This is a genomic window from Halomonas borealis (assembly GCF_004798905.1).
Classification (GTDB): domain Bacteria; phylum Pseudomonadota; class Gammaproteobacteria; order Pseudomonadales; family Halomonadaceae; genus Halomonas; species Halomonas borealis.
The window spans coordinates 1-49,322 of sequence record NZ_SDMO01000017.1 but is presented as its reverse complement, the minus strand read 5'-3'; the positions used below and the strand labels follow the sequence as shown (position 1 = coordinate 49,322).

Annotated in this window: 46 protein-coding genes and 3 pseudogenes; 25 read left to right on the top strand and 24 right to left on the bottom strand. The window is 65.2% G+C overall.

Translation table 11 applies throughout. The features are described 5' to 3' along the window. The 4 genes and pseudogenes from ETC07_RS14110 to ETC07_RS14095 form a co-directional block, all read left to right on the top strand. Positions 1–213: pseudogene (locus ETC07_RS14110) on the top strand (ABC transporter permease); the annotation flags it as partial. A gap of 67 nt (positions 214–280) precedes the next feature. Then, positions 281–1,162, top strand: a complete 882-nt coding sequence (locus tag ETC07_RS14105) for a glycine betaine ABC transporter substrate-binding protein (RefSeq protein WP_136249161.1) — start codon at positions 281–283, stop codon at positions 1,160–1,162. 190 nt (positions 1,163–1,352) lie between these two features. Continuing rightward, entirely contained in the window at positions 1,353–2,195 is an 843-nt protein-coding gene (locus ETC07_RS14100) for a nitrilase-related carbon-nitrogen hydrolase (protein ID WP_136249160.1), read from the top strand. Positions 2,196–2,275: 80 nt separating this feature from the next. Then, positions 2,276–2,797, top strand: coding sequence for a gluconokinase (locus ETC07_RS14095; protein WP_136249159.1), 522 nt, complete (start codon positions 2,276–2,278; stop codon positions 2,795–2,797). Positions 2,798–2,992: 195 nt separating this feature from the next. On the opposite strand, the gene ETC07_RS14090 is transcribed toward ETC07_RS14095, so the two are convergent. From ETC07_RS14090 to ETC07_RS14075, 4 genes are all read right to left on the bottom strand, one after another. Then, the gene (locus ETC07_RS14090) at positions 2,993–4,294 is read right to left on the bottom strand and encodes a TRAP transporter large permease (RefSeq protein ID WP_136249158.1); all 1,302 of its coding nucleotides are present in this window, start codon (positions 4,292–4,294) and stop codon (positions 2,993–2,995) included. Next, positions 4,294–4,890, bottom strand: coding sequence for a TRAP transporter small permease subunit (locus ETC07_RS14085; RefSeq protein ID WP_136249157.1), 597 nt, complete (start codon positions 4,888–4,890; stop codon positions 4,294–4,296). The genes ETC07_RS14090 and ETC07_RS14085 overlap by 1 nt, the downstream gene beginning before the upstream one ends. An 84-nt stretch (positions 4,891–4,974) precedes the next feature. Further along, a complete protein-coding gene (locus ETC07_RS14080; RefSeq protein ID WP_136249156.1) occupies positions 4,975–5,994 on the bottom strand; it encodes a TRAP transporter substrate-binding protein in 1,020 nt (339 codons plus the stop codon). Continuing rightward, complete coding sequence (locus tag ETC07_RS14075; protein WP_136249155.1) at positions 5,991–6,779, bottom strand: FadR/GntR family transcriptional regulator; 789 nt, start codon at positions 6,777–6,779, stop codon at positions 5,991–5,993. Before ETC07_RS14075 ends, ETC07_RS14080 begins: the two co-directional genes overlap by 4 nt. 242 nt (positions 6,780–7,021) lie before the next feature. Here ETC07_RS14075 and ETC07_RS14070 point away from each other — a divergent pair, with 242 nt between their 5' ends. Further along, the gene (locus tag ETC07_RS14070; protein WP_136249154.1) at positions 7,022–7,924 is read left to right on the top strand and encodes a complex I NDUFA9 subunit family protein; all 903 of its coding nucleotides are present in this window, start codon (positions 7,022–7,024) and stop codon (positions 7,922–7,924) included. 47 nt (positions 7,925–7,971) lie between these two features. Here the strand turns inward: ETC07_RS14070 and ETC07_RS14065 are convergent, their stop codons facing one another. The 3 genes from ETC07_RS14065 to rloA3 form a co-directional block, all read right to left on the bottom strand. Further along, on the bottom strand, positions 7,972–8,409 hold the full coding sequence (locus ETC07_RS14065) for a nucleoside deaminase (RefSeq protein WP_136249153.1): 438 nt from the start codon (positions 8,407–8,409) through the stop codon (positions 7,972–7,974). Between the two features lie 87 nt (positions 8,410–8,496). Then, complete coding sequence (locus ETC07_RS14060; protein ID WP_136249152.1) at positions 8,497–8,862, bottom strand: thiol-disulfide oxidoreductase DCC family protein; 366 nt, start codon at positions 8,860–8,862, stop codon at positions 8,497–8,499. A gap of 53 nt (positions 8,863–8,915) precedes the next feature. Then, the gene (gene rloA3 / locus ETC07_RS14055; protein ID WP_136249151.1) at positions 8,916–9,482 is read right to left on the bottom strand and encodes a retropepsin-like aspartic peptidase RloA3; all 567 of its coding nucleotides are present in this window, start codon (positions 9,480–9,482) and stop codon (positions 8,916–8,918) included. Between the two features lie 347 nt (positions 9,483–9,829). Here rloA3 and ETC07_RS14050 point away from each other — a divergent pair. Together ETC07_RS14050 and ETC07_RS14045 are read left to right on the top strand one after the other, a co-directional pair. Next, positions 9,830–10,802: pseudogene (locus ETC07_RS14050) on the top strand (IS5 family transposase). 263 nt (positions 10,803–11,065) lie between these two features. Beyond that, on the top strand, positions 11,066–12,448 hold the full coding sequence (locus ETC07_RS14045) for a type 2 periplasmic-binding domain-containing protein (protein WP_136249150.1): 1,383 nt from the start codon (positions 11,066–11,068) through the stop codon (positions 12,446–12,448). Between the two features lie 245 nt (positions 12,449–12,693). Here ETC07_RS14045 and ETC07_RS14040 read toward each other — a convergent pair whose 3' ends face one another. Beyond that, positions 12,694–13,635, bottom strand: a complete 942-nt coding sequence (locus ETC07_RS14040) for a DMT family transporter (protein WP_240724676.1) — start codon at positions 13,633–13,635, stop codon at positions 12,694–12,696. 201 nt (positions 13,636–13,836) lie between these two features. Here ETC07_RS14040 and ETC07_RS14035 point away from each other — a divergent pair, with 201 nt between their 5' ends. Next, complete coding sequence (locus tag ETC07_RS14035; protein WP_136249148.1) at positions 13,837–14,760, top strand: LysR substrate-binding domain-containing protein; 924 nt, start codon at positions 13,837–13,839, stop codon at positions 14,758–14,760. A gap of 26 nt (positions 14,761–14,786) precedes the next feature. On the opposite strand, the pseudogene ETC07_RS14030 reads toward ETC07_RS14035, so the two are convergent. Further along, positions 14,787–15,833, bottom strand: a pseudogene (locus tag ETC07_RS14030) (DDE-type integrase/transposase/recombinase). 216 nt (positions 15,834–16,049) lie between these two features. On the opposite strand from ETC07_RS14030, the gene ETC07_RS14025 reads away from it, so the two are divergent. Next, positions 16,050–16,919 (top strand): glycine betaine ABC transporter substrate-binding protein, encoded by an 870-nt coding sequence (locus ETC07_RS14025; protein ID WP_136249164.1) that lies wholly within the window; start codon positions 16,050–16,052, stop codon positions 16,917–16,919. 100 nt (positions 16,920–17,019) lie between these two features. Further along, positions 17,020–18,348, top strand: coding sequence for an MmgE/PrpD family protein (locus ETC07_RS14020; protein ID WP_136249147.1), 1,329 nt, complete (start codon positions 17,020–17,022; stop codon positions 18,346–18,348). A 104-nt stretch (positions 18,349–18,452) separates the two neighbouring features. On the opposite strand, the gene ETC07_RS16010 is transcribed toward ETC07_RS14020, so the two are convergent. The 4 genes from ETC07_RS16010 to ETC07_RS14005 all read right to left on the bottom strand — a co-directional run bounded on the left by ETC07_RS16010 (position 18,453) and on the right by ETC07_RS14005 (position 22,721). Then, entirely contained in the window at positions 18,453–18,575 is a 123-nt protein-coding gene (locus ETC07_RS16010) for a hypothetical protein (RefSeq protein ID WP_276605515.1), read from the bottom strand. A gap of 379 nt (positions 18,576–18,954) precedes the next feature. Next, on the bottom strand, positions 18,955–20,445 hold the full coding sequence (locus ETC07_RS14015) for a CoA-acylating methylmalonate-semialdehyde dehydrogenase (protein ID WP_136249146.1): 1,491 nt from the start codon (positions 20,443–20,445) through the stop codon (positions 18,955–18,957). Positions 20,446–20,458: 13 nt separating this feature from the next. Further along, on the bottom strand, positions 20,459–21,742 hold the full coding sequence (locus tag ETC07_RS14010) for a M24 family metallopeptidase (RefSeq protein ID WP_136249145.1): 1,284 nt from the start codon (positions 21,740–21,742) through the stop codon (positions 20,459–20,461). A 94-nt stretch (positions 21,743–21,836) separates the two neighbouring features. Beyond that, the gene (locus ETC07_RS14005) at positions 21,837–22,721 is read right to left on the bottom strand and encodes a HalD/BesD family halogenase (RefSeq protein WP_136249144.1); all 885 of its coding nucleotides are present in this window, start codon (positions 22,719–22,721) and stop codon (positions 21,837–21,839) included. A 100-nt stretch (positions 22,722–22,821) separates the two neighbouring features. Between ETC07_RS14005 and ETC07_RS14000 the strand changes: the two genes are divergently transcribed. Continuing rightward, positions 22,822–23,709 carry a LysR family transcriptional regulator gene (locus ETC07_RS14000; protein ID WP_136249143.1) on the top strand — a complete coding sequence of 296 codons (888 nt, stop codon included), beginning with the start codon at positions 22,822–22,824 and terminating at the stop codon, positions 23,707–23,709. Between the two features lie 32 nt (positions 23,710–23,741). Here ETC07_RS14000 and ETC07_RS13995 read toward each other — a convergent pair whose 3' ends face one another. Continuing rightward, entirely contained in the window at positions 23,742–24,218 is a 477-nt protein-coding gene (locus ETC07_RS13995) for a YbhB/YbcL family Raf kinase inhibitor-like protein (RefSeq protein WP_136249142.1), read from the bottom strand. A 438-nt stretch (positions 24,219–24,656) separates the two neighbouring features. On the opposite strand from ETC07_RS13995, the gene ETC07_RS13990 reads away from it, so the two are divergent. The 6 genes from ETC07_RS13990 to ETC07_RS13965 all read left to right on the top strand — a co-directional run bounded on the left by ETC07_RS13990 (position 24,657) and on the right by ETC07_RS13965 (position 30,967). Beyond that, positions 24,657–26,243 (top strand): ABC transporter substrate-binding protein, encoded by a 1,587-nt coding sequence (locus ETC07_RS13990; RefSeq protein WP_136249141.1) that lies wholly within the window; start codon positions 24,657–24,659, stop codon positions 26,241–26,243. Positions 26,244–26,313: 70 nt separating this feature from the next. Beyond that, on the top strand, positions 26,314–27,318 hold the full coding sequence (locus ETC07_RS13985) for an ABC transporter permease subunit (protein WP_136249140.1): 1,005 nt from the start codon (positions 26,314–26,316) through the stop codon (positions 27,316–27,318). Between the two features lie 9 nt (positions 27,319–27,327). Continuing rightward, positions 27,328–28,227 (top strand): ABC transporter permease subunit, encoded by a 900-nt coding sequence (locus ETC07_RS13980; protein ID WP_136249139.1) that lies wholly within the window; start codon positions 27,328–27,330, stop codon positions 28,225–28,227. Positions 28,228–28,458: 231 nt separating this feature from the next. Beyond that, positions 28,459–29,415 carry an ABC transporter ATP-binding protein gene (locus tag ETC07_RS13975; protein ID WP_136249138.1) on the top strand — a complete coding sequence of 319 codons (957 nt, stop codon included), beginning with the start codon at positions 28,459–28,461 and terminating at the stop codon, positions 29,413–29,415. Between the two features lie 8 nt (positions 29,416–29,423). Next, positions 29,424–30,449, top strand: coding sequence for a dipeptide ABC transporter ATP-binding protein (locus ETC07_RS13970; protein ID WP_276605514.1), 1,026 nt, complete (start codon positions 29,424–29,426; stop codon positions 30,447–30,449). 53 nt (positions 30,450–30,502) lie between these two features. Continuing rightward, entirely contained in the window at positions 30,503–30,967 is a 465-nt protein-coding gene (locus ETC07_RS13965; RefSeq protein WP_136249137.1) for a flavodoxin family protein, read from the top strand. A 115-nt stretch (positions 30,968–31,082) separates the two neighbouring features. On the opposite strand, the gene fadA is transcribed toward ETC07_RS13965, so the two are convergent. Continuing rightward, positions 31,083–32,261, bottom strand: coding sequence for an acetyl-CoA C-acyltransferase FadA (gene fadA, locus ETC07_RS13960; RefSeq protein ID WP_136249136.1), 1,179 nt, complete (start codon positions 32,259–32,261; stop codon positions 31,083–31,085). A 28-nt stretch (positions 32,262–32,289) separates the two neighbouring features. Continuing rightward, positions 32,290–34,458 carry a fatty acid oxidation complex subunit alpha FadB gene (fadB, locus tag ETC07_RS13955; protein WP_136249135.1) on the bottom strand — a complete coding sequence of 723 codons (2,169 nt, stop codon included), beginning with the start codon at positions 34,456–34,458 and terminating at the stop codon, positions 32,290–32,292. A gap of 147 nt (positions 34,459–34,605) precedes the next feature. On the opposite strand from fadB, the gene ETC07_RS13950 reads away from it, so the two are divergent. Continuing rightward, entirely contained in the window at positions 34,606–35,766 is a 1,161-nt protein-coding gene (locus ETC07_RS13950; RefSeq protein WP_136249134.1) for a DUF5924 family protein, read from the top strand. Positions 35,767–35,838: 72 nt separating this feature from the next. Continuing rightward, positions 35,839–36,279, top strand: a complete 441-nt coding sequence (gene slyA / locus ETC07_RS13945) for a transcriptional regulator SlyA (RefSeq protein WP_136249133.1) — start codon at positions 35,839–35,841, stop codon at positions 36,277–36,279. A 25-nt stretch (positions 36,280–36,304) separates the two neighbouring features. Here the strand turns inward: slyA and ETC07_RS13940 are convergent, their stop codons facing one another. Next, complete coding sequence (locus ETC07_RS13940) at positions 36,305–36,835, bottom strand: preprotein translocase subunit YajC (RefSeq protein ID WP_136249132.1); 531 nt, start codon at positions 36,833–36,835, stop codon at positions 36,305–36,307. Positions 36,836–36,941: 106 nt separating this feature from the next. Between ETC07_RS13940 and ETC07_RS13935 the strand changes: the two genes are divergently transcribed. Beyond that, positions 36,942–37,394, top strand: a complete 453-nt coding sequence (locus ETC07_RS13935; protein WP_136249131.1) for a universal stress protein — start codon at positions 36,942–36,944, stop codon at positions 37,392–37,394. 126 nt (positions 37,395–37,520) lie between these two features. On the opposite strand, the gene ETC07_RS13930 is transcribed toward ETC07_RS13935, so the two are convergent. Further along, on the bottom strand, positions 37,521–39,470 hold the full coding sequence (locus tag ETC07_RS13930; protein ID WP_136249130.1) for an ATP-binding cassette domain-containing protein: 1,950 nt from the start codon (positions 39,468–39,470) through the stop codon (positions 37,521–37,523). A gap of 114 nt (positions 39,471–39,584) precedes the next feature. Next, the gene (locus tag ETC07_RS15695) at positions 39,585–39,737 is read right to left on the bottom strand and encodes a hypothetical protein (RefSeq protein WP_168709228.1); all 153 of its coding nucleotides are present in this window, start codon (positions 39,735–39,737) and stop codon (positions 39,585–39,587) included. A gap of 17 nt (positions 39,738–39,754) precedes the next feature. Here ETC07_RS15695 and ETC07_RS13925 point away from each other — a divergent pair, with 17 nt between their 5' ends. Beyond that, positions 39,755–40,636 carry a TatD family hydrolase gene (locus tag ETC07_RS13925; protein WP_136249129.1) on the top strand — a complete coding sequence of 294 codons (882 nt, stop codon included), beginning with the start codon at positions 39,755–39,757 and terminating at the stop codon, positions 40,634–40,636. Beyond that, positions 40,629–41,111 carry a hypothetical protein gene (locus tag ETC07_RS13920; RefSeq protein WP_136249128.1) on the top strand — a complete coding sequence of 161 codons (483 nt, stop codon included), beginning with the start codon at positions 40,629–40,631 and terminating at the stop codon, positions 41,109–41,111. Before ETC07_RS13925 ends, ETC07_RS13920 begins: the two co-directional genes overlap by 8 nt. 12 nt (positions 41,112–41,123) lie before the next feature. Here the strand turns inward: ETC07_RS13920 and ETC07_RS13915 are convergent, their stop codons facing one another. Beyond that, complete coding sequence (locus ETC07_RS13915) at positions 41,124–41,696, bottom strand: elongation factor P hydroxylase (protein WP_136249127.1); 573 nt, start codon at positions 41,694–41,696, stop codon at positions 41,124–41,126. A gap of 221 nt (positions 41,697–41,917) precedes the next feature. On the opposite strand from ETC07_RS13915, the gene ETC07_RS13910 reads away from it, so the two are divergent. From ETC07_RS13910 to ETC07_RS13900, 3 genes are all read left to right on the top strand, one after another. Continuing rightward, positions 41,918–43,378, top strand: a complete 1,461-nt coding sequence (locus ETC07_RS13910; RefSeq protein WP_136249126.1) for an MATE family efflux transporter — start codon at positions 41,918–41,920, stop codon at positions 43,376–43,378. After that, positions 43,338–44,369 carry a DUF3080 family protein gene (locus ETC07_RS13905; RefSeq protein ID WP_136249125.1) on the top strand — a complete coding sequence of 344 codons (1,032 nt, stop codon included), beginning with the start codon at positions 43,338–43,340 and terminating at the stop codon, positions 44,367–44,369. The genes ETC07_RS13910 and ETC07_RS13905 overlap by 41 nt, the downstream gene beginning before the upstream one ends. Before the next feature lie 118 nt (positions 44,370–44,487). Then, positions 44,488–45,201 carry a hypothetical protein gene (locus ETC07_RS13900; protein WP_136249124.1) on the top strand — a complete coding sequence of 238 codons (714 nt, stop codon included), beginning with the start codon at positions 44,488–44,490 and terminating at the stop codon, positions 45,199–45,201. An 8-nt stretch (positions 45,202–45,209) separates the two neighbouring features. Here the strand turns inward: ETC07_RS13900 and tusA are convergent, their stop codons facing one another. The 4 genes from tusA to ETC07_RS13880 form a co-directional block, all read right to left on the bottom strand. Then, the gene (tusA, locus tag ETC07_RS13895) at positions 45,210–45,461 is read right to left on the bottom strand and encodes a sulfurtransferase TusA (protein WP_136249123.1); all 252 of its coding nucleotides are present in this window, start codon (positions 45,459–45,461) and stop codon (positions 45,210–45,212) included. Positions 45,462–45,642: 181 nt separating this feature from the next. Continuing rightward, a complete protein-coding gene (rlmM, locus tag ETC07_RS13890) occupies positions 45,643–46,701 on the bottom strand; it encodes a 23S rRNA (cytidine(2498)-2'-O)-methyltransferase RlmM (protein ID WP_136249122.1) in 1,059 nt (352 codons plus the stop codon). Positions 46,702–46,747: 46 nt separating this feature from the next. Further along, positions 46,748–47,191 carry a DUF2721 domain-containing protein gene (locus ETC07_RS13885; RefSeq protein ID WP_136249121.1) on the bottom strand — a complete coding sequence of 148 codons (444 nt, stop codon included), beginning with the start codon at positions 47,189–47,191 and terminating at the stop codon, positions 46,748–46,750. A gap of 138 nt (positions 47,192–47,329) precedes the next feature. Beyond that, complete coding sequence (locus ETC07_RS13880; protein ID WP_240724672.1) at positions 47,330–48,901, bottom strand: BCCT family transporter; 1,572 nt, start codon at positions 48,899–48,901, stop codon at positions 47,330–47,332. Positions 48,902–49,322 lie beyond the last annotated feature (421 nt).

Below are 49,322 nucleotides of genomic sequence, written 5' to 3'. Positions count from 1 at the left end.
TTGACCATCAACGTGGGCACCGTGCCGCTGGCCTTTTTGATCGGTGCCGGTGGCCTGGGTGAGCTAATCTTCACCGGTATCGACCTCTACGATCCGGTGATGATGCTCGCCGGCGCCATCCCCACCGCCCTGCTGGCGATCGTGGTCGACGCCATCATCGCGATCAGCGCCTTTTTGCTGGTGCCGCGCGGGGTCAATCCGTCACGCGCCTGACCCGCCCGCCATATCGCACACCCGGCCGCCCCGGCGGCCGTATTCGGTAAGACCTAAGGAGATCACCATGAAACGCTTGATGATGACACTATCCGGCCTGGCACTGGCCGGCGCCATGACCACCGCCCAGGCCGACGAGATCGTGGTCGGCGGCAAGAACTTCACCGAGCAGCAGGTCCTGGCCAGCATGACCAACCAGTACCTCGATAGCCTCGGTTATGATGTCGAGACACGTGCCGGCATGGGCTCGGCGGTACTTCGCCAGGCCCAGGAGAACGGCCAGATCGACCTCTACTGGGAATACACCGGAACGTCGCTGATCAACTACAACGATGTCACCGAGTCGCTGTCGCCGGAAGAGACCTACCAGCGCGTCAAGGAACTCGACGCCGAGAAGGGGCTGGTGTGGCTCGATGCCTCCGACGCCAACAACACCTACGCCCTGGCCATGCGCGAGGACGACGCCGAGCAACGCGGCATCACGACCATCTCCGACCTGTCCCAGGCGATCAACGATGGCGAGGAACTGACCGCGGCTCTCAACGCCGAGTTCTATGCCCGCGAGGACGGCTGGCGCCCGCTGCAACAGGCCTATGACTTCCGGCTCGGCCGCGGCGACGTCAAGCGCATGGACTCCGGTCTGGTCTACCAGGCGCTGCGCGACAGCCAGGTCGACATCGGCCTGGTGTTCGCCACCGACGGCCGTATCCCGGCCTTCGGCTTCCATGTCCTCGAGGACGACCAGAACTTCTTCCCGGCCTACGCCCTGACGCCGGTGGTCCGCCAGGAAACCCTGGAGGCCAACCCGGAGCTGGCCGGAGAGATGAATGCCCTGTCCGCGCTGCTCGACGACCAGACCATGGCCACCCTCAACGCCCGGGTCGATGTGGAGCGTGAGACCATCGAGGACGTGACCCAGCGTTTCCTCGAAGAGCACGACATGCTCTGAGCACGGCCGTGCCGTGACACGCCCCCGAAGGCCGCCTGCGGGCGGCCTTCGTCGTTGATACCCGATGCCCCGTGACCACACGCCACGACTCGCCATGTCGGCGCCCGAGACAGACGGAAACGCAGCGCCGCCTCGGCATCGATGGCACACTGTGGTCCCCCTTCCCTGCTCATTGCCACGAGAGCGTGATATGCACTACCAGGACGAACTCCACGTCGCCGCCGCCCAGCTCAACGCCGAACTGGGCGAGGTAGACACCAACCTGGAGCGCCATCTCGAGATCCTCCAGGATGCCGCCGCGCGCGGCGTCGAACTACTGGTATTCCCGGAGCTTTCACTGACCGGCTACGGCCTGGGCGGCGATGTCATGCGCGTCGCCATGCCGGTCGAAGACCCACGACTGGCCCGGCTGGCTCGCGCCTGCGGCGAGATGCAGGCGGTGGTCGGCTTCGTCGAGGAAGCAAGCCCTGGCGAGTATTACAATGCCCTGGCGATCCTCCAGTACGGTGAGATCGTCGCCGTGCACCGTAAGCTCAACCTGCCGACCTATGGCGGCCTCGAGGAAGGCAAGTGGTTCAGCCACGGCAGCGACCTCACCCAGGCCGAAGTCCGCCCCGGCTGGTCGGCCACCCAGCTGATCTGTGCCGACCTGTGGAACCCGGGCCTGGTGCACGCCGCCTTGCTGTCTCGCCCCGCGGTGCTCTGCGCGCCGATCAACTCGGCGTCGGGGATCGTCAGCGACGACTTCTCCAACGAGCAGAACTGGGGCCTCAACGTGAGTTTCTACGCCATGACCTACGGCACCCCGGTGATCATGGCCAACCGTTATGGCCCGGAGAACGGCGGCCACTTCTGGGGCGGCTCGCGCATTCTCGGCCCGCGTGGCGAAACCCTGACCGAGGCCGGGGACGGCGAGACACTGATCACCGCCACCCTGTCACGTACCGCCATCGCCCAGGCCCGCTTCGAGCTGCCCACCCATCGCGATGCCGACACGCCGCTCGTCCGCGAGCTGATGAAGGGCTATCGATGAGCGCCCCGCCCTCCTTCTCTGGGCAAAAAATGCTAGAATTCCCGATCCTCTTTTGACGCCATTACAAAGCAGACTCTCGCATGAAGACGACCGCCAAGAGCCTTCTCGTCATGGGCGTATCCGGATCGGGAAAGTCCCATATCGGACGCCATCTGGCCGCCTCTATCGGAGCCACCTTCATCGATGGTGACGACCATCACGGCCCGGACAACATCGCCAAGATGAGCCGCGGCGAACCCCTCGATGACGACGACCGTGCCAGTTGGCTGACGACCCTCGCCGACCTGTATCGCCAATATGAAGATGCCGGGAAGGTTCTGGTCATCGGTTGTTCGGCACTCAAGCGCCGCTACCGAGACCGGCTTCGCGAGGACACCCCCGAGCTGGCGATTCTCCATCTGGCGGGAAGCCGTGAAGTGCTGTTGGAGCGCCTCGATGCCCGCGGCGGCCACTTCTTCGCCGGCGCCCATATGCTCGACAGCCAGCTCGCTACGCTCGAACCACCCGGTGACGACGAGGCCTTCGTGGCCGACATCCGTCGCTCTCCCGAGGAGATTGTCGAGAGCTTCCTGTCGACCCTGGAGCACGAAACACCGGATTAAACCCCGCCGACACCTCAACGGTTCATCAAGGAAAACGGCGCCACGGCAACGCCATCTATTCCCCCTATTATTCCTTCATCTTCATGCATAAAAAGGCGCCATATCGCTTAGCGATATGGCGCCTTTTTTCAACAGGCCTCCGTCACTCAATGGCGAGTCATCGACGGCATCAATGACTCGCCATGAGCCGAATTCTTAGACCAGCCACAGGGCCAGGTTCGGCCAGAACAGCAGCGCGAACAGCACGCACAGCTGCAGGGCGATGAACGGCAGTACCGCGACGAAGATGTCCTTCAGGCTGACCTCGGGAGGGGCCACGCCCTTGAGGTAGAAGGCGGCCGGGCCGAATGGCGGCGACAGGAACGACACCTGCATGTTCACCGCGAACAGGATGCCGAACCAGATCGGGCTGTAGCCCAGCTGCTCGACGATGGGCACGAAGATCGGCAGCGTCAGCATGGCCACGCCGATCCAGTCGAGGAACATGCCCAACACCAGCAGGATCGCCATCATCACCAGCATGATCACGATCGGTGGCACGTCGAGGCCCATGATCATGCTCGAGATGAAGCGATTGCCGCCCATCAGGTTGTAGACCCCGACCAGCGCCGCGGCGCCGATGCCGATCCAGATGATCATGCCGCAGGTGGTCAGCGTCTGACCCAGGCTCTGGTGCAGGGTCTTGAACGAGAACTCGCCGCGCGCAGCCACCGCTAGCAGCACGCCGAACACGCCCATGGCCGCCGCCTCGGTGACCGAGGCCACACCGCCATAGATCGAGCCCAGCACCAGCCCGGCGATCAGCCCCGGCACGATGATCGCCCTGAGCGCCTGGCCCTTGGAGGCGAAACCTTCCTCGCGGTCGGCCTCGGTCATCGGCGGGCCCATGGCCGGATTCTTCAGGCAGCGTATCAGCACATAGCCGATGTAGCTGGCCATCAGGATCAGCGCCGGGGTGATGGCAGCGGTGAACAGGTCGGCGATCGAGACGCTGGCGATCAGCCCATAGATGATCAGCACGATCGACGGCGGCATCATGGTGCCCAGTGCACCGCCGGCGCAGACCACGCCGATCGACAGGTGCTTGTCGTAGCCCAGGCGCAGCATCTGCGGCAACGCCAGAATGCCCAGCAGCACGATCTCGCCGCCGATGATCCCCGACAACGCGGCCAGGAAGAAGGCCACCACAACGGTCTGTACCGCCACGCCACCGGGCAGGCGGCCGGCGAACACACGCATGGCATTGAATAGATCGCGGGCGATCCCCGATCGGTCGAGTAGCGAGGCCATCAACACGAACATCGGCACCGCCACCAGCGAGTACTCGGTGACGAAGCCATAGACCCGGCTGGTGACCAGCGGCAGGGCGTCGAGGCCGAACCAGCCGAAGGTGAAGCCCAGGGCGACCAGGCCGGTGATGAAGGCCAGTGGCAGGCCGGTGATCAGCAGGGCGAAGATCAGCCCCACCATCAACAGGGTTCCGGTACCGATATCCATCAGGCGGCACCCTCCGTGTCATCGGGGACGGGCGTGGGCTTACCACGCAACGATTGCACCAGGTGCAGCAAGGCCTGAACGCACATGATGGTCAGTGCCAGCAGGATCACGCCCTTCACCAGCGCCGGGAACGGCGGGTTCCAGGAGGTACCGGAGCGCTCCAGCGACCACTCGCCCAGCGGGTTGTGGGAAGCCCCCCAGAACATCACGAAGGCGGCATAGGTCATGCCGAGGCAGAAACCGAAGGTCACCAGGTCGTTGAAGCGATCGAGCCACAACCGCAGACGCGGGCCGGCACTGTCGTAGAGCACCTTGACCCGAATGTGTCGGTTGCAGGCCAGCGTCGCCGGGCCGCCTAGGGCGAAGCTCACCGCCACCAGCATCACCACGCTCTCGTGAACCCAGGAGGTAGGCGAACCGAAGGCATAGCGCATGATGACCTCATAGACGCTGATCGCCATGGCGATCAGCACCAGCCAGGCCGCCACGCGACCGGCGGCCATGACGGCACGATCGAAGACATTGCGGGCCGGATCGGGCGGACTCGCCTCGGCGGAGGCCGCGTCACCCGCCGCGCGACGGGAGGCTTGAGTCATGGGACTTCCTCAATGCAGGGGCGGGCCACGTCGCCGAGGCCCGCCATCATGATGGCCGGCGCCGCCCGGCGCCGGCAGGTTGAATCACATCAGGTTGTGATTTTCCAGGTAACCCACCACGGAGTCGTAGAATTCCTGGGTGATCTCGTTCTTCTCGGCCCAGTTGGCCCATTCCTGCTTGGCGATGTTGCGGAACTTGTTGCGCTCCTCGGCCGGCAGATCGATGATTTCGATGTCCGGGTTCTGGCGCGCTTCGCGCACGGCCTCGAGGTCGCGGGTCTTGAGCTCGGCCACCATCTCGTAGGCCAGGTCATCGACGGAGGTCTCGAGGATCGCCTGCAGGTCCTCGGGCAGGCCGTCCCAGATATCCTTCTTCAGCGAGACGGAGACCATGGGCAGCGAGTGGAAGCCCGGGTACAGCGGATAGGCGGCGAAGTCGTGGAGCCCCTGTGCCTGGTTGGTGGCGAACACCGTGTAGTCCGCGGCGTCGATCACGCCCTTCTCCAGGCCGGTATAGACCTCGGAGCCCGGCAGGTTGACCGGCGTGGCGCCGGCGGCCTCGAAGATGTTGTAGACCATGCCTTCCGGCGCCCGCAGCTTGAGGCCCTGCATGTCCTCGACGGAACGCACCGGCTGGGTGGACGGCAGCGACTCCAGGCCGGTCGCCGCGGCACCGATCAGGTGCAGGCCATAGGGTTCGACCAGCTCGTTGTAGAGCTCCTCGCCGCCGGCGTTGTTCATGTAGTCGAGGAAGTCATAGGGGTCGCTCCAGGCGCCCACCAGGTTGCCGATCATGCCGAAGGCCGGGTTCTGGCCGGTGAAGTAGCTGGGATCGGTCAGATGGCCCTGGAGGATGCCGGACTTCACCGCCTGCAGGGTCTGGTTGGCCTGAACCACGGCATTAACCGGCAGGATCTCGATGGAGATGCGGCCTTCGGACATCGTCTCGACGTTATCCGCCCAGGCCTTCTTCATCTCGAACTGGGGTTCACCGGCGGTCTCGGAGGTCTGGAAGGTCCACTCATATTCGGCGGCCTGGGCATTGACGGCCAAGGCGCCGAGCACGGCGACGGTCAGGGTCTTGAGGGGCATGCGTGTGTTCATGAGGCTTCCTTATCGCTGTTTGTTGTCGGAACTTCGAGGGTGGAAAGGGCCGGCAGCTGGGCCTCGAGGCCCAGATCCCGGCCGGTGCGCTCCAGCACCTTGAGAGCCGCCGCGGCGGCCTCCTCCGGCTGACGCAGGCGAATCGCCTCCATCATCCGGCGATGACGTTCCATGCTGTCATGGAGCTCGTCGGCACTATGGTTAGAGCGCTCCACGAGCAGCGCGATGGCAGGCTTCAGCACATGGCTGATCTGGGCCCAGACGAGGTTATGCGATGCCGCGAAGATGGCCTCATGAAAGGCCACATCGTAGTCATCGTGGGAGATGCCTTGCCAATGCAGGTCATCGTGCTCCAGTGCCTGGATCATGCCCTCGTAGGCGGACTCGATGGCCAGCAGGTCGGCCGCGGTGGCGTGCTCCGCCGCCAACCGGGCGACGAACGGTTCCACGGCGACCCGGAAGGCGAAGATTTCGCGTTGGATACGCGGATTGGGCTGGGCGAAGCGTGCCATCCAGGTGCTCACCTGCGGATCGAGCAGGTGCCACTCCTGCAGCGCCCTCACCCGGGTACCCTGCCCCGAGATCCGCGTCAGCAGCCCCGCGGCAACCAGCGTCTGCAGGGCACTGCGCACGGTGCTGCGGCTGACGCCGAAGCGCTCGCACAGGTCCAGCTCGCGGGGCACGAAATCGCCCGGGCCGTATTGGCCACTGAAGATGGCCTCGGCGAGGACATCGGCGATATCGGGCCGCGGCGCACGGCGGGTGTTGTCGGGGGAACGGGGCATGGCCGGGATTCCGAGTCACGAGAGCCCTGTCGGACTCTATGCTTTTTATGTCGGACATAGGTTCGGATAAAATCCGATGCCACGCCTTTAGACTTTAGTCTCGGCTTTCGCCCACCATGTCCCCGGGGTCGCGTCACCGCATCGTCAGTCGGGCCCGGACGACGGACCGACACCGCTTGCGACCGGCGGCGCGTCAGGCACAATGCCCCGATGAGTTTCCGCGACTCCTTGCAAGGAGCGACATGACGGACCGACCGACGGTAGTCTTCGGCGGCACCGGCTTTCTCGGTGCTTGCCTGGTGCGCGAGCTGGTGGAAGCCGGCCGACCGGTGCGCCTGGTCGCCCGTCGCCCGGTGCGGCCGGCGTGGGCCGAGCCCGATGACCCATTGGAGACGATGGCGGCCGATATCCGCCACGATGACGAGGTGGCCGCGGCACTGGAAGGAGCCGGGGCGGTGGTGAATGCGGTGAGCCTCTACACGGAGTCCCGCGGGGCGCGCTTCGAGACGATTCATGTGCAAGGCGCCGGACGCCTGGCACGGCTGACCCGCCAGGCCGGCGTGACGCGTCTGGTGCAGCTCTCGGGCATCGGTGCCGACGGCCGATCGCCCTCGGCCTATGTCCGCTCCCGCGCCCGGGGCGAAGCCGCCGTGCTCGAGGCCATGCCCAAGGCGATCATCGTGCGGCCCGGCGTGCTGTTCGGCCCCGAAGACGCCTTCCTTGCCAGCCTGGCGCGTCTCACGCGGCTACCGGTCGTTCCGCTGTTCGGCCGCGGCGATGTTCGCCTGCAACCGGCGCACGTGAGCGACGTGGCGCGTGCCCTCGCCCGCCTGACCGGCACACAACCCCCCGAGCGGCGCCTGTTCGAGCTGGGCGGCGACGACGTGCTGCACTACCGGGGAATCGTCGAGCTGGTGATGAGCTGTCAGCGACGGGAGCGCCCGCTATGGCCGGTGTCGTTCCGGGTATGGCGATCGCTGGCCGAGGGGCTGTCGCTACTACCGAACCCACCGCTGACGCGCGATCAGGTGATCCTCATGCAGCGTGATACGGTGGTCGGCGATGGCGTGGGTACCTTCGCCGACCTGGGGCTTGCGCCCCGCTCGCTGCGCGAGGCCCTACCGGGCTGCTTGCCGCCCGGGTGAGCACCATCGCCGACATCATGCCGGGCAACGCCAGCCCGGCGTCGCGATCAAACGCCGATATCCTCGTGCCATAACGCCGGTTGCTCGGTGATGAAGCGCTCCATCAGGGCGATACACTCCGCGTCCTGCAGCACCTCGACCTCGACGCCCCGCTCTCGCAGCCATGCCACTTCGCCCTGGAAGGCACGATTCTCGCCGATGACCACCCGGGGAATGCCATACAACAGGATGGCCCCGGTGCACATCGCACAGGGCGCAAGCGTGGTGTAGAGGGTCGCATCACGGTAGATGTCGGCCGACTGACGTCCGGCGTTCTCAAGGGCATCCATCTCGGCGTGCAGCACGGTACTGCCGAGCTGCACACGCTGGTTATGGCCAGTGCCGAGCACCACCCCGCGGTGCACCAACGCCGCTCCGATGGGCACGCCTCCCTCGGCAAGGCTCGCACGCGCCGCCGTCAGCGCCGCCTTCATGAAATGCTCCATGCCATCGCCTCCTTCGCGTCGCGAATGCCTGCCGGAAGCCTAGGCCGTACAGGCGTCGGGCACCAACCTTGCCATGGCTACGCCGGGCTACTCCCGACCCTCGCGGCGCAGGCGCCGCTGCACCCAGCGGTGATACCCGACGCCGAGCAGCGGTTTGATCCACGCCAGACCGATCAGCCAGGCCAGCGGCCTGAGCAGCGTGACGCGTCGCATCAACAGGATATAGGCATCGAGGCCCTGCCAGAGCCATCCTCGCTGATCCTCCACATGGAGCGAACGCAGCGCCTCTCTTGGCTCGATGCCTCGCGCCCGCAGGCGTTCGGCGTGAGCGGTGACATCGACCCATTCCACCGACGCCGCCCCGCGCGACAGGCGCTCATAACGACGACGGTCGCGTCGACAGATCGGGCAGACGGCATCGTAGTAGACCGTGACGGTCGGCCTCTCGCGCATGGCATCCTCCTGCGGCAACGCCTTCATCCGGGCATGCCCCGGGCGAGGCGTCATCAAGCGCCGGTCTTGTCGCCATACTCCTTGTCGGCGTGGCGATGCAGCGGCGAGTCGTCATCGCAGCTCGGTGCATTACGGAAGGTTTCGGTCACATCGAGAAGCCCCAGGCTCTGGATCGTGCGACGCCCCAGCAGTAGCGGATAGTTCATGTCACTGCGATCCTCGAGGCTGAACTGTTCCTCATAGCGCTCATCGCCCATGCAGATCGTCATCAGCACGACCGGGCGATGGTCGCGACCGCCGGCGCCGACGACCGTCAGGTCGCGGAACAGCGGACGCTCGAACTCACGGCTCACCATCTCGCCGCTCTCCTCGTCCTCGACTTCGACGTCGAAACGCACCCAGTCTTCGCCTTCACGCTGGAACTCCTCGATGTCCTCGGCCTGCATGGAGGAAGTCAGCGCCCCACTATCGAGCTTGGCCTTCACCTCGACTCCCCAGCCAGGGTCGATCAAGGACTTCTCCACCCAGCCGTAGACATCGGGCTCATCGGCCATCGCGGTGCCGGACAACATACCGGCGCCCAACAGGGGAATCAGGGCGCGGGACAGGAAGGTGTGCATCGTCTCTCCTTCATCAGGATCACAGTATTAGCGCGGGTCGGCAGCGGCCGGACCCTGTCGTATCGAATGTCATGGGACTCCACACCGAGGCACGGGTTCCCTTGCTTCGGCCTCTCGAAGCGAGGGCGGCGCCGATCGCATCAGCCGCCGCTCACCTTGCCATGTTTGACGCTCCCCCTTGAAGGCAATACACCATTCACCGCGCCTCGACGACATTTCCGGGATGGATGATCGGCGCCTTCCCGACGGCCTTAGGGGAAACGCTGCATCAATCCCGCCGAAGCTGCCTCGTGGCCACCGGCGGGGTAGCACCTGACCTGTCCACCGCCCGCTGACAGAGCCACCCGATGAAGCAGATCTCGTTCGCCCAGGCTGAGCACCAGAACAAGAAAAAAGTCACCCACCGCGAGCGGTTCCTGGCCCAGATGGATGCCGTGGTCTGATGGCAACGACCGATCGATGCGCTGTCGCCACCCTAGTTCCCCAATGCGGCGGGCAAGCGGGGCCGCCCTCACCGGCCTGGAGCGCATGTTGCGGATCGACTTCCTCCAGCAGTGGTATGCACTTGCCGACGAGGCGCTGGAGGATGCCACCTATGACAGCCAGGCCATGCACGACTTCATCGGTATCGATTTGGCCATCGAGAGCGTGCCGAACGCCGCCTCGCTGCTACGCTTTCGTCATCTGCTGGAAAAGCATGCCCTGACCCAGCGGATATTCGAGGAGATCAACACCAGCCTCGCCGAGCAGGGCCTGTTCATGCGCGAGGGCACCATCGTGGCGACCGCCCCTCCCACCGAGAACCAGGCCAAGCAGCGCGACCCGGAGATGCAGCAGACCAAGAAAGGCAATCAGTGGTTCTTCGGACTGAAGACCCATATCGGCGTCGATGCCGTGACCGGACTGACCCACAGTGTCGCCGCCACCCCGGCCAACGTCGCCGATGTCACCATGACGAGCCATCTGGTCCTGGATGGTGACAAGCGGGGATACGGTGACGCGGGTGACACCGGCATGTGGAAGCACTTGGACGAAGGAAAGGATGCCCCGGATTCCCGGTGCTGTGTCGCCGCCAAGCGAGGCGCTATCAAGAAGATGGACGACAGCCCGATGAAGACGCTGCTGCTGAGATTCGAGAAGACCAAGGCCCGCATCCGTGCCAAGGTCGAGCATCCGTTTCATGCCATCAAGAACCTCTTCGGCTACCGGAAGGTTCGCGACAAGAGACTGGCCAAGAACCAGGCGCAGCTGTTCAGTCCGGCCAACCTGGTGCTGGCTAAGCGATGCGAAGGCCGAGTTGACGGGGCCAGTGCATCTTGACTCTGGCCTGGCCGCCGGCTAACCCGGCTGTCAGGGAAAACAGACCACTTGGGGTGGTCAGACATCGACCGCTGAGGCTCGAAATTTGCTGCGCTTATTCTATGAACCCAGGCGCTTCAGTTGCCCAAAGCCAAATTGTTCGGTGGCTCCCTAGTGGCTCGACACCTGAATCCAAGAATTTAATTTTCAGCTCATGATCCCGGGTTACGATAACGGCTCCATGGGCAAAGGCCTTCTGTACCATCGGTGAAGAACAAGAGGCCATGCCCGCAGCCACTTGCTCTTTCATCGACACCCTCTCCTGTCGGGACTTAACAGCCATGCATTTATCGAAATCCGTGTTTTTTTCTGCCTCTTTCATTCTGCCGGTGCTTCTGTCGCATACTGCCAATGCAGATCAGTTGCCCATACAAGTGCAGTTTCCGCCGCTGGCCATGGAGGACGCGCCAAGAGGCGGCGCTCATCCCATTGGCGGGCCGGCCAATGTCTTCATCGACAACGCCAACGAGCTGCTTGGTGCGCTGGATCTGGAGCTCATCTATCACGTGAGCGGTAAAACTCCTGAATCAGATCGCGGGACCGTTCAACCCAGTCTCGTCTCGATTCCCGAGAATTTTTCCAACCTGTACGAGGCGGTTGCGGCGGGGCCTAATGCCGACGGTCTGGCCGCCGCGATAAGCGTGCCTATTTCCAGCGGCCTCGAATCCGGTCAGCTCCTCGTTGCTGGCTTGCCTTTTGGCCTTCATCCATCGGAGTTTGCCTCCTGGCTGATCAGCGGTGGTGGCCTGGAACTGGAGCAGGATATCTACAACGAGGCCTTCGATAACAATCTTGTCGTCGTTCCCATCGCTCTCACTCCGGGACAAGAGGCGGGATTTTTCCCCGAGCCGCTACCCACCAGCATGACCGAAATGTGTCAGCAGCCGTGGCTGGCGCGCTGGCCGGCGCCTGCCTCCGCCATTTGGCAGCAGGCCTGTCAAACGGCAGGCGTAGAGACGACGAACATTGGCGCTGAAACGCTCTGCGCGGACCCAACAGCGGCCTGTCCGTCAGAGGGCAATCCTGTCAAGCATGATATCAACGCGCTCACATTTGGTGGCTTCCAGCCGGGTCGTCTTCCGCAACAGCTGCGCCAGCTCGATCAGGTTGATGCCTACGAGCTGAACCTTCCCTATACCGGCGTTTTGATGATGAAGCGTGCGCTGGGCCTTGAGAGTGAGTCCAACGATACTGTGGATCTCTCGCCCATCATCGAGAAGGCGCCGTATTTCTACCTCAATGCCTGGCATCAGTCGTTCTCCTACATTGAGCTTCTGGTGAATCGTCAGGTGTGGGACAGCCTGAGTGAAGCGCAGCGCGTCGCTATTCGTACCAGCGGGCAGGCGTCAATTCTGGAAACCCTTTCCAGTGGACTGGAAGCTCAGGGCAAGGCGATCGAGATCCTGAAGCGCAACGGCGCTGAAGTGAATGAGTGGCCGGATGAACTACTCAAACCTCTGGAGGAGGCCACAATGCCCTATCTGGAGAGTCGCGCCGAGGCCAACAGTGCCGAAGGTGATGACTCCTATCGTCGAGTTCTTGATCACATGCGCAGCTACCAGGAAGACCGACAGACTTACTTCGACGCTGCAGACGCACCGCGTTAATAGAGATTTCTTCGTTTAATAGCTAGGGAAACGCTACATAAATCCCGCCGGAGCTGCCTCGTGGCCACCGGCGGGTTAGCATCTGACCTGTCGTCAGGGAAAACAGACCACTTGAGGTGGTCTGTAGTGGTCAAGTATTTTTGGCCACTACACATGACCTCATCACCAATATCTACAGGACGTGATAGTCAACGCTCCTTCATGTGGCGCGCTAACACACCATAATTTCTGTCTGACAGCACTCTTCAGTTCTCGCCTCCCTGTACACGTCCTTGACTGTCGTGTTGCCGCATTCGAGACAGGCGATCTTCCGACCGAATCGTCCACATGACACCCCCGAGAATCAACATCATTCCCACGGCTTCATGCACCACAGGCCATCGCCAATCCAGCAGATAGCCATACAGCAGCGCACAACAGGTTTCGAAGACGATCATCTGCCCGCCCACCGATACCGGAAGACGCTGAGCGGAAGAATTCCATAACGCGTTGGCAACCCAGGAGCCACCCACCGACATGAACAACGCTGCACCACCAAAGGCCAACCAGCGATCTGCGGAAAGTTCCAGCGGCAGGATCTGTGGCTGCAGTACTGCCACCAGAAAAAGAATCCCTAGTGCCACGATACCCGTCGCGATCCCTTGCAGCGTCGACCACTCCCGCGCGGAATAACGGCCCATCTTGAGTTGGGTAGCATTGCGTAGCGCAAACCATGCCCAGGACATCACGCCCAGCGACGCGCACAGCATGCCGATCACATCCCTCCACTCGCCTCCCCCCTCAAGAAAGCGGGCAATGACCGGCACGTTCATGCTGACGATACCTACACCAATCACCGTCAACGACACACAGATGGAACCTCGGCTGGCTTGAAGATAGCGACGGCCGGTCAACATCACTGCCACAGGTACCAACCCGTTGATCAATGCGGCAATCGCAACACCTGCATACTGCACCGCAGCGGTAAGCAGGATGAAAAATGCGACATTGCCGGTCAGTGCCAGTTCGAGCAGCAGCCGCATGTCACTCGGCGTCAACCGAGACGAAAGGCGTCTGATATGTGGCAATGCCACTAACGCGGCAAACACGCCATAGAGTAGGAAGCGTGCGCAACTGATTACCACGGGATGGACCTCTGGGAATAGCGATGGCAAGACAATGACACCGCCCCACAAGGCACCAGCCATGCCTGCATGGACTACTGCTATCCTCATGATCTGCAGCTCTCCTGTTGATTGGAGGGCCACTTTAATGCGTTACTAGCCGATCTGAGTAACAACATTATCGCATCCATGCATTCTCGCATGGAATGCCTTTGAGCCTACAAGCCGTTCACTCAAGAAAAAAAACAGTATCCTTACACGTGCCCATATCGACAGGAACACCACATGGCTGGACGCTTTCGTCATCTTCCGCCGCTGGATAGCCTTGCAGCCTTCGAGGCGGTCAGCCGGTTAGGAAGCTTTACCCGCGCAGCGGACGAGCTATGCCTGACCCAGAGTGCAGTCAGCAAGCAGATTCGTGCGCTGGAGACGTCGCTCGGCATACGACTGTTCGTACGCAAGGCACGCGGAGTGGAGCTTTCCAGCGCGGGGGCGATCTATCAGCATGACGTTCTCTCGGCGCTTCAAGGTCTGGAGATTGCCGGCCAACGTCTGAGTGCGAGGCAACACCCCGATACTGTCAGCGTGCTGGCGACTCATGCGGTATCACAATTCTGGTTATTCCCACGTTTACTGAGCTTCAGTGCCGAGCATCCAGATATCACCGTGCACATTCACGCCAGCAACGAGATGCAGCCCTTTATGGTACCGGATCACGATCTCGCGATTCTCTACGGCGAGGGTGATTGGCCGGCGCTCGCGGCTACCCCACTGATTCAAGAAGATATCTACCCAGTTGCACGCCCAGAGGTTGTCCAGGATGAGGTGACATCACTGGAAGCTCTGGCCCAGCAACCACTGATTCAACTGGATTCCTCATGGAACTGCATGAACTGGCCTGGCTGGTTTGCGCACTTCGGCATTCGTTATCATCCACCCAAGTCCGACCTCACCTTCAACCAACTGACGCTCACCTACGCTGCCATTCAGCGAGGTGCGGGCATCGGCCTGGCGTGGCACTTCATGGCCGCTGACGCCATCGCCAGCGGCAAGCTCGTACGTGTGACCGAATATCGCGCCAACACCGGCCTTGCCGAGCATATCGTGTACGACCGCAGTCAGCCGCTTTCGACCGCCGCGACCCTGTTCAGGGACTGGCTGATCGCGGATGCCTTCGGGGAAAAGACAACAACTACCATGCTGTCGTAATGAGAAGAGCCCGCCTCCAGCATGGCTCATATCCTGCCTGGGACATTGTTACATCCTCGCGAACACCCCAGACTGAACACCGGACCATCGCACCCCCCAGCAATGTCGGGTCCCGTGTGATCAACCACCCGCTTGGTAAATAATTCAGGGCGTTTGCACTGCCATTCCTTCATCACCGCAATCGGTGATTGGTGGTGCAGCGCTTGCTGTGGAATGTGATGATTGTATAGCCAGGTGTAGCGTTTGAGCGTCTGCTCCAGGTCCTCGCCCAAGGCGTAAACGCCGAGTCGCCAGCACGTCGCTGATACGGCCGTTAAAGCGCTCCACCATGCCGTTCGTCTGCGGCCCTCCCGGCTTGATCAGGCGATGCTCGATGCCATCGGCCTGGCACTCCTGGTCGAATTCATGGTTCCCGCTGGGCTTACACTCACCGGCCCGAGTGAAGCGATCGGTAAAGGATTTTCCGTTGTCTGTCAGCACCATCTGGATTTTGAAGGGTGCCTTCTTCTTCACCTGCTGCATGAACGCACGGGCATCCTTGGCGGACTGACTGCGCCGGACCTCCAGATAGACCCAGCGCGTGGCACGGTCGATGGCGACGTACAGGTAGCAGCTTCTGCTGTTCGTCAGGCGTCTGAGGCAAGTGTTGGATGTCGATGTGCAGGAAGCCTGGTTCGTCGTCCTTGAAGGGCTTGTGCCGAGGCTTCTCACCCCCGCCGGCGTACCTGCCGTGCCAGCTCTGCCAATGTCGGCACGTCGCGGCGCTTGAGCATGCGATGCAGCCCGGAGCGTGACAAGCGGGCATTCAGGAATTCACGCGCTACGACGAGAAGATCATCCAAGCCTAAGCGAAGAAATTCGCGAGCCGCGATCAGCACCTCTTCTTGCTCGGTCGTGAGCGTGGCCAGCAGATTGTGCCGCGTGTGTGGTCGGTCATGGACATCGTCACGGTATCGCCAGCGCCGGATAGTCGCAGTAGTGATGCCATATTGGCGGGCCAGCTCGCTATCCGTGATGCTGGAGGGCGCTGATTGGATCTCGGCACGGATCTTCGGTGCCGTGGTTGCGCCCATGAACCTGCTCCCGGGTGAATTGCTGAAGAAGCTCTCTGGCTGCTAGCAGAGGATAACTTCTATAGGCGAGGCGATTATCCGGGACCCTACACTTTAGCGGAATCACTCATAGGCATCATTGAGGATGCATATCCCCCTCTGGCTCGGTGCGCGTGGCTTTCTTGATACCATCGCCGGCACCACAACGAAACGAGGTTCAACCCCGTGAAGCCACTGATGCCCCTGCTGTCTGCCATGGCGCTCACCGCTGCCATGACCACCGCCCAGGCCGACGAGATCGTGGTCGGCGGCAAGAACTTCACCGAACAACTCATCCTTGCGAGCCTGACCAGCCAGTATCTCGAGGCCCTGGGCCATGAGGTCGATCAACGCTCGGGCATGGGCACCACCGTGCTGCGCCGGGCCCAGGAAAGCGGCCAGGTGGACCTCTACTGGGAATACACCGGCACCTCGCTGATCAGCTACAACAAGGTGACCGAGGAGCTCTCGCCCGAAGCCGCCTATGAGCGCGTCAAGACACTCGACGCCGAGAAGGGCCTGGTGTGGCTGGAACCTTCCGATGCCAACAATACCTATGCCTTGGCCATGCGCGAGGATGACGCCGGGCAGCGCGATATCGCCTCGATTTCCGACCTGGCCGCGGCCGTCAACGATGGCCATGAGCTAGTACTGGCCTCCAATGCAACCTTCTACTCGCGAGACGACGGCCTGCGTCCGATGCAGGAGCTGTACGGTTTCGAGTTCGGCCGGCGCCACGTCAAGCGCATGGATCAGGGGCTGACCCTGACGTCGCTGGAACAGCAAGAAGTCGACGTGGCCATGACCACCGCCACCAATGGCCGCATCCCCGCCCTCAACCTCACCGTGCTCGAGGATGACAAGGGCTTCTTCCCCGACTACGCCCTGACCCCGGTGGTCCGCGAGGAGACCCTGGCCGCCAACCCGCGGCTCGCCGAGCAGATGAACGCCCTCTCCGCCCTGCTCGACGACGAGACCATGGCGGGACTCAACGCCCGGGTCGACGTCGAGAAGGAGACCATCGAGAGGGTCGCCGAGAACTTCCTCGAGGAACACGACCTGCTCTAAGCAGTCGCCCTCACACGAAGGCCGCCCACGGGCGGCCTTTGTCGTCGGGCTCTCCGCCTGACAGCTGCCCCACCACGAGAGCCATCACAAGGGTTCTGCCATGACCGCCTTCTCCCCCCTGGAATGGATCACCCATTTCGACCCTAACGCCGTCGATTCGCCGCGCCTGGCCCAGGCCAAGCGCTGCCTGCTCGACCTGGTGGGCGTCGCCGCCGGGGCGACGCGCACGGCGCTTGCCGACAAAGCCAGGCGCTTCGCCACCAGCCAGCACGGCGGCACCCGGCCGCTGCTGTTCGGCGATGCCCAGGCCTCGCCCACCGGCGTGGCGCTGCACGGCGCCTGGCTGATCGATGCCCTCGACGCTCACGACGGCCAGGTGCTCACCAAGGGCCATGTCGGAGTGGCGGTGCTACCCGGGCTGATGGCCCTGCCCGAGGTCGAGCGCCTGTCGGGACGCGAGTTCCTCGGCCTGATCGTGCTCGGCTACGAGGTCGCCACCCGCGCCGGCATCGCGCTGCACGCCACCAGCCCCGACTATCATACCTCCGGCGCCTGGAACGGCCTGGCCGTGGCCGCGGTATGCGCGAGGCTGCTGGGGCTCGACGCCGAGCGGCTCCATCATGCCCTGGGCATCGCCGAGTTCTATGGGCCCCGCAGCCAGATGATGCGCTGCATCGACCACCCCACCATGCTCAAGGACGGCTCCGGCTGGGGCGCACAGGCCGGCGTGTCCGCCGCCCTGCTGGCCCGCGACGATTTCACCGGCGCGCCGGCGCTGACCGTCACCGCCCCAGAGGTCGCCGATCTATGGCACGACCTGGGCAGCCGCTGGTATATCGACGAGCAGTACTTCAAGGCCTATCCGGTATGCCGCTGGGCCCAGCCCGCCGTCGAGGCGGTGCTGTCGCTGGCAGCGCGCCTGCCCGACACCGACGCCATCGAACGCATCGAGATCGTCACCTTCCACGAAGGCAAGCGCCTGCACGTGGTGGCTCCCCAGAGCACCGAGCAGGCCCAGTACAGCCTGCCCTGGTCGGTGGCCTGCGCCCTCGCCCGGGGCACCGTGGATACCCACGGCATCTCCAGCGCCCTCGGCGACCCCGCCCTCGTGGCCCTGGCCGAGCGCGTGCAGATCGTCGAGAGCGAGGCCTTCAACCGCCGCTTCCCCGCCGAGCGTTGGGCCAGTGCCCGCATCACCCTGGTCGATGGTCAGGTGCTCGAGAGCGAGCCGCATGAGGCCCGCGGCAACCCGGAGAATCCGCTCACCGACCGGGAATTGATCGCCAAGTACCACGAGCTGGCGGACCCGGTGCTCGGCTCCCAGGCACAGCGGCTGCGCGACGTCATCGACGATCTCGAGACACGCCCGGCAACTGATCTGCTGTCATTGCTCGGCGATACCCCTGGCGGCCATCGTTCCGAGACCTGATCCTCGACAGGGAGAAAGCGACGATGAGCGGCGGGCCGAAACCCACCGCTCGCGTCGCTGGTGAAGGCCAACCCAAGGCTGAAGATGACGAACCCCGAGGCCACCTACAGGGAGAACCAGTTGAGGTTAAAACCCGGGTAGTCGCTCATCCCGGTGAATGCCGCGACGGTCTTGCCAGGAAAAGCCATGGCGATGGTCAGCAGGAAAGCCTCGAATACCTTGCTCACCGTCGCCACGATCGTGGTTGACGCCCCGATAGATGCCGGCCTTGCCCATAGCGACCTCGACGGCATGAGCCTCGGTCGCAAGCTCTCGTGTGTCGATTACTCATAGGCTAACTCACTCTCTTGTTGGTGAGGGACGCACTGACACAAGGCAGCCACTCGAGTGGCTGCCCGTGTCATCGTGATGCATCGCGAACGAAGACGCCGTATTCCCGATTCGCCTCATGACGCTATCCACTCCACCGACGGGCAGGCCTCGCATCAACGATAGGGGCAGGCGCGACGTCTCGACGCTCGACACGACGACGCCCCCGTGCCGATGGCACGGGGGCGTCGCGTCGTTCCGGCGAGCCGACCGCGGCTCGGCGTCTCGCTCAGGCGCTCAGTTCGAGGGGAAGTTGAACTGGGCCTTTTCCTTGTGCTCCGAACGCGGCCAGCGCTGGGAGATGGCCTTGCGGCGGGTGTAGAAACGCACTGCGTCGGGGCCGTAGGCATGCAGGTCGCCGAACAGCGATTCCTTCCAGCCGCCGAAGCTGTGGAAGGCCACCGGCACCGGCAGCGGCACATTGATACCGACCATGCCCACCTCGATGGCGTCGGCGAAGCGGCGCGCGGCCTCGCCATCACGGGTGAACACGCAGGTGCCGTTGCCGTACTGGTGGTCGTTGATCAGCGCGATGGCTTCATCGAAGGTCTCGACCCGCACCACGCAGAGCACCGGGCCGAAGATTTCCTCGCGGCAGATGCTCATCTCCGGCGTGACCCGGTCGAACAGGGTCGCGCCGAGGTAGTAACCGGGCGAGGACTCGACCAGCGGGTGCTCGCGGCCGTCGAGCACCAGCTCGGCGCCGGACTCGACGCCCTGGCCGATATAGCCGGCGACCTTGTCGCGGTGGCCGGCGTTGACCAGCGCGCCCATGTCGTGGCCACGCTCGTTCCCCGGGCCGATCTTCAGGGTGCGGGCCTCGTCGGCCACCTTCTCGACCAGCGCATCGGCGGTCTCGTCGCCCACGCAGACCGCGACCGAGATCGCCATGCAACGCTCGCCGGCGCTGCCGTAGGCGGCACCGATCAGGGTGCTGGCGGCGCTATCGAGGTCGGCATCGGGCAACACCACGGCATGGTTCTTGGCGCCGCCGAGCGCCTGGACCCGCTTGCCGTTGCTGGCGCCGCGCTGGTAGATGGCCTTGGCCACCGGGGTCGAGCCGACGAACGACAGCGCCTTGACGTCCGGGGCGTCGAGCAATGCCTCAACGGCCTCGCGGTCGCCGTGCACCACGCTGAAGATGCCCTTGGGCAACCCGGCCTCCTCGAGCAGCTCGGCCATCTTGACCGCCGCGGACGGCACCTGCTCGGAGGGCTTGAGGATGAAGGCGTTGCCGCAGGCGATCGCCATCGGGTACATCCACAGCGGCACCATGGCCGGGAAGTTGAACGGCGTGATCCCGGCGACGATGCCCAGCGGCTGATGGTTCGACCAGGTGTCGATGCTGGGACCTGCGTTGTGCGAATACTCGCCCTTGAGCAGCTCGGGGATGCCGCAGGCATACTCGACGTTCTCGATGCCACGCTTGAACTCGCCGTGGGCGTCCTCGATGGTCTTGCCGTGCTCTTCGCTGATCAGCTGGCAGATCGCCTCGGCGTCGCGCTCGAGCAGCATCTTGAAGCGGAACATCACCTGGGCGCGCTTGGCCGGCGGGGTATCGCGCCAGGCCGGGAAGGCCTCGCGGGCCACGGCGATGGCCTGATCGACGGTGGCATTATCCCCCATGGTCAGGCGACGAACCGGCTGGGCGGTGGCGGGGTTGATGACATCGAGGGTCTTGGCGCTCTCGATGGCGACGCCGCCGATACGGTGTGTCAGGGTATCCATGTTCGTCTCCAGCTTAAAATTCGCGGCCCAGCAGGGCCTCATCGAAGGGATAGCGCGAGAGCTTCTCGACACCGGTCTCGGTGATCAGCACTTCCTCTTCCAGCTTGACGCCATCGGCGGCGCCGACCTCACCGATGTAGCTCTCCACCGAGACCACCATGCCGGGCTCGAGGATGCCGTCCTTGGAGAAACGGTCGAAGTCCATGTGATGGGCGACCAGCGGCGTTTCGCCGTGCATGCCGACCCCATGGATGATCGACGGATAGCGACGGTCGAGGAACTGCTCGGGAATCTTCCAGGCGTTCTCGGCGATCTCGCGGTAGCTCATCCCCGGCTTGAGGATGCCCATGTTGTGGTGCACCTGGTCATAGGCCATGCGATACAGGCTCTTCTGATAGGCGCTCGGCTTGCCAGGCCCCACGTGGAAGGTCCGCGAGAAGTCGGAGTAGTAGCCGTGGCAACCGATGGTATCGGTATCCAGCGCGACCAGCTCCCCAGGGCGAATCACGCGGTTACTCGCCTCGTTGAACCAGGGGTTGGTGCGCGGCCCGGACGACAGCAGGCGAGTCTCGATGAACTCGCCACCCTGGCGGATGACATCGCCGTACATGATCGCGAACAGCTCGTTCTCGGTGACGCCCGGCTTGATGGCGGCCTCCACCGCGGCCACGGCGGCCTCGCTGCCGGCCATGGACTGCGCCAGGCAGGCGATCTCTTCCGGCGTCTTGATGCGCCGGCAGTGCAGGGTGTCCTGCATGCAGTCGAAGACCTCGAGGCCCTGAGCCTCCAGCGAGCGAGCCAGGTTCAGGGCGCAGCGATCGAGACCGATCTTCTTGTTCCCCTTACCGTGCTCTTCCATCAGCTCGGCGATCTCGATGCCGAAAGGATCGCTGGACATGTTGTCGCGCTGGTTGACCGCCGACCACACCACCTTGGAGGTGCGTGACTCGTCGATGGTCTCGAGCCAGGTTGAGACGTGGGCGCTTCCCGGATATTCGAAGAGGATCACCGGCCCTTCCAGCGGCACATAGACATAGCGCGTGGAATTACGCAGGAAGTAGCCGAACATGTTGCGCGAGCCGGTGGCATAGCGCTGGTTGTAGGGATCGAACAACACCACGGCGGCGTAGCCCTGCTCGGCCATCATGGCGCGCAGGCGCTTCAGGCGGCCGCCGCGCAGCTGTACCGGGTCGAAGGCGGTGGGAATGCTGTCGCCGTTGGCCATGGGGGCCGAGGGAATCACCGGAATCTGGTCCGGCTCGTTATCGGTCAGGTTCTCGAAATCCACGATGCTCATGTCAGAGATCTCCAGGGAAAATCGTCAGAGAAGGGGCGATGCGACATGGCGCCAGCGAACCGGCACCATGCTCATCAAGGTCCGTCGGCGCGGCTCAGTCGGCCAGGTTGTCGCTGCGCTTCATGCCATCCTGGAGCAGCCGCTCGTGGATCGGCGCCATGCGACCGAAGATCCGCTGGGCACGCTCGGGACGACCGATGAAGCCCGGCTCCTTGGCGTAGGCGAAGATCACCGTGTGGCGCTCCTTGTCGCCTTCCACCGGGGTCACCCGGTGCAGCGAGTAGCGGCCGAAGAAGACCTGCAGATCGCCGGGCTGGAGATCGAGAGCCTCGAGTCGCGAGTGGTCACCGTCGATGACCTCCTCGACGCCCTCGAAGTTCTCACCCTCGGGGCTGCGGATGCCCGGGGCGTATTCGAAACGACCACCGCCATGCGACTGACGCGTCATCATGGTGACGATGAACTCGTTGGTGTCGTAGTGCCACGGATGCTGGCAACCTTCACGCAGCACATTGATGACCAGGCCGGCCAGCGGATCGGCATACTCATGGATCTCGTCCATGCCGACCACGGAGGCGATGAAACGCTGGAAGCCCGGGTGCTCGTAGACCTGGCGGATGATGGTCTCGCTATCGATGCGATCGCCGGCGACGAAGCCGTTGGTGCGATCGTCGAAGCGATTCTTGGGGTGTGACGCCGGCAGGCTGTCGTCGCCGTCGCTGTTGTAGGGGTTGGTCTCGGTCTGGTTGTAGTGAGCCTCGGGGGAGAGTCGCTCGGTCTCTCGCTCCAGACGCGCCAGGGCCTCGTCGGGGACAAAGCGCTTGAGTACCACGCAGCCATCTTCCGCCAACTGCTCCCGGCACTCGCGAATCAACCGCTGCCCTTTCTCGCCGTCCAGGTCCTGAACGGGGTAACGCTCAAGATCCACCAGACCCTCTAGAGAAGCCGACACGTTGTCGGATGCGAATGAACGACTCAAGACTCTCTCCTGTTCCGTAATTTATGGACAGGTTAGCCACGGCGGTTCAATAATAGAAATGAATGGTTCAGATCAAATACATTTCAATGGCTCATAGATCATGGATACCGTACTCCTCCGCGCCTTCGTCACCGTGGCCGAATGCCAGGGCTTCAGCGCCGCCGGCAAGGTACTGCATCGCACCCAGTCGGCGGTGAGCCTGCAGATCAAACGCCTCGAGGATCAGATGGGTCAGCCACTGTTCGAGCGCACCAGCCGCAGCGTGTTGCTGACCCGACACGGCGAACGACTACTGCCCTATGCCCGCCACATGCTGACCCTGGAGGAAGAGGCTCGGGAGGCACTGGGCGAGCGGCTGCGCGGCGAACTGATCCGCTTCGCCACCTCCGAGGAACAGGCCGGGGTCTATCTTCCCGAGCTGCTGCCTCGCTATGCCCGGCGCTTCCCGAACACGCGCCTCAACATCACCTGCGACATGAGCGCGGTACTGGTCAGCCAGTTTCAGGAGGGTCTGCTGGACGTGGTGCTGTCGATCCGCCATGTGCCGACCCAGTCGGGGCAACTGCTGGGCTGGGAACCGATGGTATGGGTCGTCGCCGACGAGTGCCGGCTGGAAGAGTGGGACGTCCTGCCGCTGGCGCTCAACCCCGAGGGCTGCACCTTCCGCGCTCATGCCTTGGCGGCGCTGGGCCGCGAAGAACGCCACTGGGAGATCCGCTATTCCAGCACCTCGCCCCTCGGCAACAACCTGCCCGTCCAGGCGGGCCTGGCGATGACGGTGAAGACCCCGCGCAGCGTGCCGGAGGGCTGCCGAATCGTCGGCGAGGCCGAAGGATTGCCCCCCTTGGGCCAGGTAGAGATCGAGCTGCATCGCCGCCCCGGCCACACCAGCGAGGCCCTCGACGCCTTCTGCGAGGAACTCGAGCGCATCGTCACGCAGAACGATGATGTGGCCGCCCCGGCACCGCGACACCACACCGCCGACTGACCCCACGGCGTCGGCGTGGGGCCGGCCGCGTCTCAATCGCGCCGATAGAGGCCGATCAAGCGGTTCATGCCCAGCAGGTTCGGCTCGATCTGCTTGAGCAGCTCATCCATGGAGATGCCCTCGGGCAGGGCCGTGGGCTTGTCCAGCGCCAGCACCCAGAAGTAGTAGAGGTGCGAGCCATGCCCTTCCGGCGGCATGGGCCCGCCATAGCCATTGCGCTGCGTGTCGTTGCGCCCTCGGGTGCCCTCGGCGCTGGCCTCTTCCAGCGAGACGGTCGAGCCCGGCAGGTTATAGAGCAGCCAGTGAACGAAACCCTGGCTGCCATGCTGGACCAACGGCGCATCCGGATCGTGGCAGATCACCGCATAGCCCTTGGTGCCCTCCGGTGGGTTCTCCCACGCCAGGGGCGGGGAGAGATCGTCACCCTCCGCGGCATGCCGGGCGGGGATCGCTTGGAAGTTGTCGAAGGCAGAGCTGGTCACCCGCATGGTCGAAAGGGCAAAGGCCATGGAACGTCCTCCCGAATAGGATCATGAATACCGTTGTCAGCGTCGGTAAGGCGCTGACGCCTGTCAACGGCGCACCTAGGTGTCATGGTGGCGAGCCGAGCACTCTTCAACCCGATAGGCCCTCACCGAGCGGCCATCGAGTGCGGCCCAGGCGCTTGCCCCTCCCCTGCCGTCTTTCTTCTTTCCTTATCTTGTTGTCTTCCTTCCCTTCTCTCTTCACTCGCTTGGTGCCTTCCACATCCCGGCAGCGGCATGCCACCGCCCCATCACCTAGGACTAAAGGGCAAGTTGATTAAACGCTTGTTAGCCACTCAGACTGGGGCGCGATGCGCGCCCGATAAGCCGACTCGACTCGGTGGGGACGCGCCGCCGTCGCGCGGCGATGATCCGTGGCGCGGCGACTTCGATCATTTCGCGTAATCCGCAGGAGCATCAACAATGAAGAAGACTCTGCTCGCGGCCAGCATCGCCGCCGTGATGTTCGGGGCCACCCCGGCCATGGCCAAGACCCTGGTATTCTGTTCGGAAGGCTCCCCGGAGGGCTTCGACCCCTCGCTCTACACCACCGGGACGACCTTCGATGCGACCGGCAAGACGATCTACAACCGCCTGGTCGAGTTCAAACCCGGCACCACCGAGTTGCGTCCGGCGATCGCCGAGAGCTGGGAGATGTCCGAGAACGGCAAGGAGATCACCTTCCACCTGCGCGAAGACGTCCAGTTCCATGAGACCGACTACTTCACGCCCAGCCGGCCCCTGAATGCCGATGATGTGATCTATTCCTTCAGGCGTCAGATGGACGAGGACAACCCCTACTACCAGCACAACAACGGTAACTACGAGTACTTCAACGCGATGTCGATGCCCGAGCTGATCGACGACATCGTCAAGGTCGATGACCATACCGTGACATTCGTTCTCACCCGGCCCGAGGCCCCTTTCCTGGCCAACCTGGCGATGGACTTCGCCTCCATTCATTCCCTGGAATACGGCGACCAGTTGCTCGAGGCCGGCACGCCGGAAAAGGCCAACCGTCGCCCCGTCGGCACCGGCCCCTTCCAGTTCGTCGGTTACCAGGAAGATGCCGCGATCCGCTATGCCGCCAACCCGGACTACTTCCGCGGCCAACAGCCCCTGGATAACCTGGTGTTCGCCATCACCCCGGACGCCCAGGTGCGCTACCAGAAGCTGCAGGCCGGGGAATGCCATGCGATGCCCTACCCGAACCCCTCGGATATCGAGGATATGCAGCAGGACGAGTCGATCCAGGTGCTCGAGGAATCCGGGCTGAACGTCGCCTACCTGGCCTACAACACCCAACAGGAGCCCTTCGACGATCCCCAGGTACGCCGGGCCCTGAACACGGCCATCAACAAGGAGGCGATCATCGACGCGGTCTTCCAGGGTGCCGGCCAGGTCGCCAAGAACCCGATTCCGCCGAGCATGTGGGGCTACAACGAGGCCATCGAGGACGACGCCTACGATCCCGAGAAGGCTCGCCAGATGCTCGAGGATGCCGGCGTCGAAGACCTGGAAATGGACCTCTGGGCCATGCCGGTGCAGCGCCCCTACATGCCCAACGCCCGGCGCACCGCCGAGCTGATGCAGGCGGATCTGTCGCGGGTCGGCGTCGATGCCGAGATCGTCACCTACGAATGGGGCGAATACCTCAAGCGGGCCTCCAGCGTCGATCGTGAGGGGGCCGTGATCCTCGGCTGGACCGGCGACAACGGCGACCCGGATAACTTCCTCGCCGTGCTTCTCGGCTGCGACGGCGTCGGCGGCGCCAACCGCGCCCAATGGTGCCACGAGCCGTTCAACGAGCTGATCATGGAGGCCAAGACCCTGGGCGACCAACAGGCCCGCGCCGAGCACTACGAGCAGGCCCAGGCCATCTTCAAGCAGCAGGCACCGTGGAACACCCTGGCGCACTCGGTGGTGTACATGCCGCTGAGCGAGAACGTCACCGGCTATACCATCGACCCCCTCGGTGGCCATAGCTTCGAAGGCGTCGATCTGAAGTGATCGTCCCTGCGTGGCGGGGCGGCCCCGGCGGCCCCCCCCCCCGTCTTGTTGTTCGACGGGGCCACGCCCGATGTTAAAGTTTATCCTGGTCAAGCTCGCGCAACTGGTCCCGACCTTCCTCGGGGTCACCGTCGTTGCCTTCGCCTTCATTCGCCTGCTGCCCGGCGACCCTATCCTGCTATTGGCCGGCGAGCGCGGCATCTCCGCCGAGCGTTACGCCCAGCTCGAGGCGCAGCTCGGCTTCGACCGCTCGCCCCTGGTGCAGTATCTCGATTTCCTGACCGGCCTGCTGCACGGCGATCTCGGCACCTCGCTGGTCACCCACGCGCCGGTGATGGACGAGTTCATGAGCCGCTTCCCGGCGACCATGGAACTGTCGTTCTTCGCCCTGCTGTTCGCGGTGCTCGTCGGCCTGCCCGCCGGCGTGATCGCCGCCACCAAGCGTGGCAGCACGCTGGACCACACCCTGATGGGGATCAGCCTGACCGGCTATTCGATGCCGATCTTCTGGTGGGGGCTGCTGCTGATCATGCTGTTCTCCAGCACCCTGGGCTGGACCCCGGTGTCGGGACGCATCTCCTACCTGTACTTCATCGACACGGTCACCGGCTTCATGACCATCGATACCCTGCTGGCCGGCAACTGGGCGGCCTTCAAGTCGGCCCTGCACTACCTGGTGCTGCCGTCCATCGTGCTGGGCACCATCCCCATGGCGGTGATCGCCCGCCAGACCCGTTCGTCGATGCTCGAGGTCCTCGGCGAGGATTACGTGCGCACCGCGCGCGCCAAGGGGCTCTCCAGCTTCCGGGTGATCATGGTGCATACCCTGCGCAACGCCCTGATCACGGTGATCACGGTGATCGGCCTGCAGATCGGGGTGCTGCTGGCCGGCGCCATCCTCACCGAGACGATCTTCTCCTGGCCCGGCATCGGCAAATGGATGATCGATGCCATCTCGCGGCGCGACTACCCCGCCGTCCAGGGCGGACTGGTGCTGATCGCCTTCATCGTCATGCTCGTCAACCTGCTGGTCGATATCGCCTACGGCGTCATCAACCCGCGCATTCGCTACTAGGAGCCCACCATGACCACGACTTCGCCTGTTGCGGCTCCCGGCACCCTGCGCCACCAGCTCGCCGAGTTCTGGGGCGACTTCAGCGCCAGCCGCGGGGCCCTGGTGGGGCTGCTGTTCATCTCGAGCATGCTGCTCATCGCCCTGCTGGCCCCCTGGATCGCCCCCCACGACCCGGCGCTGCAGAATCGCGAGGCCTTCTTGGTGCCGCCGGTGTGGCACGCCGAGGGCAGCTGGACCTACCTGCTGGGAACCGACGCGGTGGGCCGCGACGTGCTTTCCCGGCTGATGTTCGGCGCCCGCTACTCGCTGTCGATCGGCGCCATGGTGGTGGTGCTGTCGATGGCGGTGGGTATCTTCCTGGGACTGCTGGCCGGCTACTTCCGCGGCTGGGTCGAGACGCTGATCACCCGCGTCATGGACGTGGTGCTGGCCTTCCCCAGCCTGCTGCTGGCGCTGGGGTTGGTCGCCGTGCTCAGCCCCGGGCTGACCAGCGCGATGATCGCCATCGCCGTGGTACAGCTGCCCTACTTCGTGCGGCTGACCCGGGCCGCGGTGATCGGCGAGAAGAGCCGCGAGTACGTCACCGCCAGCCGCCTGGCCGGCGCCAGCCATCTACGCCTGATGTTCAACACCCTGCTGCCGAACTGCATGGCGCCGCTGATCGTGCAGGCCACCCTGTCGTTCTCCACCGCGATCCTCGATATCGCCGCCCTGGGCTTCCTGGGCATGGGCGTGCAACCCCCGACGCCGGAGTGGGGCGCGATGCTGGCCAACGCACGGGAATTCATGGGCAGCGCCTACTGGGCGGTGACCTTCCCGGGGCTGGTGATTTTGCTGACGGTGCTGATGATCAACCTGATGGGTGACGGCCTGCGCGATGCCCTGGATCCCAAGATGAAACGCTCCTGACAAGCGGCCCACGCTCTACTGCACGCGGAGATGCGGCGTTGGAATCGATCTCATGATGCGCATTTACGGCTCGTAAACTGCGCTTCTTCGATCCATTTCGCGCGGTGGCCTACATGGAGGCAGGAAATGCGTTAGCCCGCTGGGAGCGGGCTTGGCACTCTCCATCGTTCGTCACGAGCGTGAGCCGTTTTTTGATGACACTCGAATTGGCTTCGATAACGAGACACCACTATGGCACTACTGGACATCGCAGGGCTGGACGTGAGCTTTCGCACCACCGGAGGCCTGTTCCCGGCGGTCGAGGACGCCCATATCGCCATCGACCCCGGCGAGGTGCTGGCCATCGTCGGCGAGTCCGGCTCGGGCAAGTCGGTATCGATGCTGGCGACCATGGGCCTGCTGCCCTGGACCGCCGAGGTCGGCGCCGAGAAGATGCTCTTCGACGGTCAGGACCTGAGCCGGCTGACCTCACGACAACGGCGCCGCATCGTCGGCGGCGAGATGTCGATGATCTTCCAGGAGCCGATGAGCAGCCTCAACCCCTGCTTCACCGTCGGCACCCAGATCGACGAGATGCTGCGCCAGCACCGCGGCGGCTCCCGCAAGGAGCGCCGGGAGCGCACCCTGGAACTGCTCGCCCAGGTCGGCATTCCCGACCCCGCGAAACGCATCGGCGCCTACCCCCACCAGCTCTCCGGCGGCATGAGCCAGCGGGTGATGATCGCCATGGCGATCTCCTGCAACCCGCGGCTGCTGATCGCCGACGAGCCCACCACCGCGCTGGACGTGACCATCCAGGCGCAGATCCTCGACCTGCTTTTGCAGTTGCAGCAGGATACCGGCATGGCGCTGATCCTGATCACCCATGACATGGGGGTGGTCGCCGAGACCGCCCAGCGGGTGATCGTCCAATACGCCGGCCACCAGGTCGAGCGCCAGGACGTCAAGTCGCTGTTCGCCCATCCGCGCCATCCCTACACCGAGGCCCTGCTTTCGGCGCTGCCGGAACGCGCCGGCGAGCAGTCGCGCCTGCCGACCATCCCAGGCGTGGTGCCAGGGCTCCACGATCGGCCCAGCGGCTGCCTGTTCCATCCGCGCTGCCGCCATGCCACCGAGCATTGCCGGCAGGTCGCGCCTCGTGCCGAGGCCGGCGATCCCGCACGCACCCTCTGTCACTACCCGCTATGAGGCCTCCCGTGAACCCGCAACCTCGCGAGGAAACCGCCATGTCCGGCGATCCCGTCATCCATGCCGTCAACCTGACTCGGCACTACCGGGTCGCGTCACGCCCCTTCGCGGCCCCCTCGGTGGTCAAGGCGCTCAACGAGGCCAGCTTCGACCTCTACCCCGGCCAGACGCTGGCGGTGGTCGGCGAGTCGGGCTGCGGCAAGTCCACCCTGGCGCGGGTGCTGACCATGATCGAGCCGCCCACCAGCGGCGAGCTGACCATCAACGGCCGGCGCGTCGAACTGAAGGAAGGCGAGCCGCCGCCCAAAGACCTGCGCCGCGAGGTGCAGATCATCTTCCAGAACCCCTACGGCTCGCTGAATCCCCGCAAGACCGTGGCGACCATGCTCGAGGAACCCCTCAAGCTCAACCGTCGCGAATTGAGTGCCGACCAGCGCCGCCAGGCGGCGCTGGAGATGATCGAGCGGGTCGGCCTGCGCCCCGAGCATGCCGACCGCTATCCGCACATGTTCTCGGGCGGCCAGCGCCAACGCATCGCCATCGCCCGGGCGCTGATGCTCAACCCGCGCATCCTGGTGCTGGACGAGCCGGTCTCGGCGCTGGACCTGTCGATCCAGGCGCAGATCCTCAACCTGTTGAGCGACCTGCAGGACGAGTTCGGCCTGGCCTATGTATTCATCTCCCACGACCTGTCGGTGGTCAAGCGCATCGCCGACGACGTGATCGTGATGTACTTCGGCCAGCCGGTGGAGACCGGCCCCGCCGACGAGGTGTTCGAACGGCCGCGCCACCCCTACACCCAGGCGCTGTTCTCCGCGACCCCCATCGCCGACCCGAACCGCCACAAGGAGCGCGTCCGCCTCAAGGGCGAACCGCCCTCGCCCCTGGCCCCGCCGCCCGGCTGTCCCTTCGCGCCGCGCTGTTTCATGGCCACCGAGGCGTGTACCCAGGGCGACCCGCCCCTGGAGGCGGTGAACGAGCGAGTCAAGGTGGCCTGCATCCATGTCGAGAAGCCGGCCCAGACGGCGCCATAGCCCGCCCAGGCACCCCGGTTGGCGCCCGCCGGGGCCTCTGGCATGCTGGCCTCATGACCCGACACCTGCTCATCGTGGCCCATGCGCCCTCTCCCAACACCCGCCGGCTGCGCGAGGCGGCCGAACGCGGCGCCCGCCACCCGGACCTCGAGGCCGTGGAAGTGACGGTCAAGCCACCCCTGGAGGCCGGCCCGGACGACCTGCGAGCCTGCGACGGCGTGCTGCTCGGCACCACCGAGAATCTCGGTTATATGAGCGGCGCCCTGAAGGACTTCTTCGACCGCAGCTACTATGCGGTGTTGGAGGAGAAGCAGGGCCTGCCCTGCGCGCTCTACATCCGCGCCGGCCATGACGGCACCGGCACCCGGCGCGCCGTGGCGTCCATCGTCAGCGGGCTACGCTGGCGCTGGGTGCAGGAACCCCTGGTGCTGCGCGGCGAATGGCAGGACGCCTTCGAGGCTCAGGCCGAGGAACTGGGGCTCTACCTGGCCGCCGGGCTCGACGGCGGGATCCTCTGAGGCCCGCCACTCCGTCGCGACGATCGACGCACCCGATGGCACGGCTCCGCCAACGAAAACGACGGCACCCCGCGGGGTGCCGTCGTCGTAAGGGCCAAAGGATCGAGCGCGGGGATCAGCGTAGGCGTTCGAACACCGTGGCCACGCCCTGCCCCATGCCGATGCACATGGTGGCCAGGCCGAGGGTGGTATCGCGCTCGCGCATCACATTGAGCAGCGTGGTGCAGAGGCGCGCTCCGGAGCAGCCCAGCGGATGGCCCAGGGCGATGGCGCCGCCGTGCAGGTTGACCGCCTCGTCCATGCGCTCGCGCAGGCCGAGCTCCTTGAGCACCGGCAACGACTGGGCGGCGAAGGCCTCGTTGAGCTCGACGGTCTGGATATCGTCGATGGTCAGGCCGGCGGCCTTGAGCGCCTTCTTCGAGGCCGGCACCGGGCCATAGCCCATGATCGAGGCGTCGCAGCCCGCCACTCCGGTGGACAGTACCCGGGCCATCGGCTCGAGGCCCAGCGCCTCGGCGCGCTCGGCGCTCATCACCGCCAGGCCGCTGGCCCCCACCGACAGCGCCGACGAGGTGCCGGCGGTGACGGTGCCGCCCTTGGGGTCGAACGCCGGCTTGAGCTCGGCCATCGACGCCAGGCTGGCATCATCGCGAATCACCTCGTCGCGGTCGACGCGTACCCGGAAGCCCCGCGCATCGTGCCCCTCGACGCCGACGATCTCGCGATCGAAGCCGCCGCCGTCCCGCGCCTCTCGGGCGAGCCGGTGGGAGCGCACGCCGAAGGCATCCTGGTCTTCCCGGGAGATGCCGTGCATCTTGCCCAGCAGCTCCGCGGTCAGCCCCATCATCATCGCCGCCTTGGCGGCGTGCTTGCTGGCCGCCGGGTTGACGTCGACGCCGTGGGTCATGGGCACGTGTTCCATGTGCTCGACGCCGCCGATCACGTAGAAGTCCCCCATGCCGGCGCGGATGTTGGCCGTGGCGATGTGCAGCGCACTCATCGAGGAGCCGCACAGCCGGTTGACGGTCTGGGCCGGCACGCTACGCGGGATACCGGTCATGATCGCCGCATTGCGGGCGATGTTCATGGCCTGCTCCAGGGTCTGATTGACGCAGCCCCAGATGACGTCATCGACCTCGTTCGGGTCGAGCCCCGGGTTACGATCGAACAGCGCCTGCATGACGCTCGCGGACAGATCCTCGGCCCGCACGTGGCGAAAGGCGCCCTGCTTGGCCCTGGCCATGGCGGTGCGCACGCCGTCGACCACCACGATGTCTCTCGGATGCAAGTTCATCAACGATATCTCCCTGTGTCGCGGTGAATCAGGCCTGACCGGCGTGCGGATAGAAGCACTCGCCGTGCCGCGCCATCTCGCGCAGCTTGTCGGTGGGGGCGTAGAGCGGCCCGAGCTCTGCGGCCAGCTCGTCGGCCTGGGCGACGAAGGCCTCCAGGCCCATGGCATCGATGTAGCGCAGCGCGCCGCCACGGAACGGCGGGAAGCCGATGCCGTAGATCAGTGCCATGTCGGCCTCCGCCGCGCTGCCCACGATGCCGTCCTCCAGGCAGCGCACCGCCTCCAGGCACAGCGGCATCATCATCCGCGCGATGATCGCCTCATCGGAGAACGTCGCGGCCCCCTCGGCCAGCCGTTCGACGAGCGTCTGGGCCTCGTCGTCATCGACCTTCTGCGGCTTGCCCTTGCGGTCTTCCTCATAGGCATAGAAGCCCTTGCCGTTCTTCTGGCCGAGGCGTTCATGCTCGACCATCAGCGGGATCACACCCTGGCCGCGCATGTCGCCCATGCGCTCGGGGAAGCCCTCGGCCATCACCTCGCCGGCATGCAGTGCGGTATCCATGCCGACCACGTCGAGCAGGTAGGCGGGGCCCATCGGCCAGCCGAAACGTTCCATGACTCGATCGACATGACGGAAGTCGGCTCCCTGGGCCACCAGCCGGCTGAAGCCGCCGAAGTAGGGGAACAGCACGCGATTGACCAGGAACCCCGGGCAGTCGTTGACCACGATCGGCGTCTTGCCCATCTGCCGGGCATAGGCCACGGTCGCCGCCACCGCGGCGTCGCTGGTCTTCTCGCCACGGATCACCTCGACCAACGGCATGCGGTGCACCGGGTTGAAGAAGTGCATGCCGCAGAACTGCTCGGGGCGTTCGAGGTGCTCGGCCAGCCGGGTGATCGAGATCGTCGAGGTGTTGCTGGCGAGGATGGTGTCCTGCCCGACCGCCGTCTCGGCTTCGGCCAGCACCGCCCCCTTGACCTTGGGGTTCTCCACCACGGCCTCGACCACCAGGTCGACCGAGCCGAAGTCGCCGTAGGAGAGCGTCGGGCGAATATGGGTCAGCCGTTCGGCCATCTGCTCGGTGGTGAATTTCTTCCGCTCGACCTGCTTGGCGAATAGCTTGCGGGCTTCCTTGAGGCCGAGATCGATGGCCTCGGCCTTGATGTCCTTCATCAGGATCGGCGTGCCCTTGGAGGCGCTCTGGTAGGCGATGCCGCCGCCCATGATGCCCGCCCCCAGCACCGCCGCGCTCTCGACGGGACGCGCCTGTTTGGCGTAGCGCCCGCCGGCCTTCTTGACCGCCTGATCGTTGAGGAACAGGCCCACCAGGTTGTAGCAGACATCGGTCTTGGCCAGCTTAGCGAAGGCCCCGGCCTCGATCGATTGAGCCCGTTCGCGCGCCTCACCGGCGCCCTTCTGGATCACCTTGATGGCCTCGATGGGCGCCGGATAGTGAGGCCCGGCCTTGCCCGCCACATAACCCTTGGCGGTCTCGAAGACCATCATCTGCTCGATGGCATCCAGGCGCAGCGGCGAGGTCTTCTCGGCACGCCTCGCCGCGTGGTCTAGCTCGCCGCGATGGGCGCGATCGAGAAGGTCGCGGGCCGCCTCCAGCAACGCATCGCCGGGCACCACGGCGTCCACCGCGCCCATGCGCAGCGCCTCGGCAGACTTGTTCTGGGTGCCGCCGGCGATCCATTCGATGGCGTTGTCGGCGCCGATCAGTCGCGGCAGGCGAACGCATCCCCCCCAGCCCGGCAGGATACCGAGCTTGGTCTCGGGCAGGCCGAGCTGGGCCGTGTCGCTCATCACCCGGAAGTCCGTGGCCAGCGCCAGCTCACAGCCGCCCCCCAGGGCCAGGCCGTTGAGCGCGGTGACGGTGGGGAACGGCAGGTCCTCGAGGGTGTTGAAGAGGCCGTGCACACGATCGAGCATGGCCAGGATCTCGGCCTCTTCCTTCTCGAACATGGCGTGGAACTCGGTGATATCGGCCCCGACGACGAAGGCCTCCTTGGCACTGGTCAGGATCAGCCCCACGAGCCCGGACTCGGCGCGTAGCGCCTCCACGGCTTCGGCGAGCTCGCCGACCACCGCCGACGACAGGGTGTTGACCGACTCGTCGCGGTGGTCGAGGGTCAGGGTGGCGACGCCGTGCTCATCGCGCGCCACACTAATGGCAATACCTTGGTAGATCATCCACGAATCTCCATGCAGAAATTCATACGGCCGTTTGATTCCATCAGCTTGGGCCAGTCTGTCGAAGGCGTCAAGCCCCCGCCCGAGCGACCCGGCGTCGTCGCCTGACGACTCCCGCCGCGTGCGGCATCCTGCTAGGATGCCATCATGAATCCCGACCGCTTGCCTCCGCCCCCCGAATTCCCTGCCTCCCGCCTCGAGAGTTGGCAGCGTCGCCTCACTCGTCTGGCGGAACGCGCCCGCCCCTGGCACTGGCTGTGGCCGCCGGTGGCCTTCCTCGCCGGCATGGCGAGCTTCTTCCTGGTGGAACGCCAGCAGTGGCTGGGCGCCGCCCTGGCACTCGGTATGCTGGTGGCCTGGGTACTGCTGCTCTCGGAGAGCCTGATCGCCCGCTGGCTGACGCATCGCGGCTATCCGGCCCTGTCGCGCGGCATCACCACCTTCATCGCCCAGATGGTCCACCAGGAGACGCTGTTCTTCGCCCTGCCCTTCCTGTTGGCGACCACCGTCTGGACCAGTGGACAAGCGCTGTTCACGACGCTGATGCTGGGGCTTTCGCTGCTATCGATCCTCGATCCACTCTACTATCGCCTGGCCGACCGCCATCGCTGGCTGTATTTCGCCTTCCACGCCCAGTGCGTGTTCCTGGTGGTGCTGGTGACGCTGCCGACCGTGCTGCACCTGACCACCGGCGAGAGCCTGACCATCGCATTGGTCGCCATGACGGTGTTCAGCCTGCCGAGCCTGATGCAACTGTTACGGCCCATGAATACCGGCCGCTGGCTAGCCATGCTGGTGCTGCTGCCGTTGCTGGCCGGCCTCGGCTGGCTGGGGCGTGCCTGGGTGCCGCCGGCCAGCCTGTGGCTCTCGGGCCACGCGCTATCGCCTTCTTTCGACGAGAGTGCCCGCATGCCCGAGGGTAGCCTGCGGCTCACCCCCGAGGCCCTGACCGGCCATGGCCTGTATGCCTACACGGCGATCCATGCGCCGCGCGGCCTCGAGGAAAAAATCGTGCACGAATGGCGCCATGACGGCCAGCTGGTCGATCGTATCCCGCTCCAGATCCAGGGCGGTCGCGAGGCAGGCTATCGATCCTGGACACACAAGAGCCACTTCCCGCAAGACGCGTCCGGCGACTGGCGGGTCGATGTGATGACCGCCAGTGGCCAGCGCATCGGCGTGTTACGTTTCCGAGTCAGCGACACCCCGGAACAGGCGACCTTCGCCGATGGTCAGATTCACTCGCCGGCGGGGCTTCCCGGCCTGGATCTGCGCCGCTTGATCGCACGACCGACGGATATACCGTAGATCGCTAACGACTTGCATTACACTCCATAGCTCCGGACAATCCCATTAGATTCACCGTTTGCGCAGACACTCATGCCACAGAACATTGGTTTTACGCTTTCTCGCTTACCACGCCTATGGCGCGCGGTCATCGATCATCGTCTGGCCCCCGATGGGCTGACCCAGACGCGCTGGGTCACGCTCTATCACCTCTGGAAGATGGGCGATGACCAGCCGCAATGCGATCTGGCACGGACCATCGGCGTCGAGGCCCCTTCGCTGGTACGCACCCTGGATCAGCTCGCCGAACAGGGGTTGATCCAACGCTGCCCCTGCGACAAGGACCGGCGCACCAAACGCATCATGCTCACCGCCGACGCCATGCCGCTGCTCGAACGCATCGACGCCGTGGTCAGTCAGGCTCGGGAAGAGATGCTTCAGGGCCTCTCCAGCGAGGAAGTCGAGAAGCTCGGTGAGCTACTCGGCCGCATCGAGGCCAACGGGCTGGCACTGCAGGCCAAGGAAGAGGCCTAGGCGGCCACCGGCACGATGCACCACGCTAAGCGCGTGGCGCCTTCGGCTCGGTATGGCGCTCGGGGCGGTCCGGCCGCCCCGCCAGGCCATCGCGCAACTCACCCACACCATGCGCCATGGGCCTGAAGGCCTGGGCTTCCCACGATTCTCCCCACCACAGGGTCAGGGCCTCCGCGCTCGACTCCACGGCCAGCGTATCGGCGGGCAGGCGCGCCAATAGCGCCTCGAAGTCCTCGCGTACGCCCCTCGGCAGCTCGTGCAACGGTTCCTTCCGCCAGCGCCAGCCCTCGACGAAAGGCTTCAGGGCGTCGCTGGCCTCGGCATCGCGCAGCAGCATGAAGTCAGGCCCCGGCCGCCGGGGCGGATAGGCCCAACGATAGGCCGGCCACTTGTCGTCATCCTGGTGGCGCGGTGACGCGGCGAGCCGCACCTGAACCCCCTCCCCCTTGGCCACCTCGCGTAATGTCATGGTGCGCTGCTGGCGGGGGCTCGGCCGTAGCCACATGGCCGGTGCGAATATCAGCCCGACCACCACGGCGATGATCAACCAGATCATAACGGTTTTCTCTTCCTATACTTGAGGCAAGTCGTTGTCTTGTCAGATCGTGCGTCCTAGAGTGGAAGGTAGCCACTCACCCTGACCCTCTGCCGGAGGCAATGCCATGAGCCACGAGTATCATCACCTTCTGGTCGCCGTCGACCTGACCAAGGATTCCCACAAGGTGCTGGAACGGGCGATGCAGATCGCCGACCGCAACAAGGCCAAGCTCTCGATCATGCACACCCTCGAGCCGCTCGGCTTTGCCTACGGCGGCGACATTCCCATGGACCTCACCAGCATTCAGGATCAGCTCGACGACCATGCCAAGCAGCGCCTGGCGGAAATCGCCGACACCAACGTCGACAAGGAGAACCAGCACGTGGTGGTGGGCATGCCCGACACCGAGATTCATCGCTTCGCCGAGGAACAGAGCGTCGACTTGATCGTGGTCGGCTCGCATGGCCGCCACGGCTTCGCGTTGCTGCTGGGTTCGACCTCCACCGGCGTGCTGCACGGCGCCCAGTGCGATGTGCTGGCGGTGCGTGTCGGCAAGGACGGCGAGACGGCGGAATGATCCACGACGCTTCCCTGTCGCATGAACGAGGCGCCCCGAGGGGCGCCTTTGTGCTTTAGTGACACTCCGCTGGGTTCGTCGGGCAGAGTGCTAGATTCGCGTCATGAGCGAAGAATAGCGAACTCCTCAGGTCTCGCCTGCCGCCATCGCTTCCAACTCCATCCAGCGCTCCATGGCGGCCTCGAGCTCGGACTGCCGATCGTTCAAGGCCTGCAGCGTCTCGGTGACCTTGTCGTTGTCCTGCTGATAGAAGGCAGGATCGCCGACCTGAGCCTCGAAGTCGGCGACCGCCGTTTCCAGGCGCTCGATCTCCTTCGGTAGGCCATCCAGCTCGCGCTGTAGCTTGTAGGATAGCTTGACGCGCTTGGACGCGGTCTTGGCGGCCGGCTCGGCCTCCTGCCGGGCAGGGGCCGCCTCGACCGACGCCCCGGCCGGCGCCCCGGCGACCGGCTCGACCGCCTGGCGGGCGGCGCCTTCCCAGGGCGCCGGCGGCAGCTTGCCCCCCTGACGAATCCAGTCGCTGTAGCCGCCGACATACTCGCGGACACAGCCCTGCCCCTCGAAGGCCAGCACGCTGGTCACCACGTTATCCATGAAGGCACGGTCGTGGGAGACCAGCAGCAGGGTGCCGTCGAAGTTGAGCAGCAGCTCCTCGAGCAGCTCGAGGGTTTCCACGTCCAGGTCGTTGGTCGGCTCATCGAGTACCAGCACGTTGGCCGGCTGGGTGAACAGCTTGGCCAGCAACAGGCGGTTGGACTCGCCCCCCGAGAGTGCCTTGACCGGCTGGCGCACGCGCTCCGGGGAGAACAGGAAGTCCTGCAGATAGCTCATCACATGGCGATCGCGCCCGCCCACGGTGAGACGATCGCTGCCTTGGGCGACGTTGTCGTAGACGCTCTTCTCAGGCTCCAGCCCGGCGCGCAGCTGGTCGAAGTAGGCCACCTGCAGCTTGGTGCCCATGCGTACCTGCCCTTCGCTGGGTTCGAGCTCGCCGAGCAGGATCTTGAGCAGGGTGGTCTTGCCGGCGCCATTGCGGCCGATCAGGCCGATGCGGTCGCCGCGCTGTATCTCGAGATTGAGGTCGCGGATGACCGCCTGCTCATCGTAATACTGGGTCGCATGGGTCAGCTCCACCACCCGCTTGCCGCTGCGATCGCCGCGGTCCACGGAGAGGTTGGCCCGCCCCTGGCGCTCGCGGCGCTCGCCGCGGTCGCGACGCATCTGCTGCAGGGCCCGCACGCGGCCCTCGTTGCGGGTCCGCCGGGCCTTGATGCCCTGGCGGATCCACGCCTCTTCCTGAGCCAGCTTCTTGTCGAACTCGGCATTCTCGCGGGCCTCGACCTCCAGCTCGTGGGTCTTCTGCTCCTGATACTGGTCATAGTCGCCGGGATAGCGCCCCAGGCGGCCGCGATCGAGCTCGAGGATGCCGGTGGCCAGCCGCGACAGGAAGGCGCGGTCGTGGGTGATGAACAGTACCGAACCATTGAAGGCGGACAGCTGTTCTTCCAGCCAGGCGATGGTATCCAGGTCCAGGTGGTTGGTGGGCTCATCGAGCAGCAGCAGGTCGGGGTCGACCACCAGCGCCCGGGCCAGCGCCACGCGCCGCCGCCAGCCGCCGGAGAGATCGGCCATGGCGGCATCCTCGGGCAGCCCCAGGCGGGTCAGCACCACATCGATGCGTTGATGGAAGGACCAGCCTTCGATGGCCTCGAGCCGAGTCTGCAGCTGAGCCATGCGCTCCATGTCCGGCTCGGCTTCCTGCACCAGGTGGTGGTACTCGGACAGCAGCTCGCCGGCCTCGGGCAAGCCCTGGGCCACCACGTCGAAGATGGTATCGCCGGAGGCGGCCGGCAGGTCCTGGGCGAGCACGCCGATCTTGAGGCCCGGGGCGCGCCAGATATGCCCGTTATCGGGCAGGTTCTCGCCCGACACCAGCTTGAGCAGGGTCGACTTGCCGGTTCCGTTGCGGCCCACCAACGCCAAACGCTCGCCCTTCTCCAGCACCAGATCGGCGCCGTCGAGAAGCACATGGGTGCCATAGGCCAGTTGTAGCTGTTCCAGACGTAGCAGGGTCACGCATTCACCTCTTCGTTCGATCAAGCCGCCAGTGTAACGCATGGCCGCCCCGACGTGGCCCCACCCCACTCCAGACGGGTACAATACGCGCCTTCTCATTGACCCGGCGCCCTTTCAGCCGGATCGACGGCGGCACAGGAACGTGCCGCCGACGGCCGTCAGGCCCGCGCGAGCTCGTGCCACGCCAACCGATTCACGCATCTGCGCCAGCGTGGCGCGAGCAACGATCAAAGCGCTCAGGACGATCCCTTTGATTGCCAGGTTCATAGACAGGAGTGTTCGCCTTGGCCGACGCCACGCCCCCCTTCGACGACGTGCTGCCCGAGGCACTGAGGTTCCGCTCGCCGGCCCCACTGGTGGATATCGGCGCCAACCTGACCCACGCGAGTTTCGCCCACGACCTCGAGGCGACGATCCAGCGTGCCCATGCCGCCGGCGTCGAGACGCTGATCCTCACCGGCACCGACCGCGAACACGCCGAACAGGCCGTGGCCCTGGCCCGGCGTTATCCCGGCCTTTACGCCACCGCCGGTGTGCACCCTCACGACGCCAGCCAGTGGACGCCGGGGCTCGAGGCGGCGATGCGTGAACTGCATCGCCAGCCGGAGGTCGTGGCGGTGGGCGAATGCGGCCTGGACTTCAACCGTAACTTCTCGACGCCCGCCGAGCAGCAGCGCGCCCTCGAGGCTCAGCTTCAGCTCGCCGCCGAGAGCGGTTTGCCGCTGTTCCTCCATGAACGCGATGCCGGGGAGCGCATGCGCGAAATGCTGCACGCCTGGCGCGACGACATCTCCAAGGCGGTGGTGCACTGCTTCACCGCCGACCGCGACACCCTCTACGGCTACCTGGATCTCGACCTGCACATCGGCCTGACCGGCTGGCTGTGCGACGAGCGCCGCGGCCATCACCTGCGCGAGCTGGTCGGTGCGATTCCCGCCGCGCGGCTGATGGTGGAAACCGACTGTCCGTATCTGCTGCCGCGCAACTTACCTGCCAAACTCAAGGGCAGGCGCCACGAGCCGGCCCTGCTGCCCTGGATCGTGCGCGAAATCGCCCACTGGCGCGGCGACACGGACGCCGACCTGGCCCACGCCACCACCGCCACCGCCCGGGCCTTCTTCGCTCTCGAGGAAGCGGCCCGCGAAGAGGAACACCCCAATGGATGATCTGCCCGCTTTCATTGCCATCGAGACCGGCGACGACGGCGACCTGCCGCTCTCCATCGCCTGGACCCTGCCCGACGGCCGCGTCAAGCACACCCTGATCCAGCCCGACGATGCCTGGCTCGACGACGAGCTGGTCTCGCTGGGCGCCTACAGCCTGGAGGAACTCTCCAGCATGGGCGTGAGCCCGCTGGACGTGATCCGCGAGCTGGAGACCGACCACTTCAACGCCACCCTCTACACCGCCGGGGTCAGCGACGATGAGGCGGCGATCTCACGGCTTTTCGATACCTACGGGCTCGACCCCTTCGTCGAACTGGCCCCCGCCGAGAGCCTCTATGATCAGCTGGCCCCCGGCGACTGGGCCCGTGCCCGCGGTGAGATGTTCGGCGAATTGGGCCTCGAGCCGCTACGCCCCGAGGAAGAGATCCAGGTGATGCTGACGCTGCATCAGCGCCTCCATGACGGGGAGCTGTAAGCCCTCACGCGTTCAGACCGAGGCGCCGACGGGTTCCTCGGCCGCGGCGAGGCGCGCCCGGCCCGCGGCGACCGCCGCCACGACCGGCAGCCCGCCACCATAGAAGGCCGCCAGGGCGGTGCGGAAGGCTTCGGCCCTTGCCGGCAGGCCTGCCCGCTCGTAGCGCGCCGCACGCGCCGCGACGCGTGCGGCGAAGCCCTCGCGGTCGACCTCCACCTCGCCGAGGTTGTCCACACTGACCGCGAAGCGACGCCCACAGGCCGCCGAGAGCAGGCTTTCCAACGCCTGCGGCGCCACCTCCACCGCCTCGAAGTCGAGCTGCTGGTCGGCGTCGCGCCCGTCGGGCAGGTACCAGTAGCCGTAGTCCTCGAGCGCGCGGCGACGAGCCCCGGCGATGCACCAGTGGCTGACCTCGTGCAGCGCGCTGGCGTAGAAGCCGCGGGCGAAGATCACCCGATGCCAGGGCGTGTCAGCATCGGCGGGCAGATACAGCGGCTCGTCGCCGCCGCGCACCAGGCGGGTGCGATGGGTCGGCAGGAAGAGGCCGTCGAACAGGGCGATGACATCCTCGAGGCGATGGCTCACGCGGGCTCCGGCGGGGTCGTGGATGGGCGGCACAGTATAGCGAGACCGTCCCGGCGACGAAAACCTCCGCGGCGCAGCGCGGCCGACCGACTCGAGGGTCGACGATGCACACCCGGCTCGATGGCACGGATCGGCAGCGCCTCCCGCACGCCCTTGATAGACTAGGCCCAGCACCTCGCACGCCTGGAGCGCGGGGCCAACCCTCGGCATGGAGCTCACCCTTGGCCCAGTTCATCGCTAACCTGTCCGCCACCACGCGCACGGAAACCCGTCCGCTGATTCGCCTGGCCCTGCCCATCTGCGGCGCCCAGCTTGCCCAGGCCGGCATGAGCACGGTGGACGTGATGATGACCGGACGGCTCAGCGCCACCGACCTGGCCGCCGTCTCGGTGGGTTCGAGCCTGTGGATGCCGCTGATGCTGTTCATGACCGGCACGCTGATGGGCCTGACCCCGGTGGTGGCCCAACTGCTCGGCGCCGGTCGCCGCGGCGACATCCGCCTCCAGGTACACCAGGCACTGTGGATCGGCCTGGCGCTGGGCGTGCTCGCGGCCGGGCTGCTGTGGACGGCGGTCATGCCGATCTTCCGCTTGATGGCGGTGCCCCCGGCGGTCGCCGAGCACGCCGCCGGCTACCTCGCCGCGGTGGCCCTGGGCTTGCCAGGCGTAGGGCTGTTCATGGCGTTGCGCGCCTTCTCCGATGGCATGAACCATACCCGGCCCGCGCTATGGATCAGCCTGCTGGGGCTGGCCGTCAACATCCCCAGCAACTACCTGCTGATCTACGGTGGTGCAGGCCTCGAGGCGCTATTCGGAGGCTGGTTACCGGCCCCCGTGGCGGGGCTGCCGGCACTCGGCGCAGTGGGCTGCGGGCTGGCCACGGCCGTATCGATGTGGGTGATGTGCCTGGCCATGGCGGCCTACACGCGGCGCAGCCGCGCCTACGACGGCGTCGCACTGTGGCATTCACCGACGCCACCACGGCCGCGGCCGATCGGCGAACTCCTCTACGTCGGCGCTCCCATCGGCGTGGCGATCTTCGTGGAGGTGACGTTGTTCACCCTGATCGCGCTGTTCATCGCCAGCCTCGGCGAGGTCATCGTGGCCGCTCACCAGGTGGCGCTGAACTACACCAGCCTGCTGTTCATGCTGCCGCTGTCGCTGGGCATGGCGCTGACGGTGCGGGTCGGCAACACCCTGGGGCAGGGACGCCCCGAGGCCGCGCGTCTGATGGCTTGGCACGGCATGCTGATCGCCCTGCTGGTGGCGCTGATCAACTGCCTGCTGCTGTGGCTCACCGCCGAGCCGGTGATCGCCCTCTATACCCACAACCCGGACGTCGCACAGCTGACGCTGTCACTGGTGGGCCTGGCCATGCTGTATCAGGTCTCGGACTCCCTGCAGGTCAACCTGGCCGGTGCGCTGCGCGGCTACAAGGACACCCGAGTGATCATGCTGATCACCCTGGTCGCGTACTGGCTGGTCGGCCTGGGCGGCGGCCACTGGCTAGGCAAGCATGGCCTGTTCGGCCTGGTGGCGCCGCTCGGGGTCTATGGTTACTGGATCGGCCTGGTGGGCGGACTGACCGTGGCCGCCCTGCTGCTGGGCGAGCGCCTGAGACGACGGAGCAAGGCGGTAGCGTATGCGAATCGGCCGAGCGAGGACACGCCCTCTCGCGATTAGCGGGATCCTGCTGCTGGTGCTCGCCGGCTGCGGCGACGGGCCCGCCGAGACGCTGTTGAGCGACTACCAGCAGGAGCTGGCCGAGGCGCTCGAGCGGCCCCCGCCCGTGCGGCATGCGCCGGAGAATATCGGCGACTTCCCGGCCCCCGATGCCCGTCTGTTCCGCATCGCCGAGACCCGCGAGGGGCTGCTCGACGTCTTCGCCCTGCGCGGCTGCCACATCGCCCAGCTGGTCGCCGGGCGCAACAACCAGCTCGGCAAGGTGGCCACGCCCAGCCAGCGCTGGCTCTACGAGCTGGCCCTGTGGCGCCGCCTGAGCGGCTGCTGGAACGGCACGGCGCCGGAGGCCCTCGGCGAGACCGATCGGGCGCGCCTGAGGCGTCTCACTCTGCTCAAGACCGAGCAGCTGCCCCGCGCCAGCTGGAACGCGCTCTTCGCCTCGGAGGAGTGGGTCGACAGCTTCTCGCGAGCCAGCTCGCCGCTGCCCCCGGAGGCCCTGGGGAGTGTCAACGACCAGCTGCCGGCGCTCGCCTACCTGCGCGAGGCCACCCTTCATCAGTTCGATCGCCGCTGGGAGCCAGACTCCGCCCGCCTGGAAGGTCATCTCAAGACGCTGCGCGAGCGTCCGCTGACCGCCGAGCTGCTGCGCGCCCTGATGCTCGCCGCGCGGCGCCTTACGGAAAGCAACGAACTATTGGAGCGCGCGCTGGCCGACGGGCAGTGCGCCGTCTCGCCCGCGAACGCCGTCGAGCCCCCGTCGAGCCGCCGGATGACGGCCTGGCTCGAGCGGCTGACGCTTGAGTCCCGACGCTGGTTGAGTGCTCTTCAACACCTGCTCGATGCTCAGAAGGTCTCGCCACCATCGGCCATCGCGCGCTACCGGCAACGCTGGCTGTCACTGGAAACGCCCGCAGCGCCCTGGCCCGCCCTGCAAGCGGCACGACGGCATCATCGAGCGCTGCGCGCCGAGCTGATACGACGCTGCCGCTGATCAGCGGGACTTAACCTCGGTCATCGGTCTGTGCTATTGATGGGATGACAGTGACGTCATGCGCTGCCGACCGGCCCGAGGGCCAATGCCGTGATCAAGCCGCCGCTGGAGGGACTTCATGGGTATCCCGCTGTCATCTCGCTCCGCCCAGGTCATCGACCTGGAGACCATGCGCCAACGCCAGCAGGCTCGCAAGCGCCTGATTCGACTCGCGCCCGAACTCGATGGCCTGGAGATGGTGTACCAACTGCCCGACGAACCCGATGCCTACTACGGCATGCCCCTGCTCGCCTGGGGGCTGCGTGAGGATGGCGATATCGTCGGCCTCGTGCCGTGGATGGAACGCCTGACGCCCTGCCAGGCCCTCGACGACCCGGCACAGGGTCACTTCGTCGGTTACCGAGACCCGGAAACCGAGGAACTGTTCGAACAACCACCGGAACACAAGGTCCTGGAACTCGAGCAGGCCGCCGCCTACTTCGACTACGAGGATACCGAATCGCCGACGCTGATCCAGCAGCTTCCCGAGACCCAGGGCACCCATGCCCTGTGCATGGACACAGGCGATGCCCCCTGGCAGCTCAAGCAGGTCTTCGGCTGGCGGCTCTACAGCGACGGCGCCGTGGAGGCGTTGCTGGCCGACGAGCGGCGAATCGAGTCGACGCCGATCCTGCCCGGCGATGCCTGCCTCTATCCCGGGCACAGCCGCCATCGCGTGGTCTACTTCTTCCAGCGTCAGATCGCCAACCGCATTCGTCGCGAGGATCCCGCAACCCTGGAAGCCCTGGCGCTGATGGTGATGTCCGATCACCCGGAGGATGACGGGGCGTGACTCGCGACTCAGCCCAGGCGAATCAGGTACCGATACTGGCCATCGACCTCCTGCTCGGCCAGCAACGTATGGCCCAGGAAGCTGCAGAACTTGGGCACGTCACGGGTGGTCGCCGGATCGCTGGCGACTACCTTGAGCACCTCGCCTGGTGCCATGTCGCGCACCTTGTTGTGCATCAGCATGATGGGCTCGGGGCAGTAGAGCCCGGTGGTGTCCAGCTCGGCATGACAAGCCGGCAGGGAGTCCGTGGAATCGGCCATCGATGACCTCGCCTCGTGATACGGGATGAATGAAGACTCAACAACTAATGGGATGCTCGAGCGCCGGCGAGCACGACGTATCCGGACCGGCGCCGGGATATGAACCGTGCTCCCGGGGCTCGTATCCCGGCTCACCGCGACCAAGCCCATCCGTTGCTCGGCTATCGGCGGTGCCGAGCCTTCAGTTGAACAGCCGGACGTGAACCGTCACTTCCTCGCGATCGTGATAGAGATGGCGGCAGGCGATCTCGGCCTCCACCCCCGCCGCGGTCAGCGAACGATCGAGCCGGGCCAGTCCGTCCGCGACGGCCTCCCAGCGCTGCTTCATCGGCAACTTGAGATTGAACACCGCCTCGCGACACCAACGCTTCACCAGCCAGCGTTCGACCATGTCGATCACCCGAGCGGGCTTGTCGACGATGTCACAGACCAACCAGTCCAACCGCATCGGCGGCGCCCAGACGAAGCCGTCCTCGCGCAGGTGCTCGACCAGATCGGTGGCCATCAAACCACCATCCATGGGACCGTTGTCGATGGCGTATACCTGCATGCCACGCCGAACCAGCTGCCAGGTCCAGCCGCCCGGGGCCGCGCCCAGGTCCGCCGCCTGCATGCCCTCGGCCAGGCGGCTGTCCCACTGATCCCGTGGCACGAACTCATGCCAGGCCTCCTCGAGCTTGAGCGTCGAGCGGCTGGGCGCATCATGGGGGAAGCGCAACCGACGGATGCCGCCAGGCTGCTCGCTGCGGTTGCCGGGGAAGCTCATGCCCAGCTGCACCCGATCACCCTCGGTCCACCATAGATGCAGCCGCCGACCGCCCGCCTTGCGCCGCAAGGCGCCACGCTTCTTGAGCATCGACTCGAGTGGGCGCTGGAGCGCCTTGATCAGACCGGCCAGCGCCTTGGCGTCGTTGGTGTCCGGGGTTTCCTGCCACAGCGACTCGAAACTCCAGCCGCTTTCCAGCACCTGTTCGACGATGGGCGAGAGACGGTCTTCGCGAGACAGCTCCAGCGGCTCCAACGCCACCAGGCTCTGCCGGGCGAAGACCAGCGACGCAAGCGGCAGCGCCCGATGCAAGGCATTGGCGGGTCGCTCATCGGTCAACACGAAGCCGACATGGCCCACCTGAGGCCGAGGATAGCCTTGCCAACCGAGCGCGGCCGCCTTGGTGGCGATCTCGCCGGCCAGGTCGGGCTCGAAGCCGGGGCGACAATAGAACAGCAGCTGCTGGGGAATCATGGGGCCTCCTTGAAGGGCCGCTAGTCTAGCGGCGGCCATGCCGCGCTCACAAGTCGCGTGGCGTCTCATCGGCAGCACTAGAGGCATCGCAAGCGCGATGACGGCTCCCCAGCTCCAGATCGCGGAGCTGGACGTTCAAGGCATTGGTCGAGATATTCACCTCCCAGAGGGAGAAGAACAGCGAGACCGACAGGCTGATCAGGCTGATGCCGAACAACACCATGCCCGGCAACTTGAACGACAAGAACAAGGCGAACATCGACAGCGTGCACAACAAGAAACTCGAGACCCCGGCCATCTGCATCCACTTGGTCAGCGTGATGCGCCGACGCAGTAGCAGGATCTGTCGAACCGCCACCTCGTGGTGGGCATCGCGATCCTCCTCGGCGAGCTTGCGGATCAACTGCGCCAGGGTCAGGAAGCGATTGGTATAGGCCAGCAACAGCAACGAGATGGCCGGAAACAGCAGGGCCGGCGTGGTAAGCGTCAAGAAGAGCCTCCTTCAGGGTTAGCCTTGGTGTCGCATTATACGCGTTCGAGCGCCCATCACGGTCCTCTCGAAAACACGCCGGCCCCCGAACGAAGCATTCGGGGGCCGGCGTCTCTTACGGCATGGCGCCGTCACGCATCAGCTGTGCTTCGGCTGGGCGACGATGCCCTGCTCCCGCGCCATGGCGATGGCGGCCTGAGGGCCCGTCCACAGCGAGGGCAGCAGCACCAACGACACCGGAATCGCGGTAATGACGATGAACTGCTGCAAGGCGTTGACCTGGCCGGCGCCCATGTACAACAGGATCGCCGCCATCAGCGCCATGGCGATGCCCCAGAAGGCGCGCACCAGCACGTTCGGGGAGTCGTGGCCGGCACCGACGACCGAGATCGCATAGCTCATGGAATCGCCGGTCGTGGCGACGAAGATGGTCGTCAGCACCAGGATCGCGAGTGCCATCAGCGACCCGCCGGGCAGCGCCTGGGCCACGGTCAGGGTGGCGACATTGAACTGGAAGTCGTTGAGCGCCGACGTCAGATCGATGGCCCCGGTCAGCTGGTAATGGATCCCCGAACCGCCCAACAGGGTGAACCAGATCGTGGTGACGATGGGGGCCATGACCGCGACCGCCAGGATCATCTGGCGAATGGTACGGCCACGCGAGATACGCGCCACGAAGATCGCCATCAGCGGACCATAGCCGATGAACCAGGCGAAGAAGAACACCGTCCACCACTGCATCCACCAGGCCGGTGCGGTCTGGGTGGTCATGGTCGCCATGGGGAAGAAGGAGTTCAGGTACTCACCGAAGCCTTGGGTGAAGGCATTGATCAAGAACTGAGTCGGGCCGAACAGGAAGATGACCGCGGCGATGGCCATCGCCAGGATCACGTTGAAGCGGCTCAACCATTGGATACCCCGGTGCACGCCGGTCATCGCCGAGCTCACGTAGACCGCACCCAGGCCGATCAGGATCACCAGCTGGGTGCCATAGCCCTCGGGCAGGCCGAACAACTCGTGCAGCCCGAAGCTCACCTGGGTGGCCAAAAAGCCGATCGGGCCCACGGTGCCCGCCACCACGGCGATCACACACAGGCCGTCGACCACGCCGCCTAACCAGCCACGCATCAGACGCTCGCCGAGCACCGGCGTCAGCAGGGTGCGTGGCTGCAGCGGCAGGCCACGCACATAGTGCGCATGGGCCAGCACCACGGCCGTCAGCGAACCGAGCACCGCCCAGGCCAGAAAGCCCCAATGCATGAAGGACTGCGCCAGGGCGCTGGCGATCGCTTCCGCGGTGCCGGCCTCGGTATCAAAGGCCGGCGGCGTCACCACGAAGTGGTAGACCGGCTCGCCGGCGGCGAAGAACACACCGCCCCCGGCCAACAGGGTACACATGATGATCGACAGCCACTTGAAGGTGCTCATCTCCGGAGTGTCCCGATTGCCGACCTTCGCGCTGGCCGCCGGCGTAGTCACCAGCCCCATGGCCACCAGGAAGGTCAGCAACAACAACCACTGGAAATAGCTGCCCAGCGTCTTGGCGGTCCAGGCGAAGCCCGCGGCGATGCCATCGGCCACCATGTTGACGTCGTACAGCGACAGGGCGATGAACCCCAGGATGAAACCGATGCTCACGCCGAGCACGACCGGGTCCCCTAATCGTCTCACGGGCGTGGCGCTCATCGAATGGGAGTGTTGTTCACTCATACATTGCTGTCGGCCAAGATTGGCCGCTCTCTCCTCTTGGTCAGTCGAAAACTGTGGCTAAACACCGGTGGACCGGCACGGTGTGCCGATAGCTGAGTCGCTTATTCACAACGTGTTGGCGGGAAATTCGCCCCGCCGGGGCCTATATAGAATCGTGCCCTGCTCATGAGAAGCGGCCAGGCCGACAATCCATCGAGTATCAAGGCTAGGGGGTCAGAAGAATGCCGAATATCATCATGTTTCAACGGCATGCTAACGCGGGCCGCGCACATACGAGGCAGCCCCACAAAAGGCGGGGAAGCACGACCCGGGGACAAGCGGATAATGAAAAAACCCCGACTCATTGAGTCGGGGTTTTCTCGTAATAAGTGCCTGACGATGACCTACTCTCGCATGGGAACTCCCACACTACCATCGGCGC

What these genes read in the sequence shown, in the direction of transcription:
- ETC07_RS13900 (WP_136249124.1), top strand. Translation starts at nt 44,488, where the DNA reads ATGGGTATCCCGCTGTCATCTCGCTCCGCCCAGGTCATCGACCTGGAG.
- ETC07_RS14035 (WP_136249148.1), top strand. Translation starts at nt 13,837, where the DNA reads ATGGCTGGACGCTTTCGTCATCTTCCGCCGCTGGATAGCCTTGCAGCC.
- ETC07_RS13950 (WP_136249134.1), top strand. Translation starts at nt 34,606, where the DNA reads ATGAATCCCGACCGCTTGCCTCCGCCCCCCGAATTCCCTGCCTCCCGC.
- ETC07_RS14065 (WP_136249153.1), bottom strand. Translation starts at nt 8,409, where the DNA reads ATGGAGCATTTCATGAAGGCGGCGCTGACGGCGGCGCGTGCGAGCCTT.
- ETC07_RS15695 (WP_168709228.1), bottom strand. Translation starts at nt 39,737, where the DNA reads ATGAACCTGGCAATCAAAGGGATCGTCCTGAGCGCTTTGATCGTTGCT.
- ETC07_RS13940 (WP_136249132.1), bottom strand. Translation starts at nt 36,835, where the DNA reads ATGATCTGGTTGATCATCGCCGTGGTGGTCGGGCTGATATTCGCACCG.
- ETC07_RS14015 (WP_136249146.1), bottom strand. Translation starts at nt 20,445, where the DNA reads ATGGATACCCTGACACACCGTATCGGCGGCGTCGCCATCGAGAGCGCC.
- ETC07_RS13905 (WP_136249125.1), top strand. Translation starts at nt 43,338, where the DNA reads ATGCGAATCGGCCGAGCGAGGACACGCCCTCTCGCGATTAGCGGGATC.
- ETC07_RS13975 (WP_136249138.1), top strand. Translation starts at nt 28,459, where the DNA reads ATGGCACTACTGGACATCGCAGGGCTGGACGTGAGCTTTCGCACCACC.
- ETC07_RS14020 (WP_136249147.1), top strand. Translation starts at nt 17,020, where the DNA reads ATGACCGCCTTCTCCCCCCTGGAATGGATCACCCATTTCGACCCTAAC.
- fadA (WP_136249136.1), bottom strand. Translation starts at nt 32,261, where the DNA reads ATGAACTTGCATCCGAGAGACATCGTGGTGGTCGACGGCGTGCGCACC.
- ETC07_RS13985 (WP_136249140.1), top strand. Translation starts at nt 26,314, where the DNA reads ATGTTAAAGTTTATCCTGGTCAAGCTCGCGCAACTGGTCCCGACCTTC.
- ETC07_RS14040 (WP_240724676.1), bottom strand. Translation starts at nt 13,635, where the DNA reads ATGGCTGGTGCCTTGTGGGGCGGTGTCATTGTCTTGCCATCGCTATTC.
- ETC07_RS14070 (WP_136249154.1), top strand. Translation starts at nt 7,022, where the DNA reads ATGACGGACCGACCGACGGTAGTCTTCGGCGGCACCGGCTTTCTCGGT.
- slyA (WP_136249133.1), top strand. Translation starts at nt 35,839, where the DNA reads ATGCCACAGAACATTGGTTTTACGCTTTCTCGCTTACCACGCCTATGG.
- ETC07_RS14090 (WP_136249158.1), bottom strand. Translation starts at nt 4,294, where the DNA reads ATGGATATCGGTACCGGAACCCTGTTGATGGTGGGGCTGATCTTCGCC.
- ETC07_RS13920 (WP_136249128.1), top strand. Translation starts at nt 40,629, where the DNA reads ATGGATGATCTGCCCGCTTTCATTGCCATCGAGACCGGCGACGACGGC.
- ETC07_RS14025 (WP_136249164.1), top strand. Translation starts at nt 16,050, where the DNA reads ATGCCCCTGCTGTCTGCCATGGCGCTCACCGCTGCCATGACCACCGCC.
- ETC07_RS14085 (WP_136249157.1), bottom strand. Translation starts at nt 4,890, where the DNA reads ATGACTCAAGCCTCCCGTCGCGCGGCGGGTGACGCGGCCTCCGCCGAG.
- ETC07_RS13990 (WP_136249141.1), top strand. Translation starts at nt 24,657, where the DNA reads ATGAAGAAGACTCTGCTCGCGGCCAGCATCGCCGCCGTGATGTTCGGG.
- ETC07_RS14100 (WP_136249160.1), top strand. Translation starts at nt 1,353, where the DNA reads ATGCACTACCAGGACGAACTCCACGTCGCCGCCGCCCAGCTCAACGCC.
- ETC07_RS14075 (WP_136249155.1), bottom strand. Translation starts at nt 6,779, where the DNA reads ATGCCCCGTTCCCCCGACAACACCCGCCGTGCGCCGCGGCCCGATATC.
- rlmM (WP_136249122.1), bottom strand. Translation starts at nt 46,701, where the DNA reads ATGATTCCCCAGCAGCTGCTGTTCTATTGTCGCCCCGGCTTCGAGCCC.
- ETC07_RS13935 (WP_136249131.1), top strand. Translation starts at nt 36,942, where the DNA reads ATGAGCCACGAGTATCATCACCTTCTGGTCGCCGTCGACCTGACCAAG.
- fadB (WP_136249135.1), bottom strand. Translation starts at nt 34,458, where the DNA reads ATGATCTACCAAGGTATTGCCATTAGTGTGGCGCGCGATGAGCACGGC.
- ETC07_RS14045 (WP_136249150.1), top strand. Translation starts at nt 11,066, where the DNA reads ATGCCCGCAGCCACTTGCTCTTTCATCGACACCCTCTCCTGTCGGGAC.
- ETC07_RS14080 (WP_136249156.1), bottom strand. Translation starts at nt 5,994, where the DNA reads ATGAACACACGCATGCCCCTCAAGACCCTGACCGTCGCCGTGCTCGGC.
- ETC07_RS13995 (WP_136249142.1), bottom strand. Translation starts at nt 24,218, where the DNA reads ATGGCCTTTGCCCTTTCGACCATGCGGGTGACCAGCTCTGCCTTCGAC.
- ETC07_RS14000 (WP_136249143.1), top strand. Translation starts at nt 22,822, where the DNA reads ATGGATACCGTACTCCTCCGCGCCTTCGTCACCGTGGCCGAATGCCAG.
- ETC07_RS13965 (WP_136249137.1), top strand. Translation starts at nt 30,503, where the DNA reads ATGACCCGACACCTGCTCATCGTGGCCCATGCGCCCTCTCCCAACACC.
- ETC07_RS14105 (WP_136249161.1), top strand. Translation starts at nt 281, where the DNA reads ATGAAACGCTTGATGATGACACTATCCGGCCTGGCACTGGCCGGCGCC.
- tusA (WP_136249123.1), bottom strand. Translation starts at nt 45,461, where the DNA reads ATGGCCGATTCCACGGACTCCCTGCCGGCTTGTCATGCCGAGCTGGAC.
- ETC07_RS14060 (WP_136249152.1), bottom strand. Translation starts at nt 8,862, where the DNA reads ATGCGCGAGAGGCCGACCGTCACGGTCTACTACGATGCCGTCTGCCCG.
- ETC07_RS14010 (WP_136249145.1), bottom strand. Translation starts at nt 21,742, where the DNA reads ATGAGCATCGTGGATTTCGAGAACCTGACCGATAACGAGCCGGACCAG.
- ETC07_RS14095 (WP_136249159.1), top strand. Translation starts at nt 2,276, where the DNA reads ATGAAGACGACCGCCAAGAGCCTTCTCGTCATGGGCGTATCCGGATCG.
- ETC07_RS13880 (WP_240724672.1), bottom strand. Translation starts at nt 48,901, where the DNA reads ATGAGTGAACAACACTCCCATTCGATGAGCGCCACGCCCGTGAGACGA.
- ETC07_RS13980 (WP_136249139.1), top strand. Translation starts at nt 27,328, where the DNA reads ATGACCACGACTTCGCCTGTTGCGGCTCCCGGCACCCTGCGCCACCAG.
- rloA3 (WP_136249151.1), bottom strand. Translation starts at nt 9,482, where the DNA reads ATGCACACCTTCCTGTCCCGCGCCCTGATTCCCCTGTTGGGCGCCGGT.